Annotated in this window: 54 protein-coding genes and 4 tRNA genes (2 of these 58 cut by a window edge); 51 read left to right on the forward strand and 7 right to left on the reverse strand. The window is 64.3% G+C overall.

Annotated features, from left to right (window positions below; all coding sequences use genetic code 11):
* The 3 genes from AC3IPM_RS03870 to ychF form a co-directional block, all read left to right on the forward strand.
* Positions 1–117, forward strand: partial view of a 50S ribosomal protein L25/general stress protein Ctc gene (locus AC3IPM_RS03870; RefSeq protein ID WP_489302633.1) — the 3' portion only. Its footprint begins 495 nt before the window's first position; 117 of the gene's 612 nt are visible here — the last part of the coding sequence; the start codon falls outside the window, past its left edge; it ends in the stop codon at positions 115–117.
* An 81-nt stretch (positions 118–198) separates the two neighbouring features.
* Complete coding sequence (pth, locus tag AC3IPM_RS03875; protein ID WP_489302634.1) at positions 199–777, forward strand: aminoacyl-tRNA hydrolase; 579 nt, start codon at positions 199–201, stop codon at positions 775–777.
* Between the two features lie 101 nt (positions 778–878).
* On the forward strand, positions 879–1970 hold the full coding sequence (gene ychF / locus AC3IPM_RS03880) for a redox-regulated ATPase YchF (RefSeq protein ID WP_038690322.1): 1092 nt from the start codon (positions 879–881) through the stop codon (positions 1968–1970).
* A gap of 350 nt (positions 1971–2320) precedes the next feature.
* Here the strand turns inward: ychF and AC3IPM_RS03885 are convergent, their stop codons facing one another.
* The 6 genes from AC3IPM_RS03885 to AC3IPM_RS03910 form a co-directional block, all read right to left on the reverse strand.
* Positions 2321–5623: an autotransporter family protein gene (locus AC3IPM_RS03885; protein WP_489302635.1), complete on the reverse strand. Its 3303-nt coding sequence runs from the start codon at positions 5621–5623 to the stop codon at positions 2321–2323.
* A gap of 375 nt (positions 5624–5998) precedes the next feature.
* Positions 5999–6640, reverse strand: a complete 642-nt coding sequence (locus AC3IPM_RS03890; RefSeq protein WP_489302636.1) for a response regulator — start codon at positions 6638–6640, stop codon at positions 5999–6001.
* Between the two features lie 27 nt (positions 6641–6667).
* A complete protein-coding gene (locus AC3IPM_RS03895; RefSeq protein WP_489302637.1) occupies positions 6668–9895 on the reverse strand; it encodes a hybrid sensor histidine kinase/response regulator in 3228 nt (1075 codons plus the stop codon).
* A gap of 141 nt (positions 9896–10036) precedes the next feature.
* Positions 10037–11275, reverse strand: a complete 1239-nt coding sequence (locus AC3IPM_RS03900) for an EAL domain-containing response regulator (protein WP_489302638.1) — start codon at positions 11273–11275, stop codon at positions 10037–10039.
* Complete coding sequence (locus AC3IPM_RS03905) at positions 11272–14121, reverse strand: response regulator (protein WP_489302639.1); 2850 nt, start codon at positions 14119–14121, stop codon at positions 11272–11274. The genes AC3IPM_RS03900 and AC3IPM_RS03905 overlap by 4 nt, the downstream gene beginning before the upstream one ends.
* 151 nt (positions 14122–14272) lie before the next feature.
* Positions 14273–17023 (reverse strand): TonB-dependent receptor plug domain-containing protein, encoded by a 2751-nt coding sequence (locus AC3IPM_RS03910; protein WP_489302640.1) that lies wholly within the window; start codon positions 17021–17023, stop codon positions 14273–14275.
* Positions 17024–17191: 168 nt separating this feature from the next.
* Between AC3IPM_RS03910 and AC3IPM_RS03915 the strand changes: the two genes are divergently transcribed.
* The 47 genes from AC3IPM_RS03915 to AC3IPM_RS04145 all read left to right on the forward strand — a co-directional run bounded on the left by AC3IPM_RS03915 (position 17192) and on the right by AC3IPM_RS04145 (position 54082).
* The gene (locus tag AC3IPM_RS03915; RefSeq protein ID WP_489302641.1) at positions 17192–18211 is read left to right on the forward strand and encodes a cyanophycinase; all 1020 of its coding nucleotides are present in this window, start codon (positions 17192–17194) and stop codon (positions 18209–18211) included.
* Positions 18212–18284: 73 nt separating this feature from the next.
* On the forward strand, positions 18285–19295 hold the full coding sequence (locus AC3IPM_RS03920; protein WP_489302642.1) for an isoaspartyl peptidase/L-asparaginase family protein: 1011 nt from the start codon (positions 18285–18287) through the stop codon (positions 19293–19295).
* Positions 19296–19432: 137 nt separating this feature from the next.
* A tRNA-Tyr gene (locus AC3IPM_RS03925) sits at positions 19433–19518 on the forward strand.
* A gap of 28 nt (positions 19519–19546) precedes the next feature.
* Positions 19547–19620: transfer RNA gene (locus AC3IPM_RS03930), tRNA-Gly, on the forward strand.
* Positions 19621–19667: 47 nt separating this feature from the next.
* Positions 19668–19743: transfer RNA gene (locus tag AC3IPM_RS03935), tRNA-Thr, on the forward strand.
* 40 nt (positions 19744–19783) lie between these two features.
* Positions 19784–20974, forward strand: a complete 1191-nt coding sequence (gene tuf, locus AC3IPM_RS03940; protein WP_489302643.1) for an elongation factor Tu — start codon at positions 19784–19786, stop codon at positions 20972–20974.
* A 101-nt stretch (positions 20975–21075) separates the two neighbouring features.
* Positions 21076–21151, forward strand: a tRNA-Trp gene (locus AC3IPM_RS03945).
* 49 nt (positions 21152–21200) lie between these two features.
* Entirely contained in the window at positions 21201–21608 is a 408-nt protein-coding gene (gene secE / locus AC3IPM_RS03950; RefSeq protein ID WP_489302644.1) for a preprotein translocase subunit SecE, read from the forward strand.
* A 10-nt stretch (positions 21609–21618) separates the two neighbouring features.
* Positions 21619–22179, forward strand: a complete 561-nt coding sequence (gene nusG, locus AC3IPM_RS03955; RefSeq protein WP_017356001.1) for a transcription termination/antitermination protein NusG — start codon at positions 21619–21621, stop codon at positions 22177–22179.
* A gap of 244 nt (positions 22180–22423) precedes the next feature.
* Positions 22424–22852: a 50S ribosomal protein L11 gene (gene rplK, locus AC3IPM_RS03960; protein ID WP_332809678.1), complete on the forward strand. Its 429-nt coding sequence runs from the start codon at positions 22424–22426 to the stop codon at positions 22850–22852.
* A gap of 4 nt (positions 22853–22856) precedes the next feature.
* Positions 22857–23555, forward strand: a complete 699-nt coding sequence (gene rplA / locus AC3IPM_RS03965) for a 50S ribosomal protein L1 (protein WP_489302645.1) — start codon at positions 22857–22859, stop codon at positions 23553–23555.
* Between the two features lie 387 nt (positions 23556–23942).
* A complete protein-coding gene (gene rplJ, locus AC3IPM_RS03970; protein ID WP_489302646.1) occupies positions 23943–24482 on the forward strand; it encodes a 50S ribosomal protein L10 in 540 nt (179 codons plus the stop codon).
* A 62-nt stretch (positions 24483–24544) separates the two neighbouring features.
* Positions 24545–24913, forward strand: a complete 369-nt coding sequence (gene rplL, locus AC3IPM_RS03975; protein ID WP_489294176.1) for a 50S ribosomal protein L7/L12 — start codon at positions 24545–24547, stop codon at positions 24911–24913.
* A gap of 300 nt (positions 24914–25213) precedes the next feature.
* The gene (gene rpoB / locus AC3IPM_RS03980; protein ID WP_489302648.1) at positions 25214–29368 is read left to right on the forward strand and encodes a DNA-directed RNA polymerase subunit beta; all 4155 of its coding nucleotides are present in this window, start codon (positions 25214–25216) and stop codon (positions 29366–29368) included.
* An 89-nt stretch (positions 29369–29457) separates the two neighbouring features.
* Entirely contained in the window at positions 29458–33693 is a 4236-nt protein-coding gene (rpoC, locus tag AC3IPM_RS03985; RefSeq protein WP_489302649.1) for a DNA-directed RNA polymerase subunit beta', read from the forward strand.
* 337 nt (positions 33694–34030) lie between these two features.
* Entirely contained in the window at positions 34031–34405 is a 375-nt protein-coding gene (rpsL, locus tag AC3IPM_RS03990) for a 30S ribosomal protein S12 (RefSeq protein WP_017356008.1), read from the forward strand.
* A 12-nt stretch (positions 34406–34417) separates the two neighbouring features.
* Positions 34418–34885: a 30S ribosomal protein S7 gene (gene rpsG, locus AC3IPM_RS03995; protein WP_019186122.1), complete on the forward strand. Its 468-nt coding sequence runs from the start codon at positions 34418–34420 to the stop codon at positions 34883–34885.
* Positions 34886–35020: 135 nt separating this feature from the next.
* Positions 35021–37162 carry an elongation factor G gene (fusA, locus tag AC3IPM_RS04000; protein ID WP_489302651.1) on the forward strand — a complete coding sequence of 714 codons (2142 nt, stop codon included), beginning with the start codon at positions 35021–35023 and terminating at the stop codon, positions 37160–37162.
* A gap of 52 nt (positions 37163–37214) precedes the next feature.
* Positions 37215–38405, forward strand: coding sequence for an elongation factor Tu (gene tuf, locus AC3IPM_RS04005; protein ID WP_489302643.1), 1191 nt, complete (start codon positions 37215–37217; stop codon positions 38403–38405).
* Between the two features lie 333 nt (positions 38406–38738).
* Positions 38739–39050 carry a 30S ribosomal protein S10 gene (rpsJ, locus tag AC3IPM_RS04010; protein ID WP_010341589.1) on the forward strand — a complete coding sequence of 104 codons (312 nt, stop codon included), beginning with the start codon at positions 38739–38741 and terminating at the stop codon, positions 39048–39050.
* Between the two features lie 11 nt (positions 39051–39061).
* Entirely contained in the window at positions 39062–39712 is a 651-nt protein-coding gene (gene rplC, locus AC3IPM_RS04015; protein ID WP_489302652.1) for a 50S ribosomal protein L3, read from the forward strand.
* Between the two features lie 12 nt (positions 39713–39724).
* Positions 39725–40330, forward strand: a complete 606-nt coding sequence (rplD, locus tag AC3IPM_RS04020) for a 50S ribosomal protein L4 (RefSeq protein WP_025879302.1) — start codon at positions 39725–39727, stop codon at positions 40328–40330.
* A complete protein-coding gene (gene rplW / locus AC3IPM_RS04025) occupies positions 40327–40626 on the forward strand; it encodes a 50S ribosomal protein L23 (protein ID WP_489294184.1) in 300 nt (99 codons plus the stop codon). The genes rplD and rplW overlap by 4 nt, the downstream gene beginning before the upstream one ends.
* Positions 40627–40636: 10 nt before the next feature.
* Positions 40637–41464 carry a 50S ribosomal protein L2 gene (rplB, locus tag AC3IPM_RS04030; protein ID WP_489302653.1) on the forward strand — a complete coding sequence of 276 codons (828 nt, stop codon included), beginning with the start codon at positions 40637–40639 and terminating at the stop codon, positions 41462–41464.
* A gap of 6 nt (positions 41465–41470) precedes the next feature.
* Positions 41471–41740, forward strand: coding sequence for a 30S ribosomal protein S19 (rpsS, locus tag AC3IPM_RS04035; protein ID WP_017355409.1), 270 nt, complete (start codon positions 41471–41473; stop codon positions 41738–41740).
* Positions 41741–41752: 12 nt separating this feature from the next.
* On the forward strand, positions 41753–42088 hold the full coding sequence (gene rplV, locus AC3IPM_RS04040) for a 50S ribosomal protein L22 (protein WP_017355410.1): 336 nt from the start codon (positions 41753–41755) through the stop codon (positions 42086–42088).
* Between the two features lie 17 nt (positions 42089–42105).
* Positions 42106–42837 (forward strand): 30S ribosomal protein S3, encoded by a 732-nt coding sequence (rpsC, locus tag AC3IPM_RS04045; protein ID WP_038690288.1) that lies wholly within the window; start codon positions 42106–42108, stop codon positions 42835–42837.
* 5 nt (positions 42838–42842) lie between these two features.
* Entirely contained in the window at positions 42843–43256 is a 414-nt protein-coding gene (gene rplP, locus AC3IPM_RS04050; RefSeq protein ID WP_068849463.1) for a 50S ribosomal protein L16, read from the forward strand.
* Positions 43256–43441 carry a 50S ribosomal protein L29 gene (gene rpmC / locus AC3IPM_RS04055; protein WP_017355413.1) on the forward strand — a complete coding sequence of 62 codons (186 nt, stop codon included), beginning with the start codon at positions 43256–43258 and terminating at the stop codon, positions 43439–43441. The genes rplP and rpmC overlap by 1 nt, the downstream gene beginning before the upstream one ends.
* 11 nt (positions 43442–43452) lie before the next feature.
* Positions 43453–43722, forward strand: a complete 270-nt coding sequence (gene rpsQ / locus AC3IPM_RS04060) for a 30S ribosomal protein S17 (RefSeq protein ID WP_038692463.1) — start codon at positions 43453–43455, stop codon at positions 43720–43722.
* 13 nt (positions 43723–43735) lie between these two features.
* Complete coding sequence (gene rplN / locus AC3IPM_RS04065) at positions 43736–44104, forward strand: 50S ribosomal protein L14 (protein ID WP_019186153.1); 369 nt, start codon at positions 43736–43738, stop codon at positions 44102–44104.
* A 15-nt stretch (positions 44105–44119) separates the two neighbouring features.
* Positions 44120–44437 carry a 50S ribosomal protein L24 gene (gene rplX, locus AC3IPM_RS04070; RefSeq protein WP_228886387.1) on the forward strand — a complete coding sequence of 106 codons (318 nt, stop codon included), beginning with the start codon at positions 44120–44122 and terminating at the stop codon, positions 44435–44437.
* 11 nt (positions 44438–44448) lie between these two features.
* Positions 44449–44991, forward strand: a complete 543-nt coding sequence (gene rplE, locus AC3IPM_RS04075) for a 50S ribosomal protein L5 (RefSeq protein WP_176990876.1) — start codon at positions 44449–44451, stop codon at positions 44989–44991.
* Between the two features lie 18 nt (positions 44992–45009).
* Complete coding sequence (gene rpsN, locus AC3IPM_RS04080) at positions 45010–45315, forward strand: 30S ribosomal protein S14 (RefSeq protein ID WP_481474656.1); 306 nt, start codon at positions 45010–45012, stop codon at positions 45313–45315.
* Between the two features lie 266 nt (positions 45316–45581).
* Positions 45582–45980, forward strand: coding sequence for a 30S ribosomal protein S8 (gene rpsH, locus AC3IPM_RS04085; RefSeq protein ID WP_019186156.1), 399 nt, complete (start codon positions 45582–45584; stop codon positions 45978–45980).
* An 18-nt stretch (positions 45981–45998) separates the two neighbouring features.
* A complete protein-coding gene (rplF, locus tag AC3IPM_RS04090; protein WP_489302654.1) occupies positions 45999–46526 on the forward strand; it encodes a 50S ribosomal protein L6 in 528 nt (175 codons plus the stop codon).
* Positions 46527–46558: 32 nt separating this feature from the next.
* Positions 46559–46912, forward strand: coding sequence for a 50S ribosomal protein L18 (rplR, locus tag AC3IPM_RS04095; protein WP_019186158.1), 354 nt, complete (start codon positions 46559–46561; stop codon positions 46910–46912).
* Between the two features lie 158 nt (positions 46913–47070).
* Positions 47071–47613 carry a 30S ribosomal protein S5 gene (rpsE, locus tag AC3IPM_RS04100; protein WP_038690276.1) on the forward strand — a complete coding sequence of 181 codons (543 nt, stop codon included), beginning with the start codon at positions 47071–47073 and terminating at the stop codon, positions 47611–47613.
* Positions 47606–47797 (forward strand): 50S ribosomal protein L30, encoded by a 192-nt coding sequence (gene rpmD / locus AC3IPM_RS04105; RefSeq protein WP_489302655.1) that lies wholly within the window; start codon positions 47606–47608, stop codon positions 47795–47797. Before rpsE ends, rpmD begins: the two co-directional genes overlap by 8 nt.
* A 4-nt stretch (positions 47798–47801) precedes the next feature.
* Positions 47802–48245: a 50S ribosomal protein L15 gene (gene rplO / locus AC3IPM_RS04110; protein WP_489302656.1), complete on the forward strand. Its 444-nt coding sequence runs from the start codon at positions 47802–47804 to the stop codon at positions 48243–48245.
* A gap of 3 nt (positions 48246–48248) precedes the next feature.
* Positions 48249–49604 (forward strand): preprotein translocase subunit SecY, encoded by a 1356-nt coding sequence (gene secY, locus AC3IPM_RS04115; RefSeq protein ID WP_489302660.1) that lies wholly within the window; start codon positions 48249–48251, stop codon positions 49602–49604.
* 361 nt (positions 49605–49965) lie between these two features.
* Entirely contained in the window at positions 49966–50322 is a 357-nt protein-coding gene (gene rpsM / locus AC3IPM_RS04120; RefSeq protein ID WP_019186163.1) for a 30S ribosomal protein S13, read from the forward strand.
* A 12-nt stretch (positions 50323–50334) separates the two neighbouring features.
* The gene (gene rpsK, locus AC3IPM_RS04125) at positions 50335–50724 is read left to right on the forward strand and encodes a 30S ribosomal protein S11 (RefSeq protein WP_017355427.1); all 390 of its coding nucleotides are present in this window, start codon (positions 50335–50337) and stop codon (positions 50722–50724) included.
* Positions 50725–50738: 14 nt separating this feature from the next.
* The gene (gene rpsD / locus AC3IPM_RS04130; protein ID WP_332809126.1) at positions 50739–51368 is read left to right on the forward strand and encodes a 30S ribosomal protein S4; all 630 of its coding nucleotides are present in this window, start codon (positions 50739–50741) and stop codon (positions 51366–51368) included.
* Positions 51369–51423: 55 nt separating this feature from the next.
* The gene (locus AC3IPM_RS04135; protein ID WP_489302662.1) at positions 51424–52422 is read left to right on the forward strand and encodes a DNA-directed RNA polymerase subunit alpha; all 999 of its coding nucleotides are present in this window, start codon (positions 51424–51426) and stop codon (positions 52420–52422) included.
* 201 nt (positions 52423–52623) lie between these two features.
* Positions 52624–53010: a 50S ribosomal protein L17 gene (gene rplQ, locus AC3IPM_RS04140; protein ID WP_489302663.1), complete on the forward strand. Its 387-nt coding sequence runs from the start codon at positions 52624–52626 to the stop codon at positions 53008–53010.
* Between the two features lie 562 nt (positions 53011–53572).
* Positions 53573–54082 (forward strand): disulfide bond formation protein B, encoded by a 510-nt coding sequence (locus tag AC3IPM_RS04145; protein ID WP_489302665.1) that lies wholly within the window; start codon positions 53573–53575, stop codon positions 54080–54082.
* A 52-nt stretch (positions 54083–54134) separates the two neighbouring features.
* Here the strand turns inward: AC3IPM_RS04145 and AC3IPM_RS04150 are convergent, their stop codons facing one another.
* Complete coding sequence (locus AC3IPM_RS04150; RefSeq protein WP_489302667.1) at positions 54135–56261, reverse strand: TonB-dependent receptor plug domain-containing protein; 2127 nt, start codon at positions 56259–56261, stop codon at positions 54135–54137.
* A gap of 218 nt (positions 56262–56479) precedes the next feature.
* Here AC3IPM_RS04150 and AC3IPM_RS04155 point away from each other — a divergent pair, with 218 nt between their 5' ends.
* Positions 56480–56852, forward strand: partial view of a class II 3-deoxy-7-phosphoheptulonate synthase gene (locus AC3IPM_RS04155; RefSeq protein ID WP_489302668.1) — the start only. 1019 nt of this gene lie beyond the right edge of the window; only the first 373 of its 1392 coding nucleotides appear in the window; its start codon is at positions 56480–56482; the stop codon falls past the right edge of the window.

The following is a 56852-nucleotide window of genomic DNA, read 5'->3' on the forward strand; positions in this document are numbered from 1 at the left end:
AAGCTGCCGAAGGGCGTCGAGATTCCGGCCCTGGCCCACGGCAAGGACCATGACGACGCGATCGTCACCGCCAAGCTGGGCAAGGAAGACGCGGCCGACGCACCGGCTGCCGAGTAAGTGTTTGCGGCGCCTGTCCTTCGGGGCAGGCGCCGTTTTTTGTATGTGCCGGCACAGGGCCGGTACCGACGAAGAAGAGTGATGACAGGATTGCGATTGATCGTTGGTCTGGGCAACCCCGGACCCGAGCACGCCCAGACCCGGCACAATGCCGGGTTTCGTTTCATTGACGCCCTGGTCGAACAGGCCGGCGCGCGCTGGAGCGTGGACAGCAAGTTGTTCGGCGAGACCGCCAAGGTCGATATCGCCGGGCAGGCGGTGTGGCTGCTCAAGCCCGCCACCTTCATGAATCTCAGTGGCAAGTCGGTTACGGCCGCGCAGCGCTTCTGGAAGATCGAACCGGAAGAAACGTTGCTCGCCCACGACGAACTGGACCTGCCGCCTGGCGTGGCACGGCTGAAGTTCGACGGTGGCCACGGGGGCCAGAACGGCCTGCGCGACACCATCCGCCTGCTCGGCCATGGCAAGTTCCACCGCCTGCGCATCGGCATCGGCCATCCCGGCCACAAGGACCGCGTGGTGCCCTGGGTACTGGGCCGCGCCAGCAAGGACGATGACGTGTTGATCGGCCATGCCGTCGATGACGCCATCAAGGTCATGCCGCTGGCAGTGAAGGGCGATTTCAGCGAGGCGATGAAACAGCTGCACACCCCGAAGTAAACCGGTAGGTACCGACCGTGGGTCGGTACGGAGAATGATTGGAAAAGCCGCGCCCAACGTCGCTGTTTCCCCAATCACTTTCACCCCAGAGGTTGTCAAAGATGGGTATCAAATGCGGCATCGTCGGCCTGCCCAATGTCGGCAAGTCGACCCTGTTCAATGCGCTGACCAAGGCCGGCATCGCCGCGGCCAACTTCCCGTTCTGCACCATTGAACCGAACGTCGGCATCGTGCCGGTGCCGGATCCGCGCCTGAACGAGCTGGCCGCGATCATCAACCCGCAGAAGGTCATCCCGACCGCGGTGGAGTTCGTCGACATCGCCGGCCTGGTCGCCGGCGCCGCCAGTGGTGAAGGCCTGGGCAACAAGTTCCTGGCCCACATCCGCGAAGTGGATGCGATCACCCATGTGGTGCGCTGCTTCGAGAACGCCGACGTCATCCACGTCAACAACAAGGTCGACCCGCTGTCGGATATCGACACCATCGATACCGAGCTGGCCCTGGCCGACCTGGACAGCGTCGAGAAGGCGCTCAACCGCGCCGAGCGCGCGGCCAAGGGTGGCGACAAGGAAGCGGCTGCACGCAAGCCGGTGCTGGCCAAGCTGCAGGCGGCGCTGGCCGACGGCAAGGCCGGGCGTTCGGCCGGCCTGGACGAAGAAGAGAAGGCGCTGGTCCGTGACCTGTTCCTGCTCACCCTCAAGCCGGTGATGTACATCGCCAACGTGCTCGAAGACGGCTTCGAGAACAACCCGCACCTGGACGCCGTGCGCGCCCGCGCCGCCACCGAGGGTGCGCAGGTGGTGCCGGTCTCGGCCGCGATCGAGGAAGAACTGTCGCAGCTGGACGACGAAGACCGCGACACGTTCCTGGCCGACCTCGGCCTGTCCGAGCCGGGCTTGAACCGCGTGATCTATGCCGCCTACCAGCTGCTGGGCCTGCAGACCTACTTCACCGCAGGCGTGAAGGAAGTACGGGCCTGGACCGTGCGCAAGGGCGCCACCGCCCCGCAGGCCGCCGCGGTGATCCACACCGACTTCGAGAAGGGCTTCATCCGCGCTGAAACCATCGCCTATGACGACTTCATCAAGTACAAGGGCGAAGCCGGTGCCAAGGAAGCCGGTCGCCTGCGTCTGGAAGGCAAGGAATACCGCGTGCAGGAAGGCGACATTCTGCACTTCCGCTTCAACGTCTGATCGCGCCGGCGTTGCAGTGAAACCAACAAGGCCCCGCAATGCGGGGCCTTGTTGTATCCGCGTTTGATCGACAAGGCTGAGATGCGCTGGTCAAAAAATGACCAGCGTGCGCAAACCCTTGCACCGCCTGTCCCAGGCAGGCTTATCCACATGATTCTCGCGTTCCTCTCCACATGCGCTGTGGAGAACACGCTGCGGGCTGTCCGTAGCGCTGGTCAATAATTGACCAGGGTCCGCAATGCCTTGTGCCAGCTGCGCCACAACGGCTTATCCACACGTTTCCCGCGTTGCTCTCCACATGTGCTGTGGAGAACGCGCCTGCGGTCGCTGGACCGCAGGCGCGCAGGCACTCACCAGCTGTAGGAAACGCCGATCTGTGCGTTGGTGTCGTGGAAGCCCTGGCCACCGGTCTGGTAGCCGATCTGGCCCCAACCGCGCCAGCCACCGCGCAGGTCGAGCTGCACGCCGGCCTTGGTCTCGTAGATATCGCGCGGCTGGTTGCGCTGCATGCGCTCACCGTCCACATCGATCGCCGAGCTGTTGCCGCCGGACCACCAGTTTACCGCCACGAATGGCTGCACCTGGCCCTGTGCCGGAGTGAGCGAACGCGTGTACAGACGCGCACCGATACGGGTGGTGGTACCGCCGGCGCGGCGGCTCTCCACCACGGTGCCATTGGCTTCAATGACCCGGTCGGCATCGTATTGGCTGTGGATCAGCTGCAGCTGCGGTTCCAGGTAGAGCGCGCGTTGGGCATTGCGCTGCAGCGGAAGCACGTAGCCGGCCTCGGCCGAGCCGGTCCAGCTGTGCGCGCGGTAACGCTCCTTGTCCAGCCCATCGCCCTGCACGCTGTTGCGGAAGCGGCCGTACTGCAGCCAGCTGTCCACGTAGAAGCCACTGTGCATCGCCGCGTCCTGCAGCCACGTCGCATACAGGCCCAGGCTGGTGCCGTTGACCACGCCGCGCGCACGGTAGCCGGTCACCTGCGAAGTGGCGTCGCTGCGCGCGCGGCCCTGGCCCGCCATCAGCCCGACCTGCAGGCTTCCGCCGGGATGGGCCTCGAAGCTGCGGCCCACACCGACCAGCACGCTGTTGAGCTGGCTGTCGACGCCAACCTGGCCATCGCGGCTGCCATTCTGCGGCTGGCTGCTGCGCACATACGCCCACGCGGTGGCATCGGCGCCGCCGCTGGGCAACGTGCCCGGATCGCCGCTGCGGTCATGCAGGCTGTGCTGGAACATGCGCAGCGCCGCCGACTGATTGGCCAGATAGGCGGCCGGTTCCGGCCGTTGCACCTTCGGTGGGGTTGGCGGCAATGGCGGGTCGATCGGCGGCTCCGGCGGCGTGGGCGGGTCCACGGGCGGGTCTACCGGGGGATCGATCGGCGGATCGACAGGCGGGTCCGGCGGCTCCGGTGGATCCACCGGGGGCACGTATTCCGAGCGCAGGTACCAGTTGCCGTCGTCCGGGGTGGACACGCCGCCCTTGAACAGGAAGTAGTCGTAGGCACCCGCCACCGCGCGGCCCTGCAGGGTGAACTGCGCATCGGACTGGCCGGCCACGCTGATCAGACGGATACCTTCCTGGGTCAATGCACCGGCACCGCCGGCGTTGCGCACGCTCACCGCGGCGTTGCCGCTGCTGTTGCCACCGATCAGGACGCGGTCGCCAAGGGAGTCGTCATCGCCGAGCTGGCGGTTGAACACCCAACGGCCGCCGTTGCCAACGTAGTCGCCGCTGATCGTGAGGGTCTTGAAGTCGCCCGAGCTGGGAGCCACGAAGTCGATGCTGCCGGCGTGCTCGAGCGTGCCAAGGCTGGAGTCGCCCCGGACCTGCCACTGGCTGCTGCCATCCAGCGCCAGGCTAGCCACCTGGTAGCCCGAATCGGCGCGCAGTGCGCCGTTGAAGACCGTGGCATTGCGCAGGCTCATCTGCACGTTGGCGGTGGCACTGTCCACCACCACATCACCGGTCAGGCGGCTGTTGTCGGCGCTGAACACGATGTCCGAGGTGGCCACCGAACTGCCATCGGTGAACACCGTATCGCTGACCCGCAGCAGCCGACCACCGTCCAGTGCGCCCTGGCGGCCTGCAATCACCTCGGTATTGTTGAGGGTCAGCGCATGGTTGCTGCCCTGCAGCCACAGCGCGGGGCCGTCTTCGCTGCGCAGCTGGCTGTCATTGAACGTCAGCCGGTTCCAGTAGGGGCCGAACACGGTGATGTAGGAACGGTACGCGCCCGCGTTCTCGCCCTGGGCGTGGATGCGCAGGCTGTCGGCAGTGAGCTTGGACGTGTTCATCTGCACGATGCCGAACGAGGAGGCGCCCTGCGTAGTGATCGAACCGCCGGCAAGCTGCACATCGGCGGTGCTGCCGCCCAGGAACACGCCGCCGCCGCCATCGCCATGGGTGGTGATGTCCAGGCCCTGGGTGCGGATCCGCGAGTAGGCCGTGGGCGGGTTGCTGCCGGAGGCGCGCAGCCCATAGACGCCGTAGCCGTAGGTGTCGATGCTGCCGCCGGTCACGGTAGCGGTGCCCCCCCACACGTCCACGCCATGGCCGTAGCCATTGGTGCCGTAGGTGTTGATCCGGGTATCGGTGAGCGTGGCGCTGGATTCCACGCTGCTCAGCCAGAGCCCGGAGTAACCTTCGCGCACGGTGAACTGCGCACCGTTGGCGATGAGCGTTCCCCAACTGTTGACGTTCACCCCGTAGCCACCGGTGGTATCGAAACGGCCACCGGTGATCTCCGCCTTGGCATACCGCCGGCTGGCACTGCTGCCGAGCAGGCGGATACTGCCGTCGGTACTGCTCGTGGTACCGCCGTTGATGCGCAGCAGCGCGCCATCGCCGACGTCGAAGTAGCCGTTGCTTACCGCGACGTTGTCCAAGGCCAGTACGCTGCCCACGCCGGTGACGGACAGGCGCCCGCCCGGCGCGCCGCTGGACCCGAAGCTCAGCTGCAGGTCGCGCAGGTCCAGCAGCCCGCCGCCGCTGGCCTGCACCGAGCCATTGCTCTGAATGTTGAGCGTGGTACCGGAAACATGCAGTTCGCTCCGTGCGTCGCTGGCCTGCAGAACTGTGCCGCTGCTGTTGATGCGGCCGCCGGTCAGCCAGACCTGGCCGCCGTTGAGCGCATTGACCGTGCCAAAGCCTGAGCCGTTCCGATCGGCATCGATCTGCAGGTTGTCGGCGCGCAGCACGCTGCCGGTGCCGGTCGCGTTGAGCGCGGCGAACACCGTGTCCGTGCCACCGCCAAGCTGGATGTGGCCGCCGTTGATCTGGACCTGGCCACCGGTGGAGGCATTGATGCCGCTGCCGCGGTTGGTGACCCGCAGGTCCAGGTCGGTGATGGTCAGCGCTGCGCCCTGGCCCAGTGCGGTAGCGGCATAGCCGCTACCGGTATGCAGCATGCTGTCGCCGCTGGGAACATCCAGCGATTCACCGGCGTTGACCAGGATCGGCGTGGTGTGTTCCACCGCCATGGCCGGCAACGCCGCGGCCAGCGCAACGGCCAACGCCAGGCGCGCGGGCAGGGCGGCATAGGCCGCAGCGGATCGGTCCGTGCCGCTGCCATGGCACTTGGCCAGTTCGGAGGTGACGGTGCAGCGTCCGTTCACCGGATCGCGCACCAGGCGGTAGATTCTGTTCATCGGCTCGTCTTCTTGTCGCAAGGCAGCCGCCCGGCGTTGACCAGGAAGCTGCAGACCAGTTCGATCGCCGCAAGGCGACCCGCGTGTGGCCATTCCCGGCAGCGGGCCGGCAATGCCATCTGGCGACAAGGCGCAGGGGAGGGGGACGACGGCAGCGCCATCGCCACGACACGCCAACGGGCGTGTACCAGGGGCATCCTTGAAGCCATGCCGGCCTATGCAATGGCGTGCCCGAAAGGGAGGGGCCTGCCACTGCGCAGCCAGCACGGACAGGCTAGGCAGTGGGGCGCGCGGCCAACATCAGGCGATCCTTAAATTGTGTGAACACAGGGGTCGCGGTTGGGCCGTCAGTCAGGCAGGCGGGACGCGGCGGGGCTAGCGGAACAGATCCGATTCCAGGCAGAACGTCACCAGTTCCTGGTCGGTCTTGGTGCCCAGCTTGCGCATCGCATTGACCTTCTGGGTGCTGACGGTCTTGCTGCTGCGATTCAAGCGCCGCGCGATGTCTCCTACAGTCTGGCCACTGGCGAACAGCCGGATCACTTCAAACTCGCGCGGCGACAACAGCGAGGCCGCGGGCGCCCCGCCGGCTTCGGGCAGTGCTTCCTCGCGCGGCAGGTCCGGCGAGCGGTACACGCGTTGAGCAAGCAGGCTGGACAGGGCCACGTTGAGTTCCTTCAGGTCGCCGCTCTTGCGCACCACGCCGCTGGCCCCGGCCCGATACATCTCGGCGATGATCGAGGGATTGGAGACCATGGTCAGGATCAGCACCTTGGTGTCCGGAAAATTGCGCAGCAGGTAGGAAATCAGCTTGATCCCATCGCCCAGCGTGTCATCGCCGGGCATGTTGTAGTCGGAGATCACGATGTCCGGTGCCAGCGCCTGCAACAGCTCGACCAACGCCGCCGGGCTCTGCGCCTGGCCGACGACTTCGAAACGCGGATCGCGATCGATGACGTCGCGGATGCCGGCCAGGACGATGGGGTGGTCATCGGCAATGACGATCTTGTGCTTCATGCGGGTTCTCGGGACCGACAACGGGAATCAGGGCACATCCGGCGCATCCGGGGAGGTGCGCTCCAACCGTACCAGCGCGCGTTCCAGCTGCGCCATGAAGGCCTGCGCGGCCGGGACATAGGTAGCGGCCAGAGCACCGGCGGCGATATCGTCCTCGACCACCTGGGCGACGTCGACCAAGCGCTGCGCGGACACCATCACCAGCGCGCCACGGATACGGTGCAGCATCTGCCGCACGTCATCGGGGCGGGCCTGTTCGACGGCCGTCGCCAGTCCCTGCAGATCGCTGCGCATGGTGGTCAGGAACAGGTCGCGCATATGCGCCGAGACACGGATGGTATCGGTTGGCGGATGCGCAGCCGGTGAAACAACGGTGTCGGTGGGCGCCACAGGCCCAGCCGCCAGGCCACTGAGCTGCCGGTACAGCGCCTGCAGCGAAATGGGTTTGACCAGGCAGCTGTTCATGCCGGCGTCGCGGCAGCGTTCGCGTTCTTCCGGCGCGGCGTTGGCGGTGGCGCCGATGATCGGCACCTGTACACCATCAGCGCGCAGGCGGCGGGCCAGCGCATAGCCGTCGATGTGCGGCATGTTGATGTCGGTCAACACCGCATCGAAGCGCCGTTGCGACCAGTAGCCCAACGCTTCATCCCCATCGCTGGCGACCACCGCATGGCAGCCCAGCTGCTCCAGCTGTTCGCGCAGGATCATTTGATTGATCGGGTTGTCTTCGGCCACCAGCACATGCAGGCCCAGTTTGCGGAACTGCAGCACCGGCGCCGGGACCTGTTGTGGGGCCGATGCACCGCTGGCCAGCAGTAGTGCTTCGACGATGGCATCCAGGTTGTGCATCGAGACCACCCAGCGTCCCTCGATCTGCTCGGGATGGTCGCCGCCATCGGTGCGGGCAAGCACGCGCGGGCCGTTCCAGTCCTGCGCGGGCGCATCCAGCGGTACATCCAGCAGTACGCCGTCGGCATGCAGATCGCGCGCGGTGTCGCTGTGCAGCGCCTGGGCGGCGGCACCGCGCTGGCGCAGCCGCTCGCACAGACTGTCGGCGAGCTCACGTGCGGGTGAGCGCACCAGCACCCTCAGCGGGTCGGCGAAGCGCGGGCACGCTTCCGGCAGCTCGGGGCTCTCGGCCAGCGGCAGCTCGAAACTGAAACTGCTGCCCAAGCCACTGTCGCTGACCACCCGCAGTTCACCGCCCATCAGGCTTACCAGGTGCGCGCTGATCGCCAGCCCCAGCCCGGTGCCGCGCATCGCGTCGGTGCCCGGGTTGGCCTGGTAGAACGGTTCGAACAGCCGTGCCTGGTGTTCGCGCTGGATACCGATGCCGGTGTCGGTAACCTGCCACACCAGGTGCGCGGGCATCCCTTCGCTGTGCTGGGTGCGCAGGCGCACCACGATGCGGCCGGCATCGGTGAACTTGATCGCATTGCTGACCAGGTTGTTGAGCACCTGGCGGATACGGGCGGCGTCGCCGATCACCAGCGCCGGTACATCGTGGTCGATGCAGGCATACAGCTGCAGGCGTTGGCGGGTGGCCGAGCCCGCATACGAGCGCAGGACATGCTCGGTCAACTGCGACGGGCAGAAGGCCACCGGCTCGAGCACCAGCTGACCGGCTTCGGCCTTGGACACATCCAGGATGTCGCTGATCAGCTGCATCAGGGTCGACGACGAGCGCTGGATGGTGCCCACGTACTCCTGCTGGCGGTTGTCCAGCACGGTCAGGCCGAGCAGTTCCAGCGTGCCCAGCACGCCATACAGGGGGGTGCGGATCTCGTGGCTCATGGTGGCCAGGAACAGGCTCTTGGCGCGGTTGGCGGCATCGGCGGCCGCGCGCGCCTGCTCCAGCACCTGCTCGGCCTCATGCTGGATGGTGAGGTCGATGAACAGACACAAGGTCACCGGCTCACCGCGGTAGCGCGCGGCGGTAGCGGTCACCAGCAGATGGCGGCCGTCCGGGGTGGTGTAGGGCTGCGGCGCCCGCCGTTGTGCGCCCACATCGGCCTGCGCCTCATCACGCCACGCGCCGTGCCAGCCGGGGGCGTCATGCTGTTCACCCAGCCAGCTGCGGGCCAGCGCGTTCTCCAGGATCACCTGGCCATCGCGACGGCGCAGCAGGCACAGCCCAATGGGCGCGGCCTCCAGCACCGTGCGGCTGAACGCCTCGCTTTCCAGCAGGCGTTCGTGATTGGCACGCAGTGGCACCAGCACCGAACGACGGTAACCACGCAGCACCAGGATGCCGCCCAGGGCCAGCAGCAGCGCGGCGATGACACTGCCGATCAGCGGGCCCCGCGGGTGGCTGAGCACCCGCGACCAGTCCACCTGGTACACCGCCTGCCAACCCTCGGCATTGCGCATCCGGAACACCAGGCCCTGGCTGGTGAACTGGCGGGGCTGGTTGCCCGCGGGCAGTTGCCGGGGGCCATGCACCGGACGTCCATTCGGGTCAAGGATGCTCAGTTGATCGTAGATCGGTTCGCCGAGCACCTGGCGGTGATCATCGAGCCGGCCCACATCCAGCAGACAGGCCAGCGCCGGCATCCCGGCGCCGTCATCGGCCCAGGCGCTGGCGTCCTGCGGTGCCTGGGTGATCGAGACCATGCGGCTTTGTCCGTCGCGCATGTCGCGCTGGAACCAGCGCACATCGCCCCGTTGCAGTGAGACGCTGCCAGCGACGTCGTGCACATAGTCCAGCACCGGTTGCAGTGACGCGGGCGAGGGCAGCACGGGCTCGATGTCATCGACCGTCAGCGGAACCAGCAGCCCGGTGGTGCCGGCGCCATTGACCAGCAGGCAACGCGGCGAGGGGTAGTGCGATTCGGCCCAGAACGCGCCATAGAAGCTGGCAAAGCGCGTGCCCAGCGACCCGGCCCCGGGCGCTGGTGCCGCGCCATCGTTGAGCACCGAGAACGGGATATAGGCCGGGGCCGCGCCGCGGTTGTCCAGCGACGGACCGAGGATCGGAAGGCCGCGCGCGCCTGGCGAAGGCCCGCCCGGGTGCGCAGGTGCCTGCGGGTCCTGGCTGCGCCAGCGGTGCATGAAACGCTCCTGTTCCTTGAGCGCGCCACTGAGCCGGTGGAAGTGGAAGTCGATCTTGCCCTGTTCCTCGCGCAGCAGCTGCAGCGTAGTGGACAGCACCAGCCCGGCCTGGATGGTGGCCAGGATGATCACGCCGATCAGCAGGCCGTGCACGCGCAGCGAGCGTCGGGCGAGCTGGCGGATGGGTGCGGCCTCGGCCGGCATGGAATCCCCTTGTGGATGGTGGCGGTGGCGCACCGGTCCGGACCGGATACGACCGGATCGCTGCGATCGTCGGCCGAACGCGCCCTGGGCGCAAGGATGCGCGGGCGTGCTTGATGGAGCGGTGAACGCAGCGAGGCGTGGCTAGCGCGTACCCAGCGTGCCGGGATGGTGCGATTCGGCATGCCGGTGTGCGGCCTTCTCCTGACCCAGCAGTGTGGCGAAGGTTTCGGCCGGAATCGCGCGCGAGATCAGGAAGCCCTGCACCTGGTTGCACCCCAGTTTGCGCAACGTCGCCAGTTCGGCATCGGTTTCCACGCCTTCGGCCACGATGTTCAGGCCCAGCTTGGCCCCCAGCGCGATCACCGTGGCCAGCGCGCTGTGCAGGGCGGGATCGCGCGCGCAGCCGCGCACCAGCGCGCGGTCGATCTTGACCTCGGTAAACGGTGTGTTGACCAGGTTGTGCACCGAACTCAGGCCTTGCCCGAAATCATCCTGGGCCAGCCCGAACCCCTTCATGCGCAGGCGGCAGGCACCGGCGTAATAGTCGCTGACATGGTGGGTGGTGCTGCTTTCCATCAGCTCGAAACACAGGTCCGCGGCCACGCCGCCGTGCTGCTGGGTCAGTGCCAGCAGTTCGTCGGGCAGGCTGCGCCGTTCCAGCAGGTGCGGGGGCAGGTTGATCGATACCGGAATGCGGAACCCCAGTTCGCGCCAGCGTGCCTGCGCCTGCACGCTGGCCTTGAGGATATGGCGCAGCAGCGCCGCCTCCAGCGCGTGCTGTTCGATCAGCGGCAGAAAGCGTCCGGCCTGCAGCGTGCCGTGCTCGGGATGACGCCAGCGCACCAGCGCTTCGGCGGCCACCACCAGCCCGGACTCCAGTGATTTCTTCGGCTGGAACCACGCCGTGATCTCGCCATCGGCGATGGCCTTGCACAGCCGCTCACGGCTGGCCTGCACCGGTGCCTCGGCCGGCGCCGGCGCACTGCTGCCGGTCGCGTCAGCCTGTTCGAGCTGCGCGATCAACTCACTGACATCGGCCGGGGAGACCGGCTTGGGCAGGATGCCGAGCACGGTGATGCCCAGCGATTCGGCCATCAGCCGGGCCGAGGCCATCATCCGCTGCGAGGCCGAGCTGACCAGCGCCAACAACGGCTTGTGCTCCTGCGCAGCCAGCGCCTGGATGAACTGGATACCGTCCACCCCCGGCATCATCAGGTCGGTCACCACCAGGTCGTAACGGCGCAGGGTGCACATCGCCACCGCGTAGGCGGCATCGCCGGAGGTATCGGTGGTGACGCCGGGCACGGCGTTGAACATGTTGGCCAGGAACCCGCGCTGGAAGGGCTGGTCTTCGAGGATCAGTACATGGTGGTCGCTCATGTCGACGCTCCTGTGGTCAGCCCACTGAGGGCGAGGCGAAGGGTGCCGATATCGATCGGTTTCACCAGATAGCCGTTCATGCCGCCGGCAAGGCAGCGTTCGCGTTCTTCCGGGGTGGCGTTGGCGGTGGCGCCGATCACCGGCAGGGTGACGCCCTGCTGACGCAACTGGCGGGTCAGGGCATGGCCGCCCAGCCCGGGCATGTTGATGTCGGTCAGCACCACATCGAAGCTGTCGGCGGCGCAGCAGGCCAGGGCCTCGTGACCGTCACAGGCGGTGACCACGCGGCAGCCGAGCGTTTCCAGTTGTTCCTTGAGGATCAGCCGGTTGATCGGATTGTCTTCGGCCACCAGCACGTGCAGCCCCAATGCGGTGCGCTCCACGCGAGGTGGCGCCTTCGGCAGCGGGTGGTCGGCATGCTGCAGCTGGGCCACGGCACGGGCGATCGCGGCAACACTGAAGGCGGTGACGTTCAACTGCTCCGGGCAGGTGGCGTCGGGCAGCGGCAGGTCGCCGGCATCGGGCGACGTCAGCACGCGCGGTCCCGGCCAGTTCAGTGCAACCCCGTCGTGCGGGTCGCAGTCGATCAGGATGGTGCCCGGCACCGCCGGTGCACCGTCGGGCGTGTAGCGGCGCGCGCTCGCACCCCAGCGCTGCAGCCACTGCGCGGTGCTGTCGGCCAGTTCGGGCAGGCTGGCGCGGACCTGCAGCGGCGGGTGCGGTAGCAGCCGCACGGTCTCCGCGCCGGCGGCATCGTGGCTGCCATCGTCTTCGATCAACGGCAACGGCAGCTGCATGGTGAAGCTGCTACCCAGGCCCGGCTCGCTGACCAGGCGCAGTTCGCCGTTCATCAGCCGCACCAGGTGATCGCTGATCGACAGGCCCAGCCCGGTGCCGTCGCGCCGGCTGTGGCTGCCGACCTGGCGGAACGGCTCGAACAGGCCGGCCTGCTCGGCTTCGGCGATGCCCACGCCGGTATCGGTGACCTGCCAGCTGATCGTGGCGGTGCCGCCTTCGCGCGCCACCTGCCGAACCCGCAGGAAGACCCGGCCGCTGTCGGTGAACTTGATCGCGTTGCTGAGCAGGTTGCCCAGCACCTGGCGGATCCGGTCGGCATCGCCGCTGACCCGATCAGGCAAGCGCGGGTCGGTACACACCACAATCTGCAGGTGCTTGCGCGCCGCCGCCGCTGCATAGGAGCGCAGGGTGGTTTCAGCCAGTTCCAGCGGCGAGAACGCGGCCGAGGCCAAGGTGAGCTGGCCCGATTCGATCTTGGACACATCCAGGATGTCGCTGATCAACTGCAGCAGCACCGACGAGGAATGCTGGATGGTCTTCAGGTACTGCGCCTGCCTGGCATCCATCGCGGTGTTGCCGAGCAGTTCCAGCGTGCCCAGCACGCCGTACAGCGGGGTGCGGATCTCGTGGCTCATGGTGGCCACGAACGCGCTCTTGGCCTGGCTGGCCTCATCGGCCGCCTGCTTGGCCGCCGACAGCGCCGCCTGGATCTGCCGATGCCGACTGATGTCGTTGAACACGCACAGCAGCACGTCTTCGTCGTGGTAGCGGGTGGCGGCGTACAGCACCTGCAGCTGGCGCCCATCGCGGGTGCTGAAATCCAGCGCGCGGCGGGTGCGCGAAGGCCGCGCGGCAATGTCGGCGGGGCGCCGCCACGGGCCGTGCCAGTCACCGCTGTGGGTATCGGCACCCAGCCAATCGCGGGCCAGCTGGTTTTCCAACATCACCTTGGCGTCATGGCAGCGCAGCACGCACATGCCCACGGGGGCCATCTCGATCACGGTGCTGCCGAAGTCGAAGCTCTCCAGCAATTGGCGGTGCTGGTGATGGGCCGGCTGGATCAACTGACGGTCGATGCGCCGGGTCAGCACACGCAACGCGCCGATCGCCGCCAGGCACAGCAGCAGCGATACCGCGATCGGGCCGGCGATATCGCCCAGCAGCAAGCCCGGTGGCAGGTGATAGGCCAGCCGCCAGCCGTCCTGGCCGATGCCCTTGAGCAGGACCAGGCCGCGCGGCAGGCCGCCGGTCCAGACGAAGCCGAACGCATCACCCTGGCGCGCCTGCATCCAGGCCTGCGGCAATTGCAGGTCGCGGCGGTTGGACAGCACGGTCCGCCCCTGCGCGTCGAGCAGGGCAAAATCGCCGATGCCCTGGCCATGCGCCATCTCCGCCACGGCCTGTGGGTCCAGTGCCAGCACCAGCCAATGTGCCGGGTCCGGGCCATCTTCGGCGGCGCGGAACAGATAGACCGCTGTACCCGGGCTGGGCCAGGACAGCCAGTACACCCCGTTCTCGGCGCCCGCGCGCGCGGCATGCGCGCGCAGTGCCGCGGCGGTCAGCCCGGCGGGCGGCGGCGATGCCGGCGTGTGCTGCCCGTGCAGCCACTGGCGCGGGGCGGCCGGATCGGTACCGACATGGATCAGCTGCGCATCGAACTCGGCCAGGGTGCGCTCGGCGCGCGCCGACAGCAGCAGGCTCAGTTGGCGGCCGTCATGGCCACGGCCCAATGCCAGGCGCTGGATGTCATCGGCCTCGTGCTCGCCCGGGCGTTCCAGGGGTGCCGACCCGACCGGCGATTCCACCACCGAATCGGCCAGGTAGTTGAGCAGCGCCTCGCGCTGGTCGAAGTACAGCTGCGCACGGTAGGCGGCAGCGTTCATGTCGCGGCGGTGCACCGAGACGTCGTCGCTGAGCTGTGCCAGCAGGTAGAAGCCGGCCGTGCCGACCAGGCAGAACAGCACGCACAGCGACAGCCAGCGCAACAGCACGGTGGCGGCCACGGCAGGGGCGTCGACGGAATGGCGGCGGGGCAGGAGGCGATGCATGGGGCAGATGCTAGGAACGCGCCCGCCCCGCGCACATCAGTCGATCCCTAAAACCGCTCCGATCGCGACAATGCGCGGCGTTCTGTTCAGGTTCCAGCAACGACAAGGCCCGCACGCGGCGGGCCTTGTCGGGTCGTGCGGGGGCAGGCGCTTACAGCGCGGTGCCGCCGAACTTGTGGGTGTACTGCAGGTTGATCGTGCGGCCCACGGTGTCGAACCAGGACACGTCGTAGTAAGGATACGAGGTGTAGGTCACGTCCTTGGGCGGCATCTTGTTGGCCACGTTGACCACCGACAGCGACAGGCGCGAATAGTCATCGAAGCGGTACTGCACCGACACGTTGTAGCGGTACGTTGCACCGATCCACGGGCTGTCACCGCTTTCCGGGTCGAAGCTCTGGTCGTAGCTGTCATAGGTGGGCAGCTTGCCCAGGCGTGAACCGTACACGGTGGCCGACCACGCCGCGTTCTCCCAGGTGATGCTGGCGCTGGTCTTGGTGCGCGGGATGTCGAAACCGCTGTTGATCGCGAACTTGTCCTCGACCACATCGCCGTCGAACTGCTGGAAGTCGTGCGTCTTCACCCAGGTGTGGTTGCCGCTCAGGATGAAATCGCCGAAACCGGTTCTCAGCCGGTAGCGCAGGCCGACATCGATGCCGCGGGTGGTTTCGCGGGCGATGTTGATCGGGCTGACGTGCACGCCGTACAGACGGCCATCGCTGGTGCGGGTGACCCGGCTGATCGCATCCACGCAGGTCGGCGAGCTGGCGTCGGCGCTGCCCAGGCGGCAGGCCGCTTCATCGCGCAGGATGCTGCCCACGTCCATGTCCTGCACCTGATCGCGCATGTCGATGTCGAACCAGTCCACCGACAGGTCCAGCCCGATCGCCGGCGACCACACGAAACCGGCGCTCCACGACGTGCTGGTTTCCGGGTCCAGCTTGCGGTTGCCTTCACGGGTACGGATCAGGTTCTCTTCGTAGTCCGAGCAGTCATCGGCCTGGTCGAGCTGGCAGTTGTAGTAGTCGTTGTTGCTGGTCTCATCGTTGCCCGGCCCGGCATACACGTAGTGCAGGTCCGGTGCGCGGAACGCGGTGCCGTAGGAACCACGCACCAGCAGGGTATCGAGCGGGCGCCATTCGATGCCGCCGCTCCAGGTCGCCTTGCCGATCGTGTTGCCCGAATAGCGGTACTGATCGAAGCGGCCGGCCACGCTCACGTTCAGCGTGTCGTGCAGCGGCAGGCGCAGCTCGGCGGCGGTGGCCCAACGGTTGCGGCTGCCGTGCCCGTCCGAATCCTTCCAGCTGTAGTAGTAGTACTGGGTGGCCAGCGGATCGGGGTTCAGCGCATAGGACTGGTTGCCGAACTCGGCCGTGGCCGCGAAACCGGCCTTGCCGCCCGGCAGTTCGAACAGCTCGCCGTTGGTCAGGGTCAGCGCGGCGGTGTCGGTGCGCGACTTCGGCGAGTAGGTGGTGCGCGCGGCGATCGAATCGTACTCGCTGCGGCTCAGCGGCCGGTACAGGCGCGCGGGGTCGGCGTTGAACACCGGGAACACGTTGTCATCGTCATCGGTGTACTCGCCGAGCTGCTCGCCCAGGAACAGCGCATTGGCCTTGGCGGCGATGATCTGCGGCCAGCGGATCGAGGACTGGTACTGCGAGTGGCTCAGCGAGGCCTCGTAGTCCCAGTTCGCCGACAGCGCGCCCTTGAAGCCGGTGGTGACGCTGAAGGTCTTCTGCGTGCTGCGGATCATGCCGTTGCGCAGCCCGCCCATTTCCTCCGGCGAGAACTGGCGCTGCCAGAACTCCACCTGGTCGGTGGCCTGGTTGTAGAAGTAGCCGTCTTCATTTCCGTCGGCGGCCATGCGGCCCCAGTTGGTCACATCGCGCATCAGGGCGATGTCGTGGTAGCCCATCTGCACGTCGGCAAACCAGCTGGCGCCGTTGTCGAAGGCATAGTTCAGCGAGGCATAGCCGTTCACGCCGCGGCGCTTGCTGAGGATGGTGCCGTAGCCGATCGAGGCGTCGCTGCCGCAGTAGAAGCCATAGCGTGCGCGTTCGGCGTAGTGGGTGCTGCCACGGTTCTGCCCGGCCAGCGCATCGCAGGTGGCCTTGCCCGGGTCCAGGTAGTCATCGTTGTAGTCGGTGCGCAGGTAAGCCCGGCGCGCGGCGCGCGCGCTGTCCGTCGGCGCATCGGCGGTGGAGTCCTGCTGGTCGCGCTGGTAGGCCCACAGCGGCGTCTGCGACTGCAGTTCCAGGCTGTACACCGCGCTGAAGCGGCCGACATCGAAGCCGCTGGCCATGCTGATGTTGAACGACTCACCGCCGCCTTCGCTGGTGGTGCCCATGCGCACATCGACGGTGGTGCCATCGACCTGCTTCTTGAGGATGAAGTTGACCACCCCGGCGATCGCATCGGAGCCATAGATGGCCGAGGCGCTGCCGGTCAGCACTTCGATCCGCTCGATCATCCCGATCGGGATGTTGGAGACGTCGGTGAAGTTGCTGCGGCCCTGGAACGGCATCGGGAAATCGGCGATGCGGCGGCCGTTGACCAGCACCAGGGTGTGGTTCGGGCCCAGCCCGCGCAGATCCACCTGCTGGGCGCCCGGCGAGAAGTCGGCGCCACTGGCCGATTGCTGGCTCTGGGTCTCACCGCCGTTCTGGGTCATCGAGCGCAGCACGTCCGGCACGCTGGTGAAGCCGCTGGCCTGGATCTGCTCGGCGGTGATCACCGTGACCGGGGCCGGGCCTTCAACCTGCGCGCGCGGAATGCGCGAACCGGTGACCTGCACCGTGTCCAGCTGCTGCACCCCGGAAGCGGCCGGGGTCTGTGCGCCTGCGCTTGCGGCCACACCCATCAACGCCAGCTGGATCGACCACGCCATCGCCTGTTTACGCATGAGAATTCTCGAGAAGAAAGAGTCGGCCTCGAGGGAGGCCCGTCCCCCATTCACGTATCGCGAATGGACGGCGCGCATTTAACGCCTTTTTTACGGGGTTGACCACTGGCATTTTCTCTGGCAAAGAGTGAAAGCGCTTACAAGGCGATTTTGTTCAGGGAGGTCAACGTGGACGGTGCGCTCCGCCGGGTCGGCTGGACCCTGGCTTTGCTGGTGCTCAGTGTCGGCCTGCCGGCCCAGGCGCAGTCTGCCCGGGCCTTGCAGGAACCCGGCTACCGCTACTACGAGACCGGCGACCTGGACGCCCCGCCGGCGGCCCATACCGAGCCGGCGATGATGCTGATGGGCGGTGGTGAGTGGGTCCCCGAGGCATTCGACTGGTGGTTGCAGCGCGCCGGGCACGGCCGCGTGGTGATCCTGCGCGCCTCCGGCGCCGAAGAGCTGCAGGAGCGCCTCTACCGCGACATCGGCGGGGTCGCCTCGGTGCAGACCCTGGTATTCGACAGCCGCCGCGCCGCCGATGACCCGGCGGTGCTGCGGGTGGTGGCGGCCGCCGATGCGATCTTCATCGCCGGCGGCGACCAGTCGCGCTACATCCGTTTCTGGAAAGGTACCGCGCTCAACGAGGCGCTCAATGCGCACGTGCGCGCCGGTCGCCCGATCGCCGGCACCAGCGCCGGCCTGGCCATCCTGGGCGGCTACAGCTACGGCGCCCTGGATGGGGGCAGCGTCAGCTCCGCCAGCGCGCTGGCCGACCCGATGGGCAGCGCGGTCACCCTGGACAGCGACTTCCTGACCATGCCCTACCTGTCCAACGTGATCACCGACACCCACTTCGGCAAGCGCGACCGGCTCGGCCGGCTCATCGTGTTCGTGGCCCGGGCCGCACAGCAGAGCGGGCGGCAGGACATGGTCGGCATCGGCGTGGACGAGGACACCGCGCTGTGCGTGGAGGCCGATGGCCGCGGCCGGGTACTCAGCAACAACGACGGTTATGCCTGGCTGGTGATGCCCCAGCACACCGCTGATCGCCTGCGCGATAGGCAGGCGCTGGATTTCCACGCCATTCCGGTCACCGGCATCGGCAGTGCCAGCCGGCTGCACCTGGATGGCTTCCGCGTGGACGATGCGGCCTTCCAGATGACCGCCGACATCCGCGAGGGCGAGCTGGAACTGGTCCCGGAATGACCCCGGCGGCGGTGCCGGAGGGCGGTTCGCCGCACATGCCATGATGGCCGCCTTCCTCTGACGGTACCTGCCGATGATGCGTCGCCCTGGCTTGTTGTTGTCGCTGCTGCTGTTGAGCCCGCTGGCCCACGCGGCCGCACCGGTTCTGGTGATCCATGGCGGCGCCGGGGTCGAGCGCAAGGATCTGTCGCCTGCCGAAGAGAAGGCCGCGCGCGCCGCGCTGCGCCAGGCGCTGCTGCAGGGGCACGCGGCGCTGGCAGCGGGTAAACCGGCGCTGCAGGCGGTCACCGCGGCAATCACCGTGCTGGAGGACGATCCGAGCTTCAACGCGGGCAAGGGCGCGGTGTTCACCCACGACGGGCGCAATGAGCTGGATGCCTCGCTGATGGACGGCGCCACCCTCAAGGCCGGTGCCGTGGCCGGCGTGCAGCGCGTGCGCAACCCGATCCAGCTGGCCGAGGCGGTGATGCAGCGCTCGCCGCACGTGATGATGGTGGGGCAGGGCGCCGAGGCCTTCGCCGTCAGCCAGGGCATCAGCCTGGTCGATCCGTCCTACTTCCGCACCGACAAACGCTGGCAGCAGCTGCAGAAGGCGCTCAAGGAAGAAGCCAGCGGCCAGGCCCACACCGACCTGGAGACCGCACGCCACTTCGGCACCGTCGGCGCGGTCGCGCTGGATGCGCAGGGCCATCTCGCTGCGGGCACCTCCACCGGCGGCATGACCAACAAGCGCTACGGGCGGGTCGGTGATTCGCCGATCATCGGCGCCGGCACCTATGCCAATGCCACCTGCGCGGTGTCCGGCACCGGTTGGGGCGAGTACTACATCCGCACCGCCGCCGCACACGACATCTGCGCGCGCATGGCCTACCTCAAGCAGGGCCCGGAAGAGGCAGGGCGTGCGGTCATCAACGAACGGATTCCGGCATTGGGCGGCGATGGCGGGGCGATCGTGCTGTCCGCCGACGGCCGCGCTGCCACGCCGTTCAACACCCAGGGCATGTATCGCGGCTGGATCGGTGCCGACGGCGTGCCGCACGTGGCGATCTTCGCCGACGAAACCCTGGCACTTCCCGGCCAATAGCCCGTGCTGGCGGGGCGAATGCAACTTCGTGTGAAAAAGTTGAAAAAGGTTGTTGACAGAACCCGCATTCACCCCCAAAATTCACGGCTCTTCCACCCCACACCGAAAACGCTTCGGCGCCAAGGACAGGGTGGTAAGGAGGGATACCCAAGCGGCCAACGGGGGCAGACTGTAAATCTGCTGGCTTACGCCTTCGGTGGTTCGAATCCACCTCCCTCCACCAGTTTCATGTTGTGGCAAGAGCTTCCGATGCGGGAGTAGTTCAATGGTAGAACCTCAGCCTTCCAAGCTGATGGTGCGGGTTCGATCCCCGTCTCCCGCTCCATTGAATGAGTTTGAATATATTCAAATTCGTGCCATAATTCAAAACTCGCTCACGTAGCTCAGTCGGTAGAGCACCTCCTTGGTAAGGAGGAGGTCGAAGGTTCGATTCCTTTCGTGAGCACCATCTAAGTGCCACCATTCAGACGATTTCGAGATAAGCAGCCATGGCCAAGGGTAAGTTCGAGCGCACCAAGCCGCACGTCAACGTCGGCACCATCGGTCACGTCGACCACGGCAAGACCACGCTGACCGCCGCACTGACCAAGATCGGTGCTGAGCGCTTCGGTGGCGAGTTCAAGGATTACTCCGCGATCGACGCCGCGCCGGAAGAAAAGGCTCGTGGCATCACGATCTCGACCGCACACGTCGAATACGAATCCGCCAACCGTCATTACGCCCACGTCGATTGCCCGGGCCATGCTGACTACGTCAAGAACATGATCACCGGTGCTGCGCAGATGGACGGCGCGATCCTGGTCTGTTCGGCTGCTGACGGCCCGATGCCGCAGACCCGCGAGCACATCCTGCTGTCGCGTCAGGTCGGCGTGCCGTACATCGTTGTCTTCCTGAACAAGGCTGACATGGTGGACGACGCCGAGCTGCTCGAGCTGGTGGAGATGGAAGTCCGCGAACTGCTGAGCAAGTACGACTTCCCGGGCGATGACACCCCGATCATCTCGGGTTCGGCCCGCCTGGCGCTGGAAGGCGACCAGAGCGACATCGGCGTGCCGGCCGTGATCAAGCTGGTCGAGGCGCTGGACACCTGGATTCCGACCCCGGAACGCGACGTGGACAAGGCATTCCTGATGCCGGTCGAAGACGTGTTCTCGATCTCGGGCCGCGGCACCGTGGTGACCGGTCGTATCGAACGCGGCATCATCAAGGTCGGCGAAGAAATCGAAATCGTCGGTATCCGTCCGGTCCAGAAGACCACCGTGACCGGCGTGGAAATGTTCCGCAAGCTGCTCGACCAGGGTCAGGCAGGCGACAACGCCGGTCTGCTGCTGCGCGGCACCAAGCGTGACGACGTCGAGCGTGGCCAGGTGCTGGCCAAGCCGGGTTCGATCAAGCCGCACACCCAGTTCGACTCGGAAGTGTACGTGCTGTCGAAGGACGAGGGCGGCCGTCACACCCCGTTCTTCAAGGGCTACCGCCCGCAGTTCTACTTCCGTACCACCGACATCACCGGTGCGGTTGAACTGCCGGAAGGCGTGGAAATGGTCATGCCGGGCGACAACGTGAAGATGGTTGTCACCCTGATCAACCCGGTCGCCATGGATGAAGGCCTGCGCTTCGCAATTCGCGAAGGCGGTCGTACCGTCGGCGCCGGCGTGGTCTCCAAGATCCTGCTGTAAGATTTCACCACCGGCGGTTGTTTAGCGCTGCCGGTCTCGCGAGTGGCGGGCCGGGAACCTCGGTCCGCCTTCGCCGTCTAAGGGAAGGCAAGTTTTTCAGTACGCCAGTAGCTCAATTGGCAGAGCAGCGGTCTCCAAAACCGCAGGTTGGGGGTTCGAGTCCCTCCTGGCGTGCCACTTCTCCCTCCCCGCGGCCGTGTCATGCCGCCTCAGCAGCCAGAGCCGGATGAATAGCAAGATCGAGCATTCCAAGGACAACACCTCCAACGGAGGTGATTTCGTCAAGTACGTTGCCGCAGCCATTCTGGTGCTGGCAGGTCTCTTTGCTTGGTACTGGTTCGGTGCTCCTGAGCATGCGTCCCAAAGTGCCTGGGCCGGTCCGCTGCGCGGTCTGGCCGTTGTCGTTGGCCTGGTGGCCGGCGCTGGCGTGTTCCTGCTGACCGGCAAGGGTCGCGACACGCGTGAGTTCCTGTCCGAATCGCGTTTCGAACTGCGCAAGGTGGTCTGGCCGACTCGCCAGGAAGCCATCCGCATGACCTGGGTGGTGGTCGTGGTCGTGATCATCCTCAGCTTGCTGCTGGGCGGATTTGACTTCGTGATTCAGAAAGCGATCCAGGCATTCCTGGGTCGATAAGGAGAAACCAGTGAAGCGTTGGTACGTCGTTCACGCCTATTCGGGCTTCGAAAAGTCGGTTGCGCAGGCTCTGCGCGATCGCATCGTGCGTGACGAGATGCAGGAGCGCTTCGGTGATGTCCTGGTCCCGACCGAGGAAGTGGTCGAGATGCGCTCCGGCCAGAAGCGCCGTTCCGAGCGCAAGTTCTTCCCGGGTTACGTGCTGGTCCAGATCGAGACCCACGAAGAAAACGGCATCCCGCGCATCGACAACGAAAGCTGGCATCTGGTCAAGGACACCTCCAAGGTGATGGGCTTCATCGGCGGCACCGCCGACCGTCCGTTGCCGATCCGTGACGAAGAGGCTGCCGCCATCCTGGACCGCGTTCAGGAAGGTGTCGAGAAGCCGCGTCCGAAGGTGCTGTTCGAGCCGGGCCAGATGGTCCGTGTCACCGAAGGCCCGTTCAACGACTTCAATGGCGTCGTCGAAGAAGTCAACTACGAGAAGAGCCGTCTGCGCGTCTCGGTGCTGATCTTCGGTCGTGCCACCCCGGTCGAGCTCGAGTTCGGCCAGGTCGAAAAGGCCGTCTGAGCCTTGCGGCTGTAGGGTTCCGGGCGGCCGCCCGGAGCCTGGTCGGCTGCGTTCAGATTCGCCTCGGGCAGTGCCCGGAAAAAGCTGATATAGTGCGCGGCTTCCTGCCAGGAAGCTGGCAAAAACCAGGGCCACCGCAAGGTGGCCTTCGGCATGATTTCAAAACGCGATGCCGGGACGCGTGATTCCCGGTCCGATGGGGAGCCTGTTGTCGTAAGGCGCTAGCACCCGGAGAGATACTCACATGGCAAAGAAAGTTGTCGGTTATATCAAGCTGCAGGTCAAGGCCGGTCAGGCCAACCCCTCGCCGCCGGTCGGTCCTGCGCTGGGTCAGCGCGGCCTGAACATCATGGAATTCTGCAAGGCCTTCAATGCCGCCACGCAGAAGCAGGAACCGGGTCTGCCGGTGCCGGTGATCATCACGGCCTATTCGGACCGTACCTTCACCTTCATCACCAAGAGCACCCCGGCTGCCGTGCTGCTCAAGAAGGCTGCTGGCATCTCCTCGGGCTCCAAGCGCCCGAACACCGACAAGGTGGGCAAGGTGACCCGTAAGCAGCTGGAAGAAATCGCCAAGACCAAGGAAGCCGACCTGACGGCCGCCGACCTGGACGCCGCGGTGCGCACGATTGCCGGTTCTGCCCGTTCCATGGGCCTCGTGGTGGAGGGTTAAGAAGATGGCACAGACCAAGCGTGAGAAGGCCATCAAGGCCGCCGTCGTCCCGGGTAAGGCATATGCCTTCGAGGACGCAATCAAGATCCTGAAGACCGCTACCAAGGCCAAGTTCGTCGAGTCCTTCGACGTTGCTGTGCGCCTGGGCGTGGACGCCAAGAAGTCCGACCAGCAGGTGCGCGGTTCCACCGTGCTGCCGGCCGGTACCGGCAAGAGCGTGCGCGTTGCCGTCTTCGCTCCGGCCGGTGCCAAGGCTGACGAAGCCCTGGCTGCTGGCGCCGAAGCCGTTGGTATGGAAGACCTGGCCGAGAAGATGCAGGCCGGCGATCTGAACTACGACGTCGTCATCGCCACCCCGGACGCCATGCGCGTCGTGGGTAAGCTGGGCACCGTGCTCGGCCCGCGCGGCCTGATGCCGAACCCGAAGGTCGGCACCGTGTCGGCCAACCCGGGCGAAGCCGTCAAGAATGCCAAGTCGGGTCAGGTGCGTTACCGCACCGACAAGGCCGGCATCATCCATTGCACCATCGGCAAGGCCGACTTCGCCGAAGACGCGCTGAAGTCGAACCTGCAGGCGCTGCTGATGGACCTGATCAAGGCCAAGCCGGCTACCTCGAAGGGCACCTACCTGCAGAAGGTTTCGGTCAGCTCGACGATGGGCCCGGGCGTCACCGTCGACCAGTCGTCGCTGACCCTGAAGTAATTGTTTGAAGCGGGTGCCGGGCTTCGGTCCGGTACCCGTGAATTTTGAAGGCAATCCGAGTGGGGCTCGCCCTGCGGAGATAGCCGTCAAAGACCGCAGGCGCGGTCAGTACATACCGGCGACGGGCACGGATGCTCGCATTGGCAAGGAGTCGCCGCCGGCGCAGTACCGACCGCTTAATCGGTTCCCTCGGGAATCACCCTGCGTAGATGGTGCCCTTCTGGAGTTTTTCTGGTTTACGCACGTCTGGGTTTACCCAGGTTGGCCATCCAGGTCTAGAACGGCCCACCCTTGGAACATCACCTGATGTTCCCGGCGTCCAGGACGGATGCCGCCCAGGACCGCACACGGCAGGAGCCGTAAGCGGAGTTCAATTGGAGGAGTGCAATGGCTCTCAATCTGTCCCAGAAGCAAGAAGTAGTCGCGGAGCTGGCAGACGTTGCCGCCAAGGCTCACTCCTTGATCGCAGCCGAATACGCTGGCACCACGGTCTCCCAGATGACCGCGATGCGCAAGCAGGCACGCGAAACCGGCGTTTTCTTGAAAGTTGTCAAGAACACGCTGGCGGCACGTGCAGTGGAAGGCACCGAATACGAATGCGCCAAAGACGCACTCGTCGGTCCGCTGCTGTACGCGTTCTCGCTCGAGGAGCCCGGCGCAGCCGGTCGCCTGATCAAGGATTTTGCCAAGACCAACGACAAGCTGCAGGCAAAGGTCGTGGCCATCGGCGGGGAACTGTTCCCGGCTGGCCATGTCGACGTGCTGGCCTCGCTGCCGACCCGTGATCAGGCTCTGGCCATGCTGGCCCGCGTCCTGGCCGAGCCGGCCACGATGTTCGCCCGTGCCGTCAAGGCCGTGGCCGACAAGCAGGGTGGTGGCGATGAAGCCCCCGCCGACGCTGCCGAGCCGGTCGCCGAGACCGCCTGAGTCGACGTTTCCGTGGTTCCTGACGGAACCTCAACCCAGAAAATTATCCAAAGGTAATCAAAATGTCCCTTACCAACGAACAGATCGTCGACGCAATCGCCGAGAAGTCCCTGATGGAAGTGATGGAGCTGGTCAAGGCCATCGAAGAGAAGTTCGGCGTTTCCGCCGCTGCTCCGGTCGCCGCTGCTGGTCCGGCTGGCCCGGCTGCCGTGGTTGAAGAGCAGACCGAATTCGACGTCATCCTGAAGTCGGCCGGCGAGAAGAAGGTCGAAGTCATCAAGGCTGTCCGCGCCATCACCGGCCTGGGCCTGAAGGAAGCGAAGGATCTGGCTGAAGCTGGCGGCATGATCAAGGAAGCCGCTTCGAAGGACGACGCTGCCAAGTTCAAGAAGGACCTGGAAGCTGCTGGCGCGACTGTCGAAGTCAAGTAAGCAGTTCCTTGCCTCGCCACCGAATCACGGCGATGCAGCCAAGGCTGGGGGCGTAAGCCCCCGGCCTTTGGTCGTTTCACGCAACACCCGATGTAAAGCCCAACACGGGCTGCGGTCATGCTCTGTAACAGCAGCGCCCAAGGCGCGCCGGCAGGGTAGTGGATGCAGACGAGTTGGCAGTTGGAAGTAGCGGGAGAAGGCGTGCTGGTGCCGGCAATACCAGCGACTTCCAACTGACAATTTTCATGTTCCCTTCGGGCCGCGCCTGTACGGCGGCCCGCACAGCCAAGGTGAGACCCCATGACGTCATATTCGTTCACCGAAAAGAAGCGTATCCGCAAGGATTTCGGCAAGCAGCGCTCGATCCTCGAAGTGCCTTTCCTGCTCGCCATCCAGGTGGATTCCTATCGCGAATTCCTGCAGGAAAACGTGGATCCGGCCAAGCGCCGTGATCTCGGCCTGCACGCGGCCCTGAAGTCGGTGTTCCCGATCGCCAGCTACAGCGGCAACGCTGCGCTGGAATACGTCGGCTACAAGCTTGGCGACCCTGTGTTCGACGAGCGCGAGTGCCGCCAGCGCGGCATGAGCTACGGCGCGCCGCTGCGCGTGACCGTGCGCCTGGTGATCTACGACCGCGAGTCGTCGACCAAGGCCATCAAGTACGTGAAGGAGCAGGAGGTCTATCTCGGCGAAATCCCGCTGATGACCGACAACGGCACCTTCATCGTCAACGGTACCGAGCGCGTCATCGTGTCGCAGCTGCACCGTTCGCCGGGCGTGTTCTTCGACCACGACCGTGGCAAGACCCACAGCTCGGGCAAGCTGCTGTACAGCGCCCGCATCATTCCGTACCGCGGCTCCTGGCTGGACTTCGAGTTCGACCCGAAGGACGCCCTGTTCACCCGTATCGATCGTCGCCGCAAGCTGCCGGTGTCGATCCTGCTGCGTGCGCTGGGTTACAGCAATGAAGAAATGCTGGCCGAGTTCTTCGAGATCAACACCTTCCACATCAATCCTGATGAGGGCGTGCAGCTCGAACTGGTGGCCGAGCGTCTGCGCGGCGAGACCCTGAACTTCGACCTGGCCGACGGCGACAAGGTCATCGTCGAAGCCGGCAAGCGCATCACCGCGCGCCACGTCAAGCAGCTGGAAGCCTCGGGCATTGCCGCCCTGGCCGTGCCGGACGATTACATCGTCGGCCGCATCCTGTCGCACGACGTCGTCGACGCCAACACCGGTGAGCTGCTGGCCCAGGCCAACGACGAAATCACCGACGAACAGCTGCAGGCCTTCCGCAAGGCCGGCGTCGATGCCGTGGGCACCCTGTGGGTGAACGACCTGGATCGTGGCCCGTACCTGTCCAACACCCTGCGCATCGATCCGACCAAGACCCAGCTCGAAGCTCTGGTCGAAATCTACCGCATGATGCGTCCGGGCGAGCCGCCGACCAAGGATGCCGCGCAGAACCTGTTCCACAACCTGTTCTTCACCTTCGAGCGCTACGACCTGTCCACGGTCGGCCGTATGAAGTTCAACCGTCGTGTCGGCCGCAAGGCTGTCACCGGCGAAGCCGTGCTGTACGACCGCAAGTATTTCGGCGAGCGCAACGACGAAGAGTCCAAGCGCCTGGTCTCCGAGCTGGGTGACACCTCCGACATCCTGGAAGTGATCAAGGTCCTGACCGAGATCCGCAACGGTCGCGGCGTGGTCGATGACATCGATCACCTGGGCAACCGTCGCGTGCGTTCGGTCGGTGAAATGGCCGAGAACGTGTTCCGCGTGGGCCTGGTCCGCGTCGAGCGCGCGGTCAAGGAACGTCTGTCGATGGCAGAGTCCGAAGGCCTGACCCCGCAGGAGCTGATCAACGCCAAGCCGGTCGCCGCTGCCATCAAGGAGTTCTTCGGCTCCTCGCAGCTGTCCCAGTTCATGGATCAGAACAACCCGCTGTCGGAAGTGACCCACAAGCGTCGTGTCTCGGCCCTGGGCCCGGGCGGTCTGACCCGTGAGCGCGCCGGCTTCGAAGTGCGCGACGTCCATCCGACCCATTACGGCCGCGTCTGCACCATCGAAACCCCGGAAGGCCCGAACATCGGCCTGATCAACTCGCTGGCCGTGTACGCCCGCACCAACCAGTACGGCTTCCTGGAAACCCCGTACCGCAAGGTGGCAGACGGCAAGGTCTCCGACGAGATCGAGTTCCTGTCGGCGATCGAGGAAAACGAGTACGTCATCGCCCAGGCCAACGCCCTGACCGATGCAAAGAGCATGCTCACCGAGCAGTTCGTGCCGTGCCGCTTCCAGGGTGAATCGCTGCTCAAGCCGCCGGCGGAAGTCCACTTCATGGACGTCTCGCCGATGCAGACCGTGTCCATCGCAGCCGCGCTGGTCCCATTCCTGGAGCACGATGACGCAAACCGTGCACTGATGGGCGCCAACATGCAGCGCCAGGCCGTGCCGACCCTGCGTGCGCAGAAGCCGCTGGTGGGTACCGGTATCGAACGCGCCGTGGCCCGTGACTCCGGTGTGACCGTGAACGCCCGTCGTGGCGGCGATATCGTGCAGATCGACGCTGGCCGCATCGTGGTCAAGGTCAACGAAGCCGAGATCACCGACGCCACCGACGCCGGCGTGGATATCTACAACCTGATCAAGTACACCCGTTCCAACCAGAACACCTGCATCAACCAGCGTCCGCTGGTGGAAGTGGGTGACGTGGTGGCGCGTGGCGACGTGCTGGCTGACGGTCCGTCCACCGACATCGGCGAACTGGCCCTGGGCCAGAACATGCTGATCGCCTTCATGCCGTGGAACGGCTACAACTTCGAAGACTCCATCCTGCTTTCCGAGCGCGTGGTGGAAGAGGATCGTTACACCACGATCCACATCGAAGAGCTGACCTGCGTTGCGCGTGACACCAAGCTGGGGCCGGAGGAAATTTCCGCCGACATCCCGAACGTGTCCGAGCAGGCGTTGAACCGACTGGACGAGTCCGGCGTGGTGTACATCGGCGCCGAAGTGCGTGCCGGCGACATCATGGTCGGCAAGGTCACCCCGAAGGGCGAAAGCCAGCTGACCCCGGAAGAGAAGCTGCTGCGCGCGATCTTCGGCGAGAAGGCGTCGGACGTGAAGGACAGCTCGCTGCGCGTGCCGCCGGGCATGGACGGCACCGTCATCGACGTGCAGGTCTTCACCCGTGACGGCATCGAGAAGGACAAGCGTGCGCGCCAGATCGAGGAAAGCGAGATCAAGCGCGTCAAGAAGGACTTCGACGACCAGTTCCGCATCCTTGAAGCCGCCATCTACGCACGTCTGCGCTCGCAGATCGTGGGCAAGGTGGTCAACGGCGGTGCCGGCCTGAAGAAGGGCGACAGCGTCACCGACGCCTACCTGGACGGCCTGAAGAAGGCGGACTGGTTCGTGCTGCGCATGAAGGACGACGACGCCTCCGAAGCCATCGAGCGTGCACAGAAGCAGATCCAGGCGCACGAGAAGGAATTCGAGCGTCGCTTCGCTGACAAGCGCGGCAAGATCACCGCCGGCGACGACCTCGCCCCGGGCGTGCTCAAGATGGTCAAGGTGTTCCTGGCCGTGAAGCGCCGCATCCAGCCGGGCGACAAGATGGCAGGCCGCCACGGCAACAAGGGTGTGGTCTCCAACGTGGTGCCGGTCGAAGACATGCCGTACATGGCGTCGGGCGAAACCGTGGACATCGTGCTGAACCCGCTGGGCGTGCCGTCGCGTATGAACATCGGCCAGATCCTGGAAGTGCATCTGGGCTGGGCCGCCAAGGGCCTGGGCCGCAAGATCCAGGGCATGCTCGAGGCTCAGGCCGCGATCACCGACCTGCGCAAGTTCCTGGACGATGTCTACAACCACGACAAGACCCAGCACGCCAACCACGTCGACCTGACCCAGTTCAGTGACGAGGAGCTGCTGCGCCTGGCCGGCAACCTGACCGACGGCGTGCCGATGGCCACCCCGGTGTTCGACGGTGCCACCGAAGCCGAGATCAAGCACATGCTTGCTCTGGCCGACCTGCCGCTGAGCGGCCAGACCCAGCTGTATGACGGCCGTACCGGTGAGGCATTCGATCGCCACACCACCGTGGGCTACATGCACTACCTGAAGCTGAACCACCTGGTCGACGACAAGATGCACGCCCGTTCGACCGGTCCGTACTCGCTCGTTACCCAGCAGCCGCTGGGCGGCAAGGCGCAGTTCGGTGGCCAGCGCTTCGGTGAAATGGAAGTCTGGGCGCTGGAAGCCTACGGCGCGGCCTACACCCTGCAGGAAATGCTGACGGTGAAGTCCGATGACGTGCAGGGCCGTAACCAGATGTACAAGAACATCGTCGACGGTGAGCACGAGATGGTCGCGGGCATGCCGGAATCCTTCAACGTTCTCGTGAAGGAAATCCGCTCGCTGGCCATCAACATGGAACTGGAAGACAACTGATGGCGCAGGCGCGGCTGCCCCGGCAGCCGCGCCACCCGTTTGTTCGCTGACAGCCCATCGACAAGATTTCCTCCTTTCGGAGAAACACCATGAAAGACTTGCTGAACCTCTTCAACCAGCAGCGCCAGACGCTGGACTTCGACGCGATCAAGATCGCGCTGGCCTCGCCGGACCTGATCCGTTCGTGGTCCTTCGGCGAAGTGAAGAAGCCGGAAACCATCAACTACCGTACCTTCAAGCCGGAGCGTGACGGCCTGTTCTGCGCCGCCATCTTCGGGCCGGTCAAGGACTACGAGTGCCTGTGCGGCAAGTACAAGCGCATGAAGCACCGCGGTGTCGTGTGCGAAAAGTGCGGCACCGAAGTCACCCTGGCCAAGGTCCGTCGCGAGCGCATGGGCCACATCGACCTGGCATCGCCGGTCGCGCACATCTGGTTCCTCAAGTCGCTGCCGTCGCGCATCGGCCTGATGCTGGACATGACCCTGCGTGACATCGAGCGCGTGCTGTACTTCGAAGCCTACGTGGTGACCGAGCCGGGCCTGACCGCCCTGGAACGCCGCCAGCTGCTGACCGAAGAACAGTACCTGCAGGCACGCCAGGAACACGGCGACGACTTCGATGCCGCCATGGGCGCCGAGGCCGTGTACGAACTGCTGCGCACCATCGACCTGCAGTCGGAAATGACCCGCCTGCGCGAAGAAATCGCCAGCACCGGTTCGGAAACCAAGCTCAAGCGCCTCACCAAGCGCATCAAGCTGGTCGAAGCCTTCCTCGAGTCGGGCAACCGTCCGGAGTGGATGGTCATGACCGTGCTGCCGGTGCTGCCGCCGGACCTGCGTCCGCTGGTGCCGCTGGACGGTGGCCGCTTTGCGACCTCCGACCTGAACGATCTGTACCGCCGCGTCATCAACCGCAACAACCGCCTGCGCCGCCTGCTTGAGCTGAACGCGCCGGACATCATCGTGCGCAATGAAAAGCGCATGCTGCAGGAATCGGTCGATGCGCTGCTGGACAACGGCCGTCGCGGCCGTGCCATCACCGGCACCAACAAGCGCCCGCTGAAGTCGCTGGCCGACATGATCAAGGGCAAGCAGGGTCGCTTCCGTCAGAACCTGCTGGGCAAGCGCGTGGACTACTCGGGCCGTTCGGTCATCGTGGTCGGTCCGTACCTGCGCCTGCACCAGTGCGGCCTGCCGAAGAAGATGGCGCTGGAACTGTTCAAGCCGTTCGTGTTCGCCAAGCTGCAGCGTCGTGGCCTGGCCACCACCATCAAGGCCGCCAAGAAGCTGGTCGAGCGCGAAGAAGCCGAAGTCTGGGACATCCTGGAAGAGGTCATCCGCGAGCATCCGGTGATGTTGAACCGTGCGCCGACCCTGCACCGTCTGGGCATCCAGGCGTTCGAGCCGGTCCTGATCGAAGGCAAGGCCATCCAGCTGCACCCGCTGGTCTGCACCGCGTTCAACGCCGACTTCGACGGTGACCAGATGGCCGTCCACGTGCCGCTCTCGCTGGAAGCCCAGCTGGAAGCGCGTGCGCTGATGATGTCCACCAACAACATCCTGTCGCCGGCCAACGGCGAGCCGATCATCGTGCCGTCGCAGGACGTCGTGCTGGGTCTGTACTACATGACCCGCTCGCTGGAAAACAAGAAGGGCGAGGGCATGGCCTTCGCCAACATCGCCGAAGTGAAGCGTGCCTACGACAACCGCGTGGTGGAACTGCACGCGCGCGTCAAGGTCCGCATCACCGAAGTGGTGACCGACGAAGACGGCAACAAGCAGAACAAGACCTCGATCGTGGACACCACGATCGGTCGCGCCCTGCTGGCTGAAATCCTGCCGGAAGGCCTGCCGTTCGCGCTGGCCAACACCGAGCTGACCAAGAAGAACATCAGCCGCCTGATCAACTCCAGCTACCGTCAGCTGGGCTTGAAGGACACGGTCGTGTTCGCCGACAAGCTGATGTACACCGGCTTCGCCTACGCCACCCGCGCAGGCGTGTCGATCGGCATCGACGACATGCTGATCCCCGACGAGAAGAAGGGCATCCTCACCGAGGCCGAAGCCGAAGTGCTGGAAATCCAGGAGCAGTACCAGTCGGGCCTGGTCACCGCCGGCGAGCGCTACAACAAGGTGGTCGACATCTGGTCGCGTACCAATGAACGCATCGCCAAGGCGATGATGGACACCATTGGTACCGAGAAGGTGATCAACGCCAAGGGCGAGACCATCGACCAGAAGTCGATGAACTCGCTGTACATCATGGCCGACTCCGGTGCACGTGGTAGCCAGGCGCAGATCCGTCAGCTGGCCGGTATGCGTGGCCTGATGGCGCGTCCGGATGGCTCGATCATCGAAACGCCCATCAAGGCGAACTTCCGTGAAGGCCTGAACGTGCAGGAGTACTTCAACTCCACCCACGGTGCCCGTAAGGGTCTGGCCGATACCGCGCTGAAGACCGCCAACTCGGGTTACCTGACCCGTCGTCTGGTGGACGTGGCGCAGGACGTGGTCATCACCGAGGTGGATTGCGGTACCACCGAAGGCCTGACCATGACCCCGATCGTGGAAGGCGGCGACGTCGTGGAGCCGTTGAAGGACCGCGTGCTGGGTCGTGTCGTGGCCGAGGACGTGTTCCTGCCGGGCAACGACGAAGATCCGATCGTGACCCGCAACACGCTGCTGGACGAAGCGTGGGTGGCCAAGCTTGAAGACGCCAGCGTGCAGTCGGTGAAGGTCCGTTCGACCATCTCCTGCGCCTCGCCCTTCGGTGTGTGCGCCCATTGCTACGGCCGCGATCTGGCCCGCGGCCACATCGTCAACATCGGTGAAGCGGTCGGCGTCATCGCCGCGCAGTCGATCGGTGAGCCGGGTACCCAGCTGACCATGCGTACGTTCCACATCGGTGGTGCGGCTTCGCGTGCGGCGGCGGTGGACAACATCACCGTCAAGACCACCGGTTCGGTCAAGTTCAACAACCTCAAGTCGGTGGCCCACGCCAGTGGCTCGCTGGTCGCGGTCTCGCGCTCGGGTGAAATCTCGGTGCTCGATGCCCACGGTCGTGAGCGTGAGCGTTACAAGCTGCCGTACGGTGCGACGATCACGTCCAAGGACGCTGATTCGGTCAAGGCTGGCCAGACCGTGGCCAACTGGGATCCGCATAACCACCCGATCGTGTCCGAAGTGGCGGGTTTCATCCGCTTCATCGACTTCATCGACGGCGTCACCGTCATCGAGAAGACCGACGAACTGACCGGCCTGGCATCGCGTGAAATCACCGATCCCAAGCGTCGTGGTTCGCAGGCCAAGGACCTCCGTCCGATCGTGCGTATCGTGGATGCCAAGGGCAATGACCTGACCATCCCGAACACCGATCTGCCGGCCCAGTACCTGCTGCCGCCGCGCTCCATCGTCAACCTGCAGGACGGCGCCGCCGTCGGCGTGGGCGACGTGGTCGCCAAGATCCCGCAGGAAGCGTCCAAGACCCGTGACATCACCGGTGGTCTGCCGCGCGTTGCCGACTTGTTCGAAGCCCGCAAGCCGAAGGATCCGGCGATCCTGGCCGAGCGTTCGGGCATCATCAGCTTCGGTAAGGACACCAAGGGCAAGCAGCGCCTGATCATCAAGGACACCGATGGTTCGGAACACGAAGAGCTGATCCCGAAGTACCGTCAGGTGATCGTGTTCGAAGGCGAGCACGTGACCAAGGGCGAAACCATCGTGGACGGCGAGCCGAGCCCGCAGGACATCCTGCGTCTGCTGGGTGTCGAACCGCTGGCGGCCTACCTGGTCAAGGAAATCCAGGACGTGTACCGCCTGCAGGGCGTGAAGATCAACGACAAGCACATCGAGGTGATCACCCGCCAGATGCTGCGCAAGGTTGAGATCACCGACCAGGGCAGCAGCAAGTTCCTCAATGGCGAGCAGGCCGAGCGCCAGCGCGTGATCGAGGAAAATGCACGCCTGAATGCCCGCAACGAACTGATCGCGCGTTTCGATCCGGTCCTGCTGGGTATCACCAAGGCATCGCTGGCCACCGAGTCGTTCATCTCGGCCGCGTCCTTCCAGGAAACCACCCGCGTGCTGACCGAGGCGGCCGTCCGCGGCACCAAGGACAACCTGCGCGGCCTGAAGGAAAACGTGATCGTCGGCCGTCTGATCCCGGCCGGTACCGGTCTGTCCTACCACGCCAACCGTCGTCGCAACGCCTCCGGGCTGACCGATTCGGAAATGCAGACCCTGTCCGGTTCCCCGGTCGTGGCTGACGTGGCCGTGGTGGAAGCAGCGTCGGCCGAAGCTGAACAGGCTCCGGGCAGCGACGAGTGATCGACCGGTCCGGCTCTTCGGGGCCGGACCACAGAATCAGCAGATCCGGCCCTGGCCGGATCCGCACTCCACCGTCCGCGCCGCTGGCGCGATGGCGGCGGATGAGGTAGGATGCCGCCCGGCCTCGAAAGGGGTCGGACGACAACCTGAACGGGGGGCATGGAGAAGGCTCCCCTGTAACGGCCCGGGATCAGGGCTGGCTTGGCGCGTGCGCATTTGACTGCGTTTTCGCCAGGTTGCTACAATCGTCTGTCTCAGCAGGCCGGTTTCTCGCCTGCTCGCACATTTCCGCATTCATGGCCAGTTTTTCATTGGCCTCTCTCAGAAGAACATACTGATGGCGACGATCAATCAGCTTGTCCGCAAGCCGCGGCAGGCCACCACTTATAAGAGTGCCTCGCCGGCACTTGACAAGTGCCCCCAGCGCCGTGGCGTTTGCACGCGCGTGTACACCACCACCCCGAAGAAGCCGAACTCGGCACTCCGCAAGGTTGCCAAGGTTCGCCTGACCAACCAGGAAGAGGTCATCAGCTACATCGGTGGTGAAGGCCATAACCTGCAGGAGCACTCCGTGGTGCTGATCCGTGGCGGTCGCGTCAAGGATCTCCCGGGCGTTCGCTACCACACCGTGCGTGGCTCGCTGGACGCCTCCGGCGTTGCCAAGCGTCGCCAGGGCCGTTCCAAGTACGGCGCCAAGCGTCCGAAGAGCTAAGGGAAAGCACACATGTCTCGTAAAGGTAATACGCCGCAGCGCTCTGTCCTGCCGGATCCGAAGCACGGAAGTGAAACCATCGCACGCTTCATCAACATGGTGATGCTGAGCGGCAAGAAGTCGGTCGCTGAAAAGATCGTCTATGGCGCCATGGACGTGATCGGTGAGAAGAACCCGAATTCCGTCGAGCTGGTTCAGAAGGCTCTGGAAAACGTGGCTCCGTCGGTCGAAGTCAAGTCCCGCCGTGTCGGTGGTGCCACCTACCAGGTGCCGGTCGAAGTGCGTTCGTCGCGCAAGATGGCGCTGGCAATGCGTTGGCTGATCGACTCCGCGCGTAAGCGTGGTGAGAACACCATGCCGAAGAAGCTGGCTGCCGAACTGCTGGACGCCTCGGAAAATCGTGGTGGCGCCATCAAGAAGCGCGAAGAAACCCACCGTATGGCCGAAGCCAACAAGGCGTTCGCCCACTACCGCTGGTGAGTTTGACGGCCTTGCAAAACAGGCACGGCGGCACTCAATAGTGCCGCCCCGCGGCACCTGGGGTGCCGCGCCAATCCGAAGGCCGCCGAAAGGCGGCGTTCGGCCATCCGAATTCCAAGAAATTGAGAGGCTCCCGTGGCCCGCAACACTCCCATCGAGCGTTACCGCAACTTCGGCATCATGGCTCACATCGATGCCGGCAAGACCACCACGTCCGAGCGCATCCTGTTCTACACCGGCAAGAGCCACAAGATCGGTGAAGTGCACGACGGCGCTGCCACCATGGACTGGATGGAGCAGGAGCAGGAGCGTGGCATCACGATCCAGTCCGCTGCCACCACCGCGTTCTGGAAGGGCATGGACAAGTCCCTGCCGGAGCACCGCTTCAACATCATCGATACCCCCGGGCACGTTGACTTCACCATCGAAGTCGAGCGCTCGCTGCGCGTGCTCGATGGCGCGGTGTTCGTGCTGTGTGCCGTCGGTGGCGTGCAGCCGCAGTCGGAAACCGTGTGGCGCCAGGCCAACCGGTACAAGGTGCCGCGCATTGCGTTCGTCAACAAGATGGACCGCACCGGCGCGAACTTCACCAAGGTCGTTGGCCAGCTGAAGGCCAAGCTGGGCGCTACCGCCGTGCCGATGCAGCTGCCGATCGGCGCTGAGGAAGGCTTCAAGGGCGTGGTCGACCTCATCAAGATGAAGGCCATCCATTGGGACGAAGCTTCCCAGGGCATGAAGTTCGAGTACCTGGAAATCCCGGCTGACATGCAGGCGGAGGCCGAAGAGGCCCGCACCTACATGATCGAAGCGGCTGCCGAAGCCAGCGAAGAGCTGATGGAAAAGTACCTGGGCGGCGAAGAGCTGACCGAGGCCGAGATCGTCGAAGCCCTGCGCGTGCGCACCCTGGCGACCGACATCGTGCCGATGTACTGCGGTTCCGCGTTCAAGAACAAGGGCGTGCAGGCCATGCTGGACGGCGTGGTGCAGCTGCTGCCGTCGCCGATCGACGTGCCGGACGTGACCGGTACCGACGTGGATGACGAAACCGTTGCGCTGAGCCGCAAGTCCGATGACAAGGCGCCGTTCTCGGCGCTGGCCTTCAAGATCATCACCGACCCGTTCGTGGGCGCGCTGACCTTCTTCCGTGTCTATTCGGGCACGCTGAACGCCGGCGACCAGCTGTTGAACTCGGTGAAGGGCAAGAAGGAGCGCATCGGCCGCATCCTGCAGATGCATTCCAACGATCGCGAAGAGATCAAGGAAGTGCTGGCCGGTGACATCGCCGCGGCCGTGGGTCTGAAGGACACCACCACCGGTGACACCCTGTGCTCGCAGGAACACCCGATCATCCTGGAGCGCATGGTGTTCCCGGAGCCGGTCATCTCGATGGCCGTCGAACCGAAGACCAAGTCCGACCAGGAAAAGATGGGTCTGGCCCTGGGCCGTCTGGCTCAGGAAGATCCGTCGTTCCGCGTCAAGACCGACGAAGAATCCGGCCAGACCATCATCTCGGGCATGGGCGAGCTGCACCTGGACATCATCGTTGACCGCATGAAGCGCGAGTTCAACGTGGAGGCCAACGTCGGCAAGCCGCAGGTTGCGTACCGCGAAACCATCCAGATGGCTGACGTCAAGTCGGACTACAAGCACGCCAAGCAGTCCGGTGGTAAGGGTCAGTACGGTCACGTCGTGATCGAGCTGTCGCCGATCACCGCTGAAGACCGCGCCGATCCGAAGCTGTCCGCTGCGATCAAGGATGATTTCCTGTTCGTCAACGACATCACCGGTGGCGTGATTCCGAAGGAATTCATTCCGTCGATCGAAAAGGGCCTGCGCGAAACCATCACCAGCGGTCCGCTGGCCGGCTTCCCGGTCGTGGACGTGAAGGTGAAGCTGGTGTTCGGCTCGTACCATGACGTCGACTCCTCGGAAATGGCGTTCAAGCTGGCCTCCTCGATGGCCTTCAAGCAGGGCTTCCAGAAGGCCAAGCCGGTTCTGCTGGAGCCGATCATGAAGGTCGAGATCGTGACCCCGGAGGATTACCAGGGTGACGTGATGGGCGACGTCAGCCGCCGTCGTGGCGTGCTGCAGGGTTCGAGCACCACCGGTGACGGTTCGGCCAGCATCATCAACGCGATGATCCCGCTGGGCGAAATGTTCGGTTACGCCACCTCGCTGCGTTCGCAGACCCAGGGTCGCGCAACGTTCACGATGGAATTCGACCACTACGAGCCGGCGCCGAACAACATCGCCGAATCCGTGATCAAGAAGTCCTGAGCGTAAGCTCAGGTCTCAACCTCTTTCTTTCTTACATTCAAGGGTTACAACCATGGCAAAGGGTAAGTTCGAGCGCACCAAGCCGCACGTCAACGTCGGCACCATCGGTCACGTCGATCACGGCAAGACCACGCTGACCGCCGCACTGACCAAGATCGGTGCTGAGCGCTTCGGTGGCGAGTTCAAGGATTACTCCGCGATCGACGCCGCGCCGGAAGAAAAGGCTCGTGGCATCACGATCTCGACCGCACACGTCGAATACGAATCCGCCAACCGTCATTACGCCCACGTCGATTGCCCGGGCCATGCTGACTACGTCAAGAACATGATCACCGGTGCTGCGCAGATGGACGGCGCGATCCTGGTCTGTTCGGCTGCTGACGGCCCGATGCCGCAGACCCGCGAGCACATCCTGCTGTCGCGTCAGGTCGGCGTGCCGTACATCGTTGTCTTCCTGAACAAGGCTGACATGGTGGACGACGCCGAGCTGCTCGAGCTGGTGGAGATGGAAGTCCGCGAACTGCTGAGCAAGTACGACTTCCCGGGCGATGACACCCCGATCATCTCGGGTTCGGCCCGCCTGGCGCTGGAAGGCGACCAGAGCGACATCGGCGTGCCGGCCGTGATCAAGCTGGTCGAGGCGCTGGACACCTGGATTCCGACCCCGGAACGCGACGTGGACAAGGCATTCCTGATGCCGGTCGAAGACGTGTTCTCGATCTCGGGCCGCGGCACCGTGGTGACCGGTCGTATCGAACGCGGCATCATCAAGGTCGGCGAAGAAATCGAAATCGTCGGTATCCGTCCGGTCCAGAAGACCACCGTGACCGGCGTGGAAATGTTCCGCAAGCTGCTCGACCAGGGTCAGGCAGGCGACAACGCCGGTCTGCTGCTGCGCGGCACCAAGCGTGACGACGTCGAGCGTGGCCAGGTGCTGGCCAAGCCGGGTTCGATCAAGCCGCACACCCAGTTCGACTCGGAAGTGTACGTGCTGTCGAAGGACGAGGGCGGCCGTCACACCCCGTTCTTCAAGGGCTACCGCCCGCAGTTCTACTTCCGTACCACCGACATCACCGGTGCGGTTGAACTGCCGGAAGGCGTGGAAATGGTCATGCCGGGCGACAACGTGAAGATGGTTGTCACCCTGATCAACCCGGTCGCCATGGATGAAGGCCTGCGCTTCGCGATTCGCGAAGGCGGTCGTACCGTCGGCGCCGGCGTGGTCTCCAAGATCCTGCTGTAATCTGCTAGAATCTGCGCCCCGATGTTGCCTGGGTAGGGCATCGGGTCGCACTTAAATGGGAAAAGAGGCGCAGGATGCTCCTCGTGTTCCCCGGACCAGGAAGGGTCGCGCCATTCAGGCAGTGTCAACAGGTCCCCTGTTGACCGCCGCGTTGTATGCGCGCTATACTTTTTGTCTGGGCAGATCGGGAGACCGGTCTGCCTCGATTTTTGAGGTCTACGGAAAGATCTTGTCGCCGCACGGGAATGTGCGGCGTCTGCATTCAGGATATTCATGGGACAAGGCAACCCAGAGGCCTTGTCCGTCGCTCTTTTAACGAAGGAACCCACCGTCATGGCGGACCAAAAGATCCGGATTCGGCTGAAGGCGTTCGATCATCGTTTGATCGACCGTTCGGCCAGCGAGATCGTAGAAACGGCAAAGCGGACCGGCGCGCAAGTGCGTGGCCCGATCCCCCTGCCGACCAAGATCGAGCGTTACACCATTCTCGTCTCCCCGCACGTCGACAAAGACGCGCGTGACCAGTACGAGACCCGCACGCATAAGCGCGTGCTCGATATCGTTGACCCGAACGACAAGACCGTGGACGCGCTGATGAAGCTCGAACTGGCTGCCGGCGTCGACGTTCAGATCAAGCTGACCTGAGGACTACGACCATGACGAAGAAATATTCGTTGGGCTTCGTGGGCCGCAAGGCTGGCATGAGCCGCGTGTTCACCGAAGATGGCCAGGCCATCCCGGTGACCCTGATTGAAGCTACCCCGAACCGCATCGCGCAGATCAAGACCGTCGAAGCTGACGGCTACAGCGCCGTGCAGGTGACTGTCGGCGCGCGTCGCGCTGCCCTGGTCAACAAGCCCGAATCCGGTCACTTCGCCAAGGCGAAGGTTGAAGCCGGCCGTGGCCTGTGGGAATTCCGCGTTGAAGACGCCCAGCTCGGCGAATTCGCCGTCGGTGGCGAAGTCAAGGCGGACATCTTTGAAGTTGGCCAGAAGGTCGACGTCCAGGGTGTCACCAAGGGTAAGGGCTTCCAGGGCACCATCAAGCGCTACAACTTCCGTATGGGCGATGCAACCCACGGTAACTCGCTGTCGCATCGCGCGCCGGGTTCCTTGGGCCAGCGCCAGACCCCGGGTCGCGTTTTCCCGGGTAAGAAGATGTCCGGCCACATGGGTTCGGTGCAGCAGAGCACCCAGAACCTTGAAGTGGTGAAGGTCGATGTCGAGCGTGGTCTGATCGCAATCCGTGGTGCCGTTCCGGGCGCAGCGGGTGGCGATGTGATCGTTCGTCCGGCTAGCAAGGCATAAGGAGAGATGACGATGGAACTCGTTATCACGGGTAGCAACAACAAGGTCTCGGTCTCCGATGCCGTGTTCGGTCGCGATTTCAGCGAAGATCTGGTTCACCAGGTCGTCGTTGCTTACCGCAACGCCGGTCGCGCCGGCACCAAGGCACAGAAGACTCGTTCTGAAGTGGCTGGTACCACCAAGAAGTCGAAGAAGCAGAAGGGCGGCGGCGCGCGTCATGGCGCACTGACGGCTCCGATCTTCGTCGGCGGTGGTGTCACCTTCGCGGCCAAGCCGCGCAGCTTCGAGCAGAAGGTCAACCGCAAGCAGTACCGTGCCGCCATGTGCGCGATCCTGTCCGAGCTGAACCGTCAAGGCCGTCTGACCATCGTGGAGTCCTTCGATGTCGAAGCGACCAACACGAAGGCGCTGATCGCCAAGCTGGCCGGCCTGGAAGTGGGCAAGCGCCCGCTGATCGTCACCGAAGAGGCTTCCGAGCACCTGTACCTGTCGGCACGCAACATTCCCTACGTGGAAGTGCGTGACGTCCAGGGTCTGGACCCGGTGTCGCTGGTCGGTGCCGACACGGTCGTCATCACCGCTGACGCGGTCAAGAAGGTCGAGGAGTGGCTGGCATGAGCAGCAACGAAAAAATCTTCAGCGTGCTGCGTGCCCCGCGTGTCTCCGAAAAGACCGCGCGCCTGCAGGAACATTCCAACCAGTATGTCTTCGAAGTCTCGAACGAAGCCACCAAAGCCGATGTAAAGGCCGCGGTTGAGCAGCTGTTCGACGTCAAGGTCGAAGCGGTCAACGTGCTGAACGTGAAGGGCAAGAACAAGTCCTTCCGTAACCGCACCGGCCGCCGCGGCGATTGGCGGAAGGCGTACGTGCGTCTCGCCGATGGCCAGTCCATCGATGTAACGGCCAAGGCCTGAGGTACATCCCATGCCATTGATGAAATTCAAGCCCACTTCCCCCGGCCGCCGTTCGGCCGTGCGCGTGGTTACGCCCGATCTGCACAAGGGCGCACCGCACGCAGCGTTGCTGGAGCCGAAGAGCAATTCCGGTGGTCGTAACCACCACGGTCGCATCACCACCCGTCATATCGGTGGTGGTCACAAGCAGCACTACCGTCTTATCGACTTCAAGCGCAACAAGGAAGGCATTCCGGCGCGCGTGGAACGCATCGAATACGATCCGAACCGCACCGCCCATATCGCCCTGCTGTGCTACGTCGACGGCGAACGCCGCTACATCATCGCACCGAAGGGCCTGAAGGCCGGTGACCAGGTGATCGCGGGTTCGGATGCGCCGATCAAGACCGGTAACACCCTGCCGCTGCGCAACATCCCGGTCGGTACCACTGTCCACGGCATCGAGCTGAAGCCGGGCAAGGGTGCACAGATCGCACGTGCCGCCGGCGCCGCCGTGCAGCTCGTCGCTCGTGAAGGTATCTACGCCACCCTGCGCCTGCGCTCGGGTGAAATGCGTAAGGTGCCGGTCGAGTGCCGCGCCACCATCGGTGAAGTCGGTAACGACGAGCACAACCTGGAAAAGCTGGGCAAGGCTGGCGCCAAGCGCTGGCGCGGTGTTCGCCCGACCGTTCGTGGTGCTGCCATGAACCCGGTTGATCACCCGCACGGTGGTGGTGAGGCGAAGGCCGGCCAGGGTAATCCGCATCCGGTCACCCCGTGGGGTGTCCCGACCAAGGGTTACAAGACGCGCAAGAACAAGCGCACCCAGCAGTTCATCGTCCGCGATCGTAGGGGCTAATCGACCATGGCACGTTCACTCAAGAAGGGCCCGTTCGTCGATCACCACCTCGTCAAGAAGGTGGAGGCCGCTGCGGGTAGCAAGAAGCCGATCAAAACCTGGTCGCGCCGTTCGATGATCCTGCCGGAAATGGTAGGCATCACCATCGCCGTTCATAACGGTAAGAACCACGTTCCGGTGCTCGTCAACGAGAACATGGTCGGCCACAAGCTCGGCGAATTTGCCATCACCCGGACCTTCAAGGGCCACGGTGGTGACAAGAAGTCGGGCAAGTAAGGAGAGATGACAATGGAAGCGAAAGCAATCCTGCGCTCCGCGCGCATCTCTGCGCAGAAAGCCCGCCTGGTCGCAGACCAGGTGCGCGGCCTGCCGGCCGAGCGTGCGGTCAACCTGTTGAAGTTTTCGGATAAGAAGGCTGCCCACCTGATCAAGAAGGTGGTGGAGTCGGCTATCGCAAATGCCGAAAACAACCAGGGCGCTGACGTCGACGAGCTGAAGGTACAGACCATCATGGTAGATGAAGGTCCGACCCTGAAGCGTTTCATGGCGCGGGCGAAAGGCCGCGGCACCCGCATCCTCAAGCGCACCAGCCACATCACTGTGGTTGTGGGCGCCGGCAAGTAAGCGGAAAGGAAAACACCATGGGTCATAAAGTTCATCCGATTGGTATCCGCCTCGGCATCTCCAAGGACTGGAACTCCAAGTGGTACGCCAACAAGGGCGAGTTCGCTGGTTATCTGGCGGCCGACCTTAAGGTGCGGGAAATGCTGCGCAAGAAGCTCGCGCAGGCCGGCATCAGCAAGATCCTGATCGAGCGTCCGGCAAAGACCGCTCGCGTGACGATCCACACCGCCCGTCCGGGCGTGGTGATCGGCAAGCGCGGTGAGGACATCGAGAAGCTGCGTAAGGAAGTGAGCGAAATGATGGGCGTCCCGGCGCACATCAACGTCACCGAAGTGCGCAAGCCCGAGTTGGACGCACAGCTGGTTGCCGAGTCGATCGCGCAGCAGCTGGAGCGTCGCATCATGTTCCGCCGTGCAATGAAGCGCTCGGTCGGCAACGCGATGCGTCTGGGTGCCCTGGGCATCAAGGTCAACGTCGGTGGCCGCTTGAACGGTGCAGAAATCGCCCGTTCGGAGTGGTACCGCGAAGGCCGCGTGCCGCTGCACACGCTGCGTGCCGACATCGACTATGGCTTCGCTGAAGCCAAGACGACCTACGGCATCATCGGCATCAAGGTCTGGATCTACAAGGGCGAGGTTTTCGATTTCTCCCAGGTTGGCCAGGAAAAGCAGGACGATTCCCCGCGCAACGATCGTAACGATCGCGGCGACCGTGGTGACCGTCAGCGCCCGGCCCGTGAAGCGAGGTAACGACAATGTTGCAACCCAAGCGAACCAAGTACCGCAAGGTACACAAGGGCCGTAACGATGGCCTGAGCTGGAGCGCCAACGCTGTCAGCTTCGGCGAATACGGCCTGAAGGCAACCGCTCATGGTCAGCTGACCGCGCGTCAGATCGAAGCGGCTCGCCGCTCGATCAGCCGCTACGTCAAGCGCGGCGGCAAGATGTGGATCCGAGTGTTCCCCGACAAGCCGATCACCAAGAAGCCCATCGAAGTCCGAATGGGTTCTGGTAAGGGCAACGTGGAGTACTGGGTCGCCCAGATCCAGCCCGGCCGCATGATCTATGAAATTGAAGGTGTGGGTGAAGACGTGGCTCGCGAGGCGTTCCGCCTGGCGGCTGCCAAGCTCTCCGTGACCACCACCTTCGTGACCCGGACGGTGATGTAATGGATATCAAACAACTTCGCGAAAAGTCGGCTGACGATCTGAAGGCCCACCTGACCGACCTGCGTAAGGAGCAGTTCTCGCTCCGTATGCAGCAGGTCACCGGCCAGCTGCCGAAGACTCACGAAACCCGCCGGGTCCGCCGCGAGATTGCTCGCGTCAAGACCCTGCTCGGCAGCACCAAGTAAGGATGGCCGCGATGAGCGACAATACTGAAAACAAAGCGCTGCGCACGGTCGAAGGCCGTGTCGTCAGCAACAAGATGGACAAGACGGTCACCGTGTTGGTGGAACGCCTGGTCAAGCACGCCCTGTACGGCAAGTACATCAAGCGTTCGACCAAGCTCCACGCACACGACGCCGACAACGCCTGCAATGAAGGCGATGTCGTGCGCGTGACCGAGATTGCTCCGATGTCCAAGACCAAGAACTGGCGCGTGGTGGAAGTCATCACGCGTGCGGCTGAATAAGGAGATCTGAATCATGATCCAGATGCAGAGCTACCTCGACGCCGCGGACAACTCCGGTGCCAAGGAACTGATGTGCATCAAGGTGCTGGGTGGTTCCAAGCGCCGTTACGCGCACATCGGTGACATCATCAAGGTCACCGTGAAGGATGCAATCCCGCGCGGCAAGGTCAAGAAGGGTGAAGTGTATGACGCCGTCGTGGTGCGTACCCGTAAGGGTGTGCGTCGCGCCGATGGCTCGCTGATCCGTTTCGACGGCAATGCCGCTGTCCTGCTCAACAACAAGCAAGAGCCGATCGGCACGCGCATCTTTGGACCGGTTACTCGTGAACTGCGTTCGGAGAAGTTCATGAAGATCGTCTCGCTCGCTCCCGAAGTGCTGTGAGCGGAGGACCTAAACATGGCTAACCGTATCAAGAAGGGCGACCAGGTTGTCGTCAACACCGGCAAGGACAAGGGCAAGCAGGGCGAAATCGTCCGCGTCGACGGCGATCGTGTGATCGTCGCCAACGTGAACATCGTCAAGCGCCACACCAAGCCGAACCCGCAGGCAGGCGTTGCCGGCGGCGTGGTCGAGCGTGAAGCGTCGATCCATATCTCCAACGTGAATGTGCTTAACCCGGCTTCCGGCAAGGGCGAGCGCGTTGGCTTCAAGGTGCTGGAGGATGGACGCAAACTGCGTGTGTTCCGCTCCAGCGGTGAGGCGCTCGACGCCTGAGGAATGGTCTGATGAATACCCGTCTCGAAAAGTTCTACAAGGAAGAAGTGGTGCCGGCGCTGATGAAGCAGTTCGGCTACACCAATCCGATGCAGGTCCCGAAGCTGGTCAAGGTCACCCTGAACATGGGTGTCGGCGAAGCGGCGACCAACAAGAAGATCCTGGAAAATGCCGTCGCCGACATGGCCAAGGTCTCCGGTCAGAAGCCGATCGTGACCAAGTCCCGCGTCTCGGTGGCATCGTTCAAGATCCGCGATGGTTGGCCGATTGGCTGCAAGACCACGCTGCGTCGTGAAAAGATGTACGAGTTCATGGATCGTCTGATCAACATCTCGTTGCCGCGCGTGCGCGACTTCCGTGGTGTCTCGGGTCGTTCCTTCGACGGTCGCGGCAACTTCAACATGGGCGTGAAGGAACAGATCATCTTCCCGGAAATCGACTTCGACGCTGTCGACGCGATCCGCGGCATGGATATCGCCATCACCACCACCGCCAAGACCGATGCGGAAGCGAAGGCGCTGCTCGCAGCGTTCAAGTTCCCGTTCCGTAACTGATACGTCGAGGAATCCGAAATGGCAAAGACCTCCATGGTCAACCGCGATCTGAAGCGTGCCAAGCTGGCCGTCAAGTACGCTGGTAAGCGTGAAGAGCTGAAGAAGATCATCTCCAGCACGACCGCTTCGTATGACGAAAAGGCTGACGCCGTGGTCAAGTTGCAGAAGCTGCCGCGCGATTCGTCGCCGAGCCGCCACCGCAACCGCTGCGAACTGTCCGGCCGCCCGCGTGGCGTCTACAGCAAGTTCGGCCTGGGCCGTAACAAGCTGCGTGAAGCCACCATGCGCGGCGACGTGCCGGGCCTGCGCAAGGCCAGCTGGTAAGGGATTCGTCCCTTCACCTGTCCCGCGTCTTCACGTCGTGGGGCAGGGGGGATGGGCCGGTTTCACCGGTTCATACCCCAAATAAGAGAGCCCGGCGCAAGTCGGGCTCTTTTTGCCGTATACTTCCGCTTCTCACCTGCCCGAAAGGGGTGGTGTAGAGCGGACCGTTGGTCCGCTGACCAACACGCAACAGGGTTCTGGCCCATCCCAGGAACACAGCAAGATTTTCGCGAAAGCGGATATCGGTGCACTCAAAGGTATCGACTATGAGCATGACTGATCCCATCGCCGACCTGCTGGTACGCATCAAGAATGCGGCCGCGGTTGGCAAGCAGACGGTGAAGGCACCGTCGTCCAAGATCAAGGTTGCAATCGCAGAAGTGTTGAAGGCCGAAGGCTACATCACCGACCTGCGCGTGACCAAGATCGAGAACAACAAGGCCGAACTTGAAATCGTCCTGAAGTATTTCGAAGGCAAGCCGGTCATCGAGACCCTGAAGCGCTTCTCGCGTTCGGGCCTGCGCCAGTACCGTGGCAAGTCTGAGCTGCCGAAGGTCCTCAACGGCCTGGGCATCTCCATCATCTCCACCTCCAAGGGCATCATGACTGATGCGCAGGCGCGCCAGTTGGGCGTCGGCGGCGAAGTCCTGTGCTTCGTGGCCTAAGGCGAGAAGGAACCAACTATGTCCCGCGTAGCCAAGAAGCCGGTCAACCTGCCCAAGGGCGTTGAACTGAACATCCAGCCGGAATCCGTCAGCGTGAAGGGCCCGAAGGGCACCCTGTCGCTGCCCAAGGTTGCTGGCGTTGAAATCACCGTTGAAAACGGCGTTGCCAGCCTGGCCGCCAACGATCCGTCGCTGACTGCCCTCACCGGCACCGTGCGCGCGATCCTGGCCAACATGGTCCACGGCGTCACCGAAGGCTTCGAGCGCAAGCTTGAGCTGGTCGGCGTCGGCTACCGTGCCGCCATGCAGGGCAAGGACCTGAGCCTGTCGCTCGGTTTCTCGCACCCGGTCGTGTTCGTGGCGCCGGAAGGCATCACCATCAGCACCCCGACCCAGACCGAAGTTCTGGTCCAGGGCACCGACAAGCAGCGCGTTGGTGAAGTGGCCGCCAAGATCCGTGGCTTCCGTCCGCCGGAGCCCTACAAGGGCAAGGGTGTGAAGTACGCCGGCGAAGTCATCATTCGTAAGGAAGCCAAGAAGGCCTAATTCAGGTCCTCAGCTTTCCAAGGAAAAAGATCATGAACAAGAACATCGCTCGCCTGCGTCGCGCCAAGTCGACCCGTGCTCACATCCGCGTTCTCGGCGTGCCGCGTCTGTCGGTGCTGCGCACCGGTCAGCACCTGTACGCCCAGGTCTTCACCGCCGATGGCTCCAAGGTGCTGGCTGCTGCCAACACCACCCAGGCCGACGTCAAGGAAGGTCTGAAGAATGGCAAGAACAGCGACGCCGCCGCCAAGGTGGGCAAGCTGGTTGCCGAGCGCGCCAAGGCTGCGGGCATCGAGAAGGTCGCTTTCGACCGCTCGGGCTACCGCTACCACGGCCGCATCAAGGCACTCGCCGATGCAGCCCGCGAAGGCGGCCTGCAGTTCTAAGGGATAAGGAAGCGGGGCATGTCCCCGCTTCCGCCTGCCTGCCGGCGTGGGTTACGCCGGCCGACGTCCTTCTTCTGCAAGGGCGCTCGGTTCACCGCTTCATTTCACAGCTATAAGCGGCCTCGAGCCGTACATACCCAATCAATCAAGGAATCAACATGGCAGAAGAACGTCAGCAGCGGGGTCGCGATCGCGACCGTAACCGCGAAGAGAAAGTCGACGACGGCATGATCGAGAAGCTGGTTGCGGTCAACCGCGTCAGCAAGACCGTCAAGGGCGGTCGTCAGTTCACCTTCACCGCACTGACCGTGGTCGGTGACGGCGCAGGCAAGGTCGGTTTCGGCTACGGCAAGGCACGCGAAGTGCCGGTCGCCATCCAGAAGTCGATGGAGCAGGCTCGCAAGAACCTGGCCGACGTCGATCTGAATAACGGCACCCTGTGGCACCCGGTGAAGTCCGGCCACGGCGCAGCCCGCGTGTTCATGATGCCGGCCTCCGAAGGTACCGGTGTGATCGCCGGTGGTGCCATGCGCGCCGTCCTGGAAGCCGTTGGCGTCAAGAACGTGCTGGCCAAGGCCGTCGGTTCGCGCAACCCGATCAACCTGGTTCGCGCCACGTTGAAGGGTCTGAGCGAAATGCAGTCGCCGGCCCGCATCGCGGCCAAGCGCGGCAAGAAGGTGGAGGATCTCAACCATGGCTAATGACACCAACAAGACCGTCAAGGTCCGTCTGGTTCGCGGCCTGCGTGGCGCTCAGTCCCTTCACCGCCTGTCGGTGCGTGCGCTGGGCCTGGGCAAGCTCAACGATGTCCGTGAACTGAAGGACAGCCCGCAGGTTCGCGGTCTGATCAACAAGGTCCACTACCTCGTCAAGGTTGAGGAATAATCCAATGACTATGCGTCTCAATGAACTGAGCCCGGCACCGGGCGCTCGTAAAGAGCGTACCCGCGTCGGTCGCGGCATCGGCTCCGGCCTGGGCAAGACCTGCGGCCGCGGCCACAAGGGTTCTTTCGCCCGTAAGGGTGGCGGCAAGATCAAGGCAGGCTTCGAAGGCGGCCAGACCCCCATGCAGCGTCGTCTGCCGAAGGTCGGTTTCCGTTCCAAGATTGCCAAGGACACCGCTGAAGTGCTGTCCTACCAGCTGGATCGTCTGGAAGCCGGTGAGATCGACTTTGCCGCGCTGCGCGCTGCCAAGCTGGTCCCGAGCACCGCAAAGCGAGCCAAGATCGTCATGAAGGGCGGCCTGACCAAGGCCTTCACCCTGAAGGGCGTCGCTGCAACGGCCAGTGCCAAGGCCGCGATCGAAGCTGCCGGCGGCAGCGTACAGGAGTAAGACATGGCGCAAGCTGGCATTGGTAACCTCGGCGGCGGGCTCGGCAAGTTCACGGAACTTCGCCAGCGACTGCTGTTCGTAGTCGGGGCATTGATCGTCTATCGCATCGGCTGTTATGTGCCGGTGCCGGGCGTCAATCCTGATGCCATGCTTGCGCTCATGCAGGCGCAGGGCGGCGGCATCGTGGACATGTTCAACATGTTCTCGGGCGGCGCCCTGCACCGTTTCAGCATTTTCGCGCTGAACGTGATGCCGTACATTTCGGCGTCCATCGTGATGCAGCTGGCGGTCCATATCTTCCCGGCATTGAAGGCAATGCAGAAGGAAGGTGAGTCGGGCCGTCGCAAGATCACCCAATATTCCCGTATCGGCGCCGTGTTGCTGGCGGTGGTGCAGGGCGGCAGTATCGCCCTGGCCCTGCAGAACCAGCTCTCGCCGAGCGGTGCACCGGTCGTCTACGCACCGGGCATGGGCTTCGTGCTCACCGCCGTGGTCGCACTGACCGCAGGCACCATTTTCCTGATGTGGGTTGGCGAGCAGGTCACCGAGCGCGGTATCGGCAACGGTGTGTCGCTGATCATCTTCGCCGGCATCGTTGCCGGCCTGCCGGGCGCGGTCATCCACACCGTGGAAGCCTACCGCGACGGCAACATGAGCTTCATCTCGCTGCTGCTGATCGTGCTGGTGGTGCTGGCCTTCACCTACTTCGTGGTGTTCGTCGAGCGCGGACAGCGTCGGATCACGGTGAACTACGCGCGCCGCCAGGGTGGCCGCAATGCGTACATGAACCAGACCTCGTTCCTGCCGCTGAAGCTGAACATGGCGGGCGTGATCCCGGCCATCTTCGCCTCCAGCATCCTGGCATTCCCGACCACCCTGGCCATGTGGTCCGGCCAGGCCAGCTCGGCGACGTGGCTGCAGAAGGTGGCCAACGCGCTGGGTCCGGGCGAGCCGCTGCACATGATCGTGTTCGCTGCGCTGATCACCGGTTTCGCGTTCTTCTATACCGCGCTGGTGTTCAACTCGCAGGAAACCGCCGACAACCTGAAGAAGTCGGGCGCGCTGATTCCGGGCATCCGTCCGGGCAAGGCCACCGCTGACTACGTCGATGCCGTGCTGACCCGCCTGACGGCCGCCGGTTCGCTGTACCTGGTGATCGTCTGCCTGCTGCCGGAAATCATGCGTACCCAGCTGGGCGCCTCGTTCTACTTCGGCGGCACCTCGCTGCTGATCGTGGTGGTGGTGGTGATGGACTTCATTGCCCAGATCCAGGCGCACCTGATGTCGCACCAGTACGAGAGCCTGCTGAAAAAGGCCAACCTGAAGGGCGGCAATCGCGGCGGTTTTGCCCGCGGCTGAGAAGCCTGTTACACTTTCGTCTTCCTGACGTGATGGTCCTCCGCTTCGCGGACTCTGGCCACACAAACGAAGGGCGGCCCCCGCAGCGGTTCCGGGTGGGGGTGAGATCGGGTCGTCCTGCGCTGGAGTAGCGCGGGCGACGCCGGAGAAGGGCACGAAAGCGCCTTTTTCCGGGGTCAACCTGGTCCGGCGCCGGAGCCTGGGCACACTCCCTGGGCCGAGTTCGTGAAACCTTGTGTTTCACGGGCTTCCAAGTAAACCGGAACCTTGTTAGTATCGCTGGCTCACTTTTTGATCCATCCTGCCGGATTGGCGCACCCTGGGTGCGCTGTCGGCCATCACTCAGCTGGAGAATCGCGTCATGGCGCGTATTGCAGGCGTCAACCTGCCAGCCCAGAAGCACGTCTGGGTCGGGTTGCAAAGCATTTACGGCATCGGCCGTACCCGTTCGAAGAAGGTCTGCGACGCCGCAGGCGTGACCTCGACCACCAAGATCCGCGATCTGTCGGAGCCGGAAATCGAGCGTCTGCGTCTCGAAGTCGGCAAGTACATCGTGGAAGGCGATCTGCGCCGTGAAATCGGCATCGCGATCAAGCGCCTGATGGACCTGGGCTGCTACCGCGGTCTGCGTCACCGTCGTGGCTTGCCGTTGCGCGGTCAGCGCACCCGTACCAACGCCCGCACCCGCAAGGGCCCGCGCAAGGCGATCAGGAAGTAAGGGACCTAAGAAATGGCTAAGCCCGTCGCTAAGACCAAGAAGAAGATCAAGCGCGTCGTCACTGACGGCGTCGCCCACGTCCACGCTTCTTTCAACAACACCATCGTGACCATCACCGATCGCCAGGGCAATGCTCTGTCGTGGGCGACGTCCGGTGGCGCTGGCTTCCGCGGTTCGCGTAAGTCCACCCCGTTCGCTGCCCAGGTGGCTGCCGAGAAAGCCGGCCGCGCCGCGCTTGACTACGGCGTCAAGTCCCTGGAAGTCCGAATCAAAGGCCCGGGTCCGGGTCGTGAGTCGGCCGTGCGCTCGCTGAACAACGTGGGCTACAAGATCACCAACATCATCGACGTGACGCCTATCCCGCACAACGGGTGCCGTCCGCCGAAGAAGCGTCGCGTCTAAAGGAGCGATAAGAAATGGCTCGTTATATCGGTCCTACCTGTAAGCTCGCCCGCCGCGAAGGCGCCGACCTTTCCCTCAAGAGCCCGGCGCGTGCGCTGGACTCCAAGTGCAAGCTGGAGCAGAAGCCCGGCCAGCACGGCGCCACTGCCCGTAAGGGCAAGCTGTCCGACTACGCTACCCAGCTGCGTGAAAAGCAGAAGGTCAAGCGTATCTACGGTCTGCTGGAGCGTCAGTTCCGCAACTACTACAAGAAGGCCTCGACCAAGAAGGGCAACACCGGCGAGAACCTGCTGCAGCTGTTGGAAACCCGTCTGGACAACGTCGTCTATCGCATGGGCTTCGCAGTGACCCGTCCGGCTGCTCGTCAGCTGGTCTCGCACCGCGGTGTCACCGTGAACGGCAAGTCGGTCAATCTGGCTTCGTACCAGGTCAAGGCTGGCGACGCTGTTGCTCTGTCCGAGAAGGCTGCCAAGCAGCTGCGCGTTCAGGAAGCCCTGACCGTTGCTGCCACGCACGACCTGCGTCCGTCGTGGGTTGAAGTGGATTCCGGCAAGTTCGCCGGCATCTTCAAGGCTGTTCCGGATCGTGCGGACCTGCCTGCGGATATCAACGAAGCGCTGATCGTCGAGTTGTATTCGAAGTAATTCACATTGGAGAATCCCCGGCGACGGCCGGGGATTCACTAGGAGAACCCGCAACATGACGGTTACCGCCAACCAGGTTCTGCGTCCTCGTGGTCCGCAGATCGAACGCCTTACCGACACCCGCGCCAAGGTCGTTATCGAGCCCTTGGAGCGTGGTTACGGGCATACGCTGGGCAATGCCCTGCGTCGCGTGCTGCTGTCGTCCATCCCGGGCTTCGCCGTCACGGAAGTTGAAATCGACGGCGTGCTGCACGAGTACACCACTCTCGAAGGTATGCAGGAAGACGTGCTGGAAGTCCTGCTCAACCTGAAGGACGTGGCCATCCGTATGCACACGGGTGACAACGCGACGCTGTCGCTGTCCAAGCAGGGTCCGGGTGTCGTGACCGCTGCCGATATCAAGGTCGACCACAACGTCGAGATCCTCAACAACGACCATATCATTTGCCACCTGACCAAGGACACGGCAATCAATATGCGTTTGAAGATCGAGCGTGGTTTCGGCTACCAGCCGGCGGCTGCACGCCGTCGTCCGGATGAAGAAACCCGTGCCATCGGTCGTCTGGTCCTGGACGCCTCGTTCTCGCCGGTCCGTCGCGTCGCCTATTCGGTGGAAGCGGCCCGCGTTGAACAGCGTACCGATCTGGACAAGCTCGTGCTGGACATCGAAACCAACGGCACGATCGATGCCGAGGAAGCCGTGCGCACTGCCGCGGATATCCTCAGCGATCAGCTGTCGGTCTTCGGTGACTTCACCCACCGCGACCGCGGTGCTGCCAAGCCGGCCAACAACGGCGTGGATCCGGTGCTGCTGCGCCCGATCGACGATCTGGAATTGACCGTCCGCTCGGCCAACTGCCTCAAGGCAGAGAGCATTTACTACATCGGCGATCTGATCCAGAAGACCGAAGTGGAACTGCTCAAGACCCCGAACCTCGGCAAGAAGTCGCTGACCGAGATCAAGGAAGTCCTCGCACAGCGCGGTCTTTCGCTTGGCATGAAGCTGGAGAACTGGCCGCCGGCCGGTGTCGCCCAGCACGGCATGCTCGGCTGATCCAGTACGACGCAAGATGCTTGACCCCGCACCTTCGGGTGCGGGGGCTTCACCCGCAAGACCTCGCACCGACAGGCCGATAGCCTGCGGTGACGGTCGGCCAGGAGGGCCGGCATCGGACCAACCGCAGTCCAAGCAACAACGCCAGGATGGCGACAGCGATACCCAACCGATTCAACATTCAATCAAGGAAACATTCCCATGCGTCATATGAAGTCCGGCCGCAAGTTCAACCGCACCAGCGCCCACCGCGAAGCAATGTTCAAGAACATGGCCGCGTCGCTGTTCAAGCACGAGCTGATCAAGACCACGCTGCCGAAGGCCAAGGAACTGCGCCGCGTCGCCGAGCCGCTGATCACCCTGGCCAAGGTCGACTCCGTCGCCAACCGTCGTCTGGCCTTCGCCCGTCTGCGTGACAACGAAGCCGTGGGCAACCTGTTCACCATCCTGGGCCCGCGCTACGCGACCCGTCCGGGCGGCTACCTGCGTCTGCTGAAGTGCGGCTTCCGCGCTGGCGACAATGCGCCGATGGCCTACGTCGAGCTGGTCGATCGTCCGGCTGCCGTGGCTGAAGCCGTCGAAGGTTAATCGACGCGCAACACCCGTAATTCGGTGAAGAACCCGGCCTTGTGCCGGGTTTTTCCGTTTCTGGGGCGTCAACGTCAAACTCAACGTCAAAGGCGGCGGTTTTGCGTTCACTGTAGCGGCGAGGGCAACGGTGGGATGGCGGGACACGCTGCAAGTACGTCCATGTAAGCTCCGTCGCGCCATCCATGGCGCTCAGGGTCCCGCCATCCCACCATTGCCGTCGCCTCGATAGGTGCCGGGTGCGCCGGTGGGTTCAAATTCCAGTGCGACGTCCTCTCAGGCAATCGAGAGCTCCAGGTTTCAGAGTCCATCTGCATTGAGCAGGCACCTCGTTGAAACGGGGGATATCGGCGAAACACCCGTGGCTTGCCCCACCGTCGACGTGGGAGATCTGACCTCGCTCGCCCACGCAATAGCTGCCGTGGACGTTGACGTTGGTGCGCAAGCGCACTCCTGCAAACAGGCTGTCTGGTCCACCGAGCCGATAGCCGGTCGTGCCGGAGCGGCGAAGGCAAGCGGTGGCCTGTTAATCTTGGGGCCTGGAATTTGACGAGTGTTGGCAATGAATCCACTGCGCTGGAATTTCCGCGCCCAGTTCCTGCTGGGGTTTGTGATCTGCGCCGGGCTGCTCGGCTATGCGATCTTCCTGCAGTTGCAGATGGGCCTGGAACCGTGCCCGTTGTGCATCTTCCAGCGGCTGGCATTCGCCGCGCTGGGCCTGCTGTTCCTGATCGGTGCCCTGCATGGCCCGCGCGAAGCGGCCGGCCGCAAGACCTATGGCCTGCTCGCGCTGACTGCCGCCGCGGTGGGCATCTATATCGCCGGGCGCCATGTCTACGTGCAACTGCTGCCCAAGGACATGGGCTCCAGCTGCGGCCCGCCGCTGGCGTTCCTCAGCGAAACCATGGGCCCGCTCGAAGTGCTGCGTACCGTGCTGACCGGCACCGGCGACTGCGGCAACATCGACTGGACCTTCCTCGGCCTCAGCATGCCCATGTGGAGCCTCGTCTGGTTCGTTCTGCTCGCCGGCTGGGCTGTCTTCGCTGCTTTCCGCAGCCGCCGTCGCGCCTGATCGAGGTGTGGCCCTGTGCGGTCAGCCAGTGGCTGGCTGACCGCATCGATCCTCAGAAGTCCTGCTGCAGGCTGAGATAGGCGCCGCGGCGCGGGCCCCATTGCGGGGCGAACACGCCGATGCCGCCGCCATCGCGCAGCTGGTAGCTGCGATCCAATGCGTTGACCAGGGCCAGCTGTGCATGCAGCGGGTGGCCAGTGTCCGCGTTGAAGTCATGCGCCGCGCTCAGATTGAGCTGTAGATAGGACGGCAGCTCGCCGCCGTTGGGTACGCCCTCGATATCCGAACGCAGGCCGCTGCCGAACACGTAGTTCGCGCCCAAGCGGTTATGCCCGGCGAACGCGTAGCTGATACCGCCCGAAGAGGTGAGCTTCTGGTCGTGGTCCAGGTGAATCCAGTTGTCCTGCACGTAGGCCAGCGCCTCCGGATCGAGGTTGTACTGGCCGGTGATCACCTGCTTGCCCAATGCCTTGTTGTAGGCGGCGTTGATGTAGGCGCTGAGCGGGCCGTTGCGGTAGTCCGCACTGAACTCCATGCCGTGGATGTGCCCGTAGCGGTAGTTGAAGGTCGAGTAGATGTAGGCCGCGCCAAACTGGCCTTCGTCCTGCAGCCGATCGACCCGGCGATCGTAGGCGTCCAGGCCCAGCGTGAGGTGCTGGCCGACCTGCTGCGAAACACCGACATCGACATAGTCGCTGCGCTCGGACAGGGGCGTATTGCTGCCGATCGCCGATTGTTGATTGGTGGTGCCGTCGTAAAGGGCGATGTCGGTGCTGGCGACCAGCTCGCTGGCCGGCGGGGTGAAGTAGCGCGAGTAGCCGGCATGGAGCGTGGTGCTGTCGGTGGCGTTCCAGACCACGCCCAGGCGCGGGCTGAGCTGGCCCTCGCGGCCGCCGAAGGCCTTGTAGCGATCTGCGCGCAGGCCGTAGTTGACGGTCCAGTCGTTGCCGATGCGCCACTCGTCCTGCACGTAGGCGGCCAGGGTGGTGGCGTGGAAGGCGCTGGCGTCGGCGATCTGCAGCGGCGTGGTGCTGCTCTGTCGGCCATCGGCGTCCACCGGGAAAACCCAGGCCGTGCTACCGGCCCTGGCCTGTTCGGCATTGGTGTACAGCCCGTAGCGCAGGGTGTGGTCGGCGCCCAGGGGCGTGGAGAAGTCGGCCTGCACGGTGTTGGCGCGGTTGCTGCGCTCCACCTGCGAGGCGACGCCGTTGAAGATCAGATCGCCGGCGATATCCGGAGTGAATGCCAGGTCGCTGTAGCGCTGCCCAGCCGAGAGCTGGTAGGCGGTGCTGCCCAGCGTGCCCTGCAGCACCAGCATGCCGAAGCGGGTGTTCTCGCGCTGGGTTTCATCCAGTGCCGTCGAGTCGAAACCGGTGCTGTCCAGGTAGCCGAACTGCGGCGTCTGACCGGGGTTGACCGGGATCTGGAAGCGGTTGTTGGCGAAGCCGGCGAACACGCTGAGGCGGGTGTTCTCGTTGACCAGGTAGGTGAGGTCGGCGAAGGCCTTGCCCTGGTGGGTGTCATCGTGGAGCGGGCGGCGCGCATTGGTGGGGTTTTCCAGCCCGACGGCGTTCTGGTCGTAGTTGCCAGTGAGATACCAGCTCCAGCGGCCCTGGTTGCCCCACCAGGAGGCGTTCGGGTTGAGCTTGCCGAACGACCCGGCCGTGATGCCGGCGCTGCCACCGTTGCCGAGGTCGGCGCCGCTGCGCGTGGTGATGTAGACCACGGCCGCGGTGCGTTCGCCGAACTGGGCCGGCAGCGCGCCGTCCATCAGGCGGATGCTCTTGATCGCGCGCGCATCCAGGGTCTGGCCGAAGCCGGAGATCGATTCGGGCAGCAGCACGCCATTGAGGCGGTACTGCAGGTTGGCGTGGTCGCCGCGGACGTGCACGCCGCCATAGGAGTCCTGGACCACGCCGGGGGCCTGCAGCAGCACCTGGCTCAGCGGCGTGGCCGCGCCCAGGGGCTGGTTCTGGATGTCTTCGGCGGTGATCTGGTACTGGCTGCTGCCGATGTCCGGCGACAGCGCATTGCGCGCCTGGTCGAGCTGGGCGCTGACGGTGACCGCGTCCAGGTCGGTGACGGCCGGTGCGGCGCTGGCAGGCGCGGCGGCGAGGGCGGGGAGGCTGGCCAGGGCCAGGGCGCAAACAATACCGCTAGCAAGAAGGGATGGCTTCATGGGGGGAGGGCTTCGGGGGCTGGGCGGGGAAGGGGGCCGGCCTGGCAAGTGTTACTCCGTAACAAATCATGCGCCTGTTGGGCGCCCTGCGGTGTGCGCACGCAGGTCAATGCCACCGGCCGTTTTCAACCGTTCAGCCGGCGCGCGCGGTGGCCAGCCCCTTTGCCTTGGCGGCGCGCTCTGCGACCATGACCGACCCCCACCCCCGGAAGTCCGTGATGAGCCTGTCCGCCCCGCCTGTAGCCGATCCTGCCGCGACCGCCGTCAACGCTGCCTGGTCGCCGGAGAGCTGGCGCGGCAAGACCGCGCTGCAGATGCCGACCTATCCCGATCCACTGGCGCTGGATGCGGCCCTGCATGAGCTCAAGCGGCTGCCGCCGCTGGTGACCTCCTGGGAGATCCTGTCGCTCAAGCAGCAGCTGGCCGACGCCCAGGAAGGCAAGCGCTTCCTGCTGCAGGGCGGCGATTGCGCCGAGAATTTCAGCGACTGCGAATCCACCACCATCTCCAACCGGCTCAAGGTGCTGCTGCAGATGAGCCTGGTGATGGTGCACGGCATGCGCAAGCCGGTGATCCGGGTCGGGCGCTTCG

It is taken from the genome of Stenotrophomonas sp. GL_111, from assembly GCF_057835245.1.

What these genes read in the sequence shown, in the direction of transcription:
- rplC (WP_489302652.1), top strand. Translation starts at nt 39,062, where the DNA reads ATGACGAAGAAATATTCGTTGGGCTTCGTGGGCCGCAAGGCTGGCATG.
- rpsS (WP_017355409.1), top strand. Translation starts at nt 41,471, where the DNA reads ATGGCACGTTCACTCAAGAAGGGCCCGTTCGTCGATCACCACCTCGTC.
- ychF (WP_038690322.1), top strand. Translation starts at nt 879, where the DNA reads ATGGGTATCAAATGCGGCATCGTCGGCCTGCCCAATGTCGGCAAGTCG.
- tuf (WP_489302643.1), top strand. Translation starts at nt 19,784, where the DNA reads ATGGCCAAGGGTAAGTTCGAGCGCACCAAGCCGCACGTCAACGTCGGC.
- rplP (WP_068849463.1), top strand. Translation starts at nt 42,843, where the DNA reads ATGTTGCAACCCAAGCGAACCAAGTACCGCAAGGTACACAAGGGCCGT.
- rplR (WP_019186158.1), top strand. Translation starts at nt 46,559, where the DNA reads ATGAACAAGAACATCGCTCGCCTGCGTCGCGCCAAGTCGACCCGTGCT.
- rpsJ (WP_010341589.1), top strand. Translation starts at nt 38,739, where the DNA reads ATGGCGGACCAAAAGATCCGGATTCGGCTGAAGGCGTTCGATCATCGT.
- AC3IPM_RS03910 (WP_489302640.1), bottom strand. Translation starts at nt 17,023, where the DNA reads ATGCGTAAACAGGCGATGGCGTGGTCGATCCAGCTGGCGTTGATGGGT.
- rpmD (WP_489302655.1), top strand. Translation starts at nt 47,606, where the DNA reads ATGGCTAATGACACCAACAAGACCGTCAAGGTCCGTCTGGTTCGCGGC.
- rplK (WP_332809678.1), top strand. Translation starts at nt 22,424, where the DNA reads ATGGCAAAGAAAGTTGTCGGTTATATCAAGCTGCAGGTCAAGGCCGGT.
- AC3IPM_RS04145 (WP_489302665.1), top strand. Translation starts at nt 53,573, where the DNA reads ATGAATCCACTGCGCTGGAATTTCCGCGCCCAGTTCCTGCTGGGGTTT.
- rplD (WP_025879302.1), top strand. Translation starts at nt 39,725, where the DNA reads ATGGAACTCGTTATCACGGGTAGCAACAACAAGGTCTCGGTCTCCGAT.
- AC3IPM_RS04135 (WP_489302662.1), top strand. Translation starts at nt 51,424, where the DNA reads ATGACGGTTACCGCCAACCAGGTTCTGCGTCCTCGTGGTCCGCAGATC.
- rpsG (WP_019186122.1), top strand. Translation starts at nt 34,418, where the DNA reads ATGTCTCGTAAAGGTAATACGCCGCAGCGCTCTGTCCTGCCGGATCCG.
- pth (WP_489302634.1), top strand. Translation starts at nt 199, where the DNA reads ATGACAGGATTGCGATTGATCGTTGGTCTGGGCAACCCCGGACCCGAG.
- rplL (WP_489294176.1), top strand. Translation starts at nt 24,545, where the DNA reads ATGTCCCTTACCAACGAACAGATCGTCGACGCAATCGCCGAGAAGTCC.
- rpsD (WP_332809126.1), top strand. Translation starts at nt 50,739, where the DNA reads ATGGCTCGTTATATCGGTCCTACCTGTAAGCTCGCCCGCCGCGAAGGC.
- rplJ (WP_489302646.1), top strand. Translation starts at nt 23,943, where the DNA reads ATGGCTCTCAATCTGTCCCAGAAGCAAGAAGTAGTCGCGGAGCTGGCA.
- rpsH (WP_019186156.1), top strand. Translation starts at nt 45,582, where the DNA reads ATGAGCATGACTGATCCCATCGCCGACCTGCTGGTACGCATCAAGAAT.
- AC3IPM_RS03895 (WP_489302637.1), bottom strand. Translation starts at nt 9,895, where the DNA reads ATGCCGGCCGAGGCCGCACCCATCCGCCAGCTCGCCCGACGCTCGCTG.
- rplF (WP_489302654.1), top strand. Translation starts at nt 45,999, where the DNA reads ATGTCCCGCGTAGCCAAGAAGCCGGTCAACCTGCCCAAGGGCGTTGAA.
- rplW (WP_489294184.1), top strand. Translation starts at nt 40,327, where the DNA reads ATGAGCAGCAACGAAAAAATCTTCAGCGTGCTGCGTGCCCCGCGTGTC.
- rpsM (WP_019186163.1), top strand. Translation starts at nt 49,966, where the DNA reads ATGGCGCGTATTGCAGGCGTCAACCTGCCAGCCCAGAAGCACGTCTGG.
- rpsC (WP_038690288.1), top strand. Translation starts at nt 42,106, where the DNA reads ATGGGTCATAAAGTTCATCCGATTGGTATCCGCCTCGGCATCTCCAAG.
- rpmC (WP_017355413.1), top strand. Translation starts at nt 43,256, where the DNA reads ATGGATATCAAACAACTTCGCGAAAAGTCGGCTGACGATCTGAAGGCC.
- rplA (WP_489302645.1), top strand. Translation starts at nt 22,857, where the DNA reads ATGGCACAGACCAAGCGTGAGAAGGCCATCAAGGCCGCCGTCGTCCCG.
- rplX (WP_228886387.1), top strand. Translation starts at nt 44,120, where the DNA reads ATGGCTAACCGTATCAAGAAGGGCGACCAGGTTGTCGTCAACACCGGC.
- rplO (WP_489302656.1), top strand. Translation starts at nt 47,802, where the DNA reads ATGACTATGCGTCTCAATGAACTGAGCCCGGCACCGGGCGCTCGTAAA.
- secE (WP_489302644.1), top strand. Translation starts at nt 21,201, where the DNA reads ATGAATAGCAAGATCGAGCATTCCAAGGACAACACCTCCAACGGAGGT.
- rpsE (WP_038690276.1), top strand. Translation starts at nt 47,071, where the DNA reads ATGGCAGAAGAACGTCAGCAGCGGGGTCGCGATCGCGACCGTAACCGC.
- AC3IPM_RS04150 (WP_489302667.1), bottom strand. Translation starts at nt 56,261, where the DNA reads ATGAAGCCATCCCTTCTTGCTAGCGGTATTGTTTGCGCCCTGGCCCTG.
- tuf (WP_489302643.1), top strand. Translation starts at nt 37,215, where the DNA reads ATGGCAAAGGGTAAGTTCGAGCGCACCAAGCCGCACGTCAACGTCGGC.
- rpoB (WP_489302648.1), top strand. Translation starts at nt 25,214, where the DNA reads ATGACGTCATATTCGTTCACCGAAAAGAAGCGTATCCGCAAGGATTTC.
- rplN (WP_019186153.1), top strand. Translation starts at nt 43,736, where the DNA reads ATGATCCAGATGCAGAGCTACCTCGACGCCGCGGACAACTCCGGTGCC.
- rplV (WP_017355410.1), top strand. Translation starts at nt 41,753, where the DNA reads ATGGAAGCGAAAGCAATCCTGCGCTCCGCGCGCATCTCTGCGCAGAAA.
- rplE (WP_176990876.1), top strand. Translation starts at nt 44,449, where the DNA reads ATGAATACCCGTCTCGAAAAGTTCTACAAGGAAGAAGTGGTGCCGGCG.
- AC3IPM_RS03900 (WP_489302638.1), bottom strand. Translation starts at nt 11,275, where the DNA reads ATGAGCGACCACCATGTACTGATCCTCGAAGACCAGCCCTTCCAGCGC.
- rpsL (WP_017356008.1), top strand. Translation starts at nt 34,031, where the DNA reads ATGGCGACGATCAATCAGCTTGTCCGCAAGCCGCGGCAGGCCACCACT.
- secY (WP_489302660.1), top strand. Translation starts at nt 48,249, where the DNA reads ATGGCGCAAGCTGGCATTGGTAACCTCGGCGGCGGGCTCGGCAAGTTC.
- rpsK (WP_017355427.1), top strand. Translation starts at nt 50,335, where the DNA reads ATGGCTAAGCCCGTCGCTAAGACCAAGAAGAAGATCAAGCGCGTCGTC.
- AC3IPM_RS03905 (WP_489302639.1), bottom strand. Translation starts at nt 14,121, where the DNA reads ATGCATCGCCTCCTGCCCCGCCGCCATTCCGTCGACGCCCCTGCCGTG.
- AC3IPM_RS03885 (WP_489302635.1), bottom strand. Translation starts at nt 5,623, where the DNA reads ATGAACAGAATCTACCGCCTGGTGCGCGATCCGGTGAACGGACGCTGC.
- AC3IPM_RS03920 (WP_489302642.1), top strand. Translation starts at nt 18,285, where the DNA reads ATGATGCGTCGCCCTGGCTTGTTGTTGTCGCTGCTGCTGTTGAGCCCG.
- rplB (WP_489302653.1), top strand. Translation starts at nt 40,637, where the DNA reads ATGCCATTGATGAAATTCAAGCCCACTTCCCCCGGCCGCCGTTCGGCC.
- rplQ (WP_489302663.1), top strand. Translation starts at nt 52,624, where the DNA reads ATGCGTCATATGAAGTCCGGCCGCAAGTTCAACCGCACCAGCGCCCAC.
- rpsQ (WP_038692463.1), top strand. Translation starts at nt 43,453, where the DNA reads ATGAGCGACAATACTGAAAACAAAGCGCTGCGCACGGTCGAAGGCCGT.
- rpoC (WP_489302649.1), top strand. Translation starts at nt 29,458, where the DNA reads ATGAAAGACTTGCTGAACCTCTTCAACCAGCAGCGCCAGACGCTGGAC.
- AC3IPM_RS03890 (WP_489302636.1), bottom strand. Translation starts at nt 6,640, where the DNA reads ATGAAGCACAAGATCGTCATTGCCGATGACCACCCCATCGTCCTGGCC.
- rpsN (WP_481474656.1), top strand. Translation starts at nt 45,010, where the DNA reads ATGGCAAAGACCTCCATGGTCAACCGCGATCTGAAGCGTGCCAAGCTG.